At 46.6% G+C, this 54902-nt stretch carries 60 protein-coding genes, 9 tRNA genes and 1 other RNA gene (1 of these 70 running past the window's edge); 44 read left to right on the top strand and 26 right to left on the bottom strand.

Annotated features, from left to right (window positions below; all coding sequences use genetic code 11):
* Positions 1–229 carry the 3' portion of an SsrA-binding protein SmpB gene (smpB, locus tag IT398_00350; protein MCC6290516.1) on the top strand. 221 nt of this gene lie to the left of the window's left edge, so only the last 229 of its 450 coding nucleotides appear in the window; the start codon falls outside the window, past its left edge; its stop codon occupies positions 227–229.
* Between the two features lie 3 nt (positions 230–232).
* Positions 233–615: a transfer-messenger RNA gene (gene ssrA / locus IT398_00345) on the top strand.
* A 30-nt stretch (positions 616–645) separates the two neighbouring features.
* Here the strand turns inward: ssrA and IT398_00340 are convergent.
* Together IT398_00340 and IT398_00335 are read right to left on the bottom strand one after the other, a co-directional pair.
* The gene (locus IT398_00340) at positions 646–1674 is read right to left on the bottom strand and encodes a hypothetical protein (GenBank protein ID MCC6290515.1); all 1029 of its coding nucleotides are present in this window, start codon (positions 1672–1674) and stop codon (positions 646–648) included.
* Between the two features lie 315 nt (positions 1675–1989).
* Positions 1990–3390, bottom strand: a complete 1401-nt coding sequence (locus IT398_00335) for a peptidoglycan-binding protein (GenBank protein MCC6290514.1) — start codon at positions 3388–3390, stop codon at positions 1990–1992.
* Between the two features lie 140 nt (positions 3391–3530).
* On the opposite strand from IT398_00335, the gene IT398_00330 reads away from it, so the two are divergent.
* The 10 genes from IT398_00330 to tgt all read left to right on the top strand — a co-directional run bounded on the left by IT398_00330 (position 3531) and on the right by tgt (position 12333).
* On the top strand, positions 3531–3785 hold the full coding sequence (locus IT398_00330) for an SWIB/MDM2 domain-containing protein (protein ID MCC6290513.1): 255 nt from the start codon (positions 3531–3533) through the stop codon (positions 3783–3785).
* A gap of 14 nt (positions 3786–3799) precedes the next feature.
* Entirely contained in the window at positions 3800–4087 is a 288-nt protein-coding gene (locus tag IT398_00325; GenBank protein ID MCC6290512.1) for an RNHCP domain-containing protein, read from the top strand.
* Between the two features lie 9 nt (positions 4088–4096).
* A complete protein-coding gene (locus IT398_00320) occupies positions 4097–4345 on the top strand; it encodes a glutathione S-transferase N-terminal domain-containing protein (protein ID MCC6290511.1) in 249 nt (82 codons plus the stop codon).
* Between the two features lie 19 nt (positions 4346–4364).
* A tRNA-Arg gene (locus tag IT398_00315) sits at positions 4365–4436 on the top strand.
* A 114-nt stretch (positions 4437–4550) separates the two neighbouring features.
* Positions 4551–5804, top strand: coding sequence for a PKD domain-containing protein (locus tag IT398_00310; protein ID MCC6290510.1), 1254 nt, complete (start codon positions 4551–4553; stop codon positions 5802–5804).
* Positions 5805–5819: 15 nt separating this feature from the next.
* Positions 5820–6746 carry a hypothetical protein gene (locus tag IT398_00305; protein MCC6290509.1) on the top strand — a complete coding sequence of 309 codons (927 nt, stop codon included), beginning with the start codon at positions 5820–5822 and terminating at the stop codon, positions 6744–6746.
* Between the two features lie 41 nt (positions 6747–6787).
* Positions 6788–7948 (top strand): glycosyltransferase family 4 protein, encoded by a 1161-nt coding sequence (locus tag IT398_00300; GenBank protein MCC6290508.1) that lies wholly within the window; start codon positions 6788–6790, stop codon positions 7946–7948.
* Positions 7949–7959: 11 nt separating this feature from the next.
* Positions 7960–9165, top strand: coding sequence for an alpha-amylase (locus IT398_00295; protein MCC6290507.1), 1206 nt, complete (start codon positions 7960–7962; stop codon positions 9163–9165).
* Entirely contained in the window at positions 9158–11143 is a 1986-nt protein-coding gene (locus tag IT398_00290) for a glycoside hydrolase family 15 protein (GenBank protein MCC6290506.1), read from the top strand. The genes IT398_00295 and IT398_00290 overlap by 8 nt, the downstream gene beginning before the upstream one ends.
* Positions 11143–12333 carry a tRNA guanosine(34) transglycosylase Tgt gene (tgt, locus tag IT398_00285; GenBank protein ID MCC6290505.1) on the top strand — a complete coding sequence of 397 codons (1191 nt, stop codon included), beginning with the start codon at positions 11143–11145 and terminating at the stop codon, positions 12331–12333. Before IT398_00290 ends, tgt begins: the two co-directional genes overlap by 1 nt.
* Before the next feature lie 12 nt (positions 12334–12345).
* Here tgt and ftsA read toward each other — a convergent pair whose 3' ends face one another.
* From ftsA to lepB, 5 genes are read right to left on the bottom strand one after another with little or no spacing between them, the layout of a single operon-like run.
* Positions 12346–13515: a cell division protein FtsA gene (gene ftsA, locus IT398_00280; GenBank protein ID MCC6290504.1), complete on the bottom strand. Its 1170-nt coding sequence runs from the start codon at positions 13513–13515 to the stop codon at positions 12346–12348.
* The gene (locus IT398_00275) at positions 13487–13798 is read right to left on the bottom strand and encodes a hypothetical protein (protein ID MCC6290503.1); all 312 of its coding nucleotides are present in this window, start codon (positions 13796–13798) and stop codon (positions 13487–13489) included. Before IT398_00275 ends, ftsA begins: the two co-directional genes overlap by 29 nt.
* The gene (locus tag IT398_00270) at positions 13767–13988 is read right to left on the bottom strand and encodes a hypothetical protein (GenBank protein MCC6290502.1); all 222 of its coding nucleotides are present in this window, start codon (positions 13986–13988) and stop codon (positions 13767–13769) included. Before IT398_00270 ends, IT398_00275 begins: the two co-directional genes overlap by 32 nt.
* Before the next feature lie 12 nt (positions 13989–14000).
* On the bottom strand, positions 14001–15338 hold the full coding sequence (locus tag IT398_00265) for a histidine--tRNA ligase (GenBank protein MCC6290501.1): 1338 nt from the start codon (positions 15336–15338) through the stop codon (positions 14001–14003).
* An 8-nt stretch (positions 15339–15346) separates the two neighbouring features.
* Positions 15347–15880 (bottom strand): signal peptidase I, encoded by a 534-nt coding sequence (gene lepB / locus IT398_00260; GenBank protein ID MCC6290500.1) that lies wholly within the window; start codon positions 15878–15880, stop codon positions 15347–15349.
* A 52-nt stretch (positions 15881–15932) separates the two neighbouring features.
* Between lepB and IT398_00255 the strand changes: the two genes are divergently transcribed.
* Positions 15933–16478 (top strand): aminoacyl-tRNA hydrolase, encoded by a 546-nt coding sequence (locus tag IT398_00255; GenBank protein ID MCC6290499.1) that lies wholly within the window; start codon positions 15933–15935, stop codon positions 16476–16478.
* Between the two features lie 413 nt (positions 16479–16891).
* On the opposite strand, the gene IT398_00250 is transcribed toward IT398_00255, so the two are convergent.
* Positions 16892–17986, bottom strand: coding sequence for a S1 RNA-binding domain-containing protein (locus IT398_00250; GenBank protein MCC6290498.1), 1095 nt, complete (start codon positions 17984–17986; stop codon positions 16892–16894).
* Positions 17987–18104: 118 nt separating this feature from the next.
* On the opposite strand from IT398_00250, the gene IT398_00245 reads away from it, so the two are divergent.
* From IT398_00245 to IT398_00195, 11 genes are all read left to right on the top strand, one after another.
* Positions 18105–18533: a hypothetical protein gene (locus tag IT398_00245; protein ID MCC6290497.1), complete on the top strand. Its 429-nt coding sequence runs from the start codon at positions 18105–18107 to the stop codon at positions 18531–18533.
* Positions 18534–18598: 65 nt separating this feature from the next.
* Positions 18599–19207 carry an MBL fold metallo-hydrolase gene (locus IT398_00240; GenBank protein MCC6290496.1) on the top strand — a complete coding sequence of 203 codons (609 nt, stop codon included), beginning with the start codon at positions 18599–18601 and terminating at the stop codon, positions 19205–19207.
* Between the two features lie 2 nt (positions 19208–19209).
* The gene (locus tag IT398_00235) at positions 19210–19455 is read left to right on the top strand and encodes a hypothetical protein (GenBank protein ID MCC6290495.1); all 246 of its coding nucleotides are present in this window, start codon (positions 19210–19212) and stop codon (positions 19453–19455) included.
* A complete protein-coding gene (gyrA, locus tag IT398_00230; GenBank protein MCC6290494.1) occupies positions 19428–21869 on the top strand; it encodes a DNA gyrase subunit A in 2442 nt (813 codons plus the stop codon). Before IT398_00235 ends, gyrA begins: the two co-directional genes overlap by 28 nt.
* Positions 21870–21903: 34 nt before the next feature.
* The gene (locus IT398_00225) at positions 21904–22443 is read left to right on the top strand and encodes a methyltransferase domain-containing protein (GenBank protein MCC6290493.1); all 540 of its coding nucleotides are present in this window, start codon (positions 21904–21906) and stop codon (positions 22441–22443) included.
* Complete coding sequence (locus tag IT398_00220; protein MCC6290492.1) at positions 22440–23774, top strand: extracellular solute-binding protein; 1335 nt, start codon at positions 22440–22442, stop codon at positions 23772–23774. The genes IT398_00225 and IT398_00220 overlap by 4 nt, the downstream gene beginning before the upstream one ends.
* The gene (locus tag IT398_00215; GenBank protein MCC6290491.1) at positions 23755–24159 is read left to right on the top strand and encodes a hypothetical protein; all 405 of its coding nucleotides are present in this window, start codon (positions 23755–23757) and stop codon (positions 24157–24159) included. Before IT398_00220 ends, IT398_00215 begins: the two co-directional genes overlap by 20 nt.
* Positions 24160–24177: 18 nt before the next feature.
* On the top strand, positions 24178–24513 hold the full coding sequence (locus tag IT398_00210; protein MCC6290490.1) for a hypothetical protein: 336 nt from the start codon (positions 24178–24180) through the stop codon (positions 24511–24513).
* A gap of 8 nt (positions 24514–24521) precedes the next feature.
* Entirely contained in the window at positions 24522–24806 is a 285-nt protein-coding gene (locus IT398_00205; protein ID MCC6290489.1) for a hypothetical protein, read from the top strand.
* Positions 24807–24829: 23 nt separating this feature from the next.
* Entirely contained in the window at positions 24830–25204 is a 375-nt protein-coding gene (locus tag IT398_00200) for a hypothetical protein (GenBank protein ID MCC6290488.1), read from the top strand.
* The gene (locus IT398_00195) at positions 25205–25477 is read left to right on the top strand and encodes a hypothetical protein (GenBank protein ID MCC6290487.1); all 273 of its coding nucleotides are present in this window, start codon (positions 25205–25207) and stop codon (positions 25475–25477) included.
* Positions 25478–25546: 69 nt separating this feature from the next.
* Here the strand turns inward: IT398_00195 and IT398_00190 are convergent, their stop codons facing one another.
* The 9 genes from IT398_00190 to IT398_00150 form a co-directional block, all read right to left on the bottom strand.
* On the bottom strand, positions 25547–26269 hold the full coding sequence (locus IT398_00190; GenBank protein MCC6290486.1) for a hypothetical protein: 723 nt from the start codon (positions 26267–26269) through the stop codon (positions 25547–25549).
* 271 nt (positions 26270–26540) lie between these two features.
* On the bottom strand, positions 26541–27650 hold the full coding sequence (locus IT398_00185) for a hypothetical protein (protein ID MCC6290485.1): 1110 nt from the start codon (positions 27648–27650) through the stop codon (positions 26541–26543).
* 129 nt (positions 27651–27779) lie between these two features.
* Positions 27780–27863 (bottom strand) — tRNA-Leu (locus IT398_00180).
* Positions 27864–27875: 12 nt separating this feature from the next.
* Positions 27876–27948 (bottom strand) — tRNA-Lys (locus IT398_00175).
* Between the two features lie 21 nt (positions 27949–27969).
* Positions 27970–28053: transfer RNA gene (locus IT398_00170), tRNA-Leu, on the bottom strand.
* Positions 28054–28128, bottom strand: a tRNA-Cys gene (locus tag IT398_00165). It abuts the tRNA gene before it with no gap.
* Positions 28129–28137: 9 nt separating this feature from the next.
* Entirely contained in the window at positions 28138–28455 is a 318-nt protein-coding gene (locus IT398_00160; protein MCC6290484.1) for a ribosome-binding factor A, read from the bottom strand.
* Between the two features lies 1 nt (position 28456).
* Positions 28457–29932, bottom strand: a complete 1476-nt coding sequence (gene infB / locus IT398_00155) for a translation initiation factor IF-2 (GenBank protein ID MCC6290483.1) — start codon at positions 29930–29932, stop codon at positions 28457–28459.
* 9 nt (positions 29933–29941) lie between these two features.
* Positions 29942–30388: a DUF4446 family protein gene (locus tag IT398_00150; GenBank protein ID MCC6290482.1), complete on the bottom strand. Its 447-nt coding sequence runs from the start codon at positions 30386–30388 to the stop codon at positions 29942–29944.
* Between the two features lie 30 nt (positions 30389–30418).
* Here IT398_00150 and IT398_00145 point away from each other — a divergent pair, with 30 nt between their 5' ends.
* The 6 genes from IT398_00145 (at position 30419) to IT398_00120 (ending at position 36077) form a co-directional block, all read left to right on the top strand.
* The gene (locus tag IT398_00145) at positions 30419–31465 is read left to right on the top strand and encodes a cysteine desulfurase (GenBank protein MCC6290481.1); all 1047 of its coding nucleotides are present in this window, start codon (positions 30419–30421) and stop codon (positions 31463–31465) included.
* A gap of 3 nt (positions 31466–31468) precedes the next feature.
* Positions 31469–32041 (top strand): superoxide dismutase, encoded by a 573-nt coding sequence (locus IT398_00140; GenBank protein ID MCC6290480.1) that lies wholly within the window; start codon positions 31469–31471, stop codon positions 32039–32041.
* Positions 32025–32834, top strand: coding sequence for a trypsin-like peptidase domain-containing protein (locus tag IT398_00135; GenBank protein ID MCC6290479.1), 810 nt, complete (start codon positions 32025–32027; stop codon positions 32832–32834). The genes IT398_00140 and IT398_00135 overlap by 17 nt, the downstream gene beginning before the upstream one ends.
* 8 nt (positions 32835–32842) lie before the next feature.
* A complete protein-coding gene (locus IT398_00130; GenBank protein MCC6290478.1) occupies positions 32843–35521 on the top strand; it encodes an AAA family ATPase in 2679 nt (892 codons plus the stop codon).
* Positions 35522–35541: 20 nt separating this feature from the next.
* Positions 35542–35625, top strand: a tRNA-Tyr gene (locus IT398_00125).
* Positions 35626–35837: 212 nt separating this feature from the next.
* The gene (locus tag IT398_00120; GenBank protein MCC6290477.1) at positions 35838–36077 is read left to right on the top strand and encodes an HNH endonuclease; all 240 of its coding nucleotides are present in this window, start codon (positions 35838–35840) and stop codon (positions 36075–36077) included.
* Between the two features lie 36 nt (positions 36078–36113).
* Here the strand turns inward: IT398_00120 and IT398_00115 are convergent, their stop codons facing one another.
* Positions 36114–36845 (bottom strand): hypothetical protein, encoded by a 732-nt coding sequence (locus IT398_00115; protein MCC6290476.1) that lies wholly within the window; start codon positions 36843–36845, stop codon positions 36114–36116.
* A 140-nt stretch (positions 36846–36985) separates the two neighbouring features.
* Between IT398_00115 and rpmG the strand changes: the two genes are divergently transcribed.
* A complete protein-coding gene (gene rpmG / locus IT398_00110; protein ID MCC6290475.1) occupies positions 36986–37144 on the top strand; it encodes a 50S ribosomal protein L33 in 159 nt (52 codons plus the stop codon).
* A gap of 2 nt (positions 37145–37146) precedes the next feature.
* Here the strand turns inward: rpmG and IT398_00105 are convergent.
* Positions 37147–37218 (bottom strand) — tRNA-Trp (locus tag IT398_00105).
* 23 nt (positions 37219–37241) lie between these two features.
* On the opposite strand from IT398_00105, the gene IT398_00100 reads away from it, so the two are divergent.
* Positions 37242–37997 carry a thioredoxin domain-containing protein gene (locus IT398_00100; protein ID MCC6290474.1) on the top strand — a complete coding sequence of 252 codons (756 nt, stop codon included), beginning with the start codon at positions 37242–37244 and terminating at the stop codon, positions 37995–37997.
* Positions 37954–38394, top strand: coding sequence for a vitamin K epoxide reductase family protein (locus tag IT398_00095; GenBank protein MCC6290473.1), 441 nt, complete (start codon positions 37954–37956; stop codon positions 38392–38394). Before IT398_00100 ends, IT398_00095 begins: the two co-directional genes overlap by 44 nt.
* Positions 38395–38642: 248 nt before the next feature.
* Here the strand turns inward: IT398_00095 and miaA are convergent, their stop codons facing one another.
* The 4 genes from miaA to IT398_00075 all read right to left on the bottom strand — a co-directional run bounded on the left by miaA (position 38643) and on the right by IT398_00075 (position 40388).
* A complete protein-coding gene (gene miaA / locus IT398_00090) occupies positions 38643–39158 on the bottom strand; it encodes a tRNA (adenosine(37)-N6)-dimethylallyltransferase MiaA (protein MCC6290472.1) in 516 nt (171 codons plus the stop codon).
* A gap of 154 nt (positions 39159–39312) precedes the next feature.
* The gene (locus IT398_00085) at positions 39313–39969 is read right to left on the bottom strand and encodes a hypothetical protein (GenBank protein ID MCC6290471.1); all 657 of its coding nucleotides are present in this window, start codon (positions 39967–39969) and stop codon (positions 39313–39315) included.
* 257 nt (positions 39970–40226) lie between these two features.
* Positions 40227–40298, bottom strand: a tRNA-Arg gene (locus IT398_00080).
* A 7-nt stretch (positions 40299–40305) separates the two neighbouring features.
* Positions 40306–40388: transfer RNA gene (locus IT398_00075), tRNA-Leu, on the bottom strand.
* Positions 40389–40438: 50 nt separating this feature from the next.
* Between IT398_00075 and IT398_00070 the strand changes: the two genes are divergently transcribed.
* Positions 40439–41389 (top strand): ParB/RepB/Spo0J family partition protein, encoded by a 951-nt coding sequence (locus tag IT398_00070; GenBank protein MCC6290470.1) that lies wholly within the window; start codon positions 40439–40441, stop codon positions 41387–41389.
* Between the two features lie 6 nt (positions 41390–41395).
* Here IT398_00070 and topA read toward each other — a convergent pair whose 3' ends face one another.
* Positions 41396–43576 (bottom strand): type I DNA topoisomerase, encoded by a 2181-nt coding sequence (topA, locus tag IT398_00065; GenBank protein MCC6290469.1) that lies wholly within the window; start codon positions 43574–43576, stop codon positions 41396–41398.
* Positions 43577–43786: 210 nt separating this feature from the next.
* Positions 43787–44653 carry a DNA-protecting protein DprA gene (dprA, locus tag IT398_00060; GenBank protein MCC6290468.1) on the bottom strand — a complete coding sequence of 289 codons (867 nt, stop codon included), beginning with the start codon at positions 44651–44653 and terminating at the stop codon, positions 43787–43789.
* Positions 44654–44712: 59 nt separating this feature from the next.
* Between dprA and IT398_00055 the strand changes: the two genes are divergently transcribed.
* The 7 genes from IT398_00055 (at position 44713) to dnaX (ending at position 52423) form a co-directional block, all read left to right on the top strand.
* Positions 44713–45105, top strand: coding sequence for a hypothetical protein (locus IT398_00055; protein ID MCC6290467.1), 393 nt, complete (start codon positions 44713–44715; stop codon positions 45103–45105).
* Positions 45106–45162: 57 nt separating this feature from the next.
* Positions 45163–46422 (top strand): serine--tRNA ligase, encoded by a 1260-nt coding sequence (gene serS, locus IT398_00050; protein ID MCC6290466.1) that lies wholly within the window; start codon positions 45163–45165, stop codon positions 46420–46422.
* A complete protein-coding gene (locus IT398_00045; GenBank protein MCC6290465.1) occupies positions 46397–46783 on the top strand; it encodes a hypothetical protein in 387 nt (128 codons plus the stop codon). Before serS ends, IT398_00045 begins: the two co-directional genes overlap by 26 nt.
* Before the next feature lie 6 nt (positions 46784–46789).
* A complete protein-coding gene (locus IT398_00040) occupies positions 46790–49186 on the top strand; it encodes an ATP-dependent Clp protease ATP-binding subunit (GenBank protein MCC6290464.1) in 2397 nt (798 codons plus the stop codon).
* Positions 49187–49193: 7 nt separating this feature from the next.
* Positions 49194–50051 carry a hypothetical protein gene (locus IT398_00035; GenBank protein MCC6290463.1) on the top strand — a complete coding sequence of 286 codons (858 nt, stop codon included), beginning with the start codon at positions 49194–49196 and terminating at the stop codon, positions 50049–50051.
* A gap of 1 nt (position 50052) precedes the next feature.
* The gene (locus IT398_00030; GenBank protein ID MCC6290462.1) at positions 50053–51006 is read left to right on the top strand and encodes a tRNA-dihydrouridine synthase; all 954 of its coding nucleotides are present in this window, start codon (positions 50053–50055) and stop codon (positions 51004–51006) included.
* Positions 51007–51388: 382 nt separating this feature from the next.
* Entirely contained in the window at positions 51389–52423 is a 1035-nt protein-coding gene (gene dnaX / locus IT398_00025) for a DNA polymerase III subunit gamma/tau (protein MCC6290461.1), read from the top strand.
* Here the strand turns inward: dnaX and IT398_00020 are convergent.
* A complete protein-coding gene (locus IT398_00020) occupies positions 52420–52602 on the bottom strand; it encodes a hypothetical protein (GenBank protein ID MCC6290460.1) in 183 nt (60 codons plus the stop codon). The genes dnaX and IT398_00020 overlap by 4 nt on opposite strands.
* 95 nt (positions 52603–52697) lie before the next feature.
* Here IT398_00020 and IT398_00015 point away from each other — a divergent pair, with 95 nt between their 5' ends.
* From IT398_00015 to IT398_00005, 3 genes are all read left to right on the top strand, one after another.
* A complete protein-coding gene (locus IT398_00015) occupies positions 52698–52916 on the top strand; it encodes a hypothetical protein (GenBank protein ID MCC6290459.1) in 219 nt (72 codons plus the stop codon).
* A gap of 327 nt (positions 52917–53243) precedes the next feature.
* Complete coding sequence (locus tag IT398_00010; protein MCC6290458.1) at positions 53244–53831, top strand: hypothetical protein; 588 nt, start codon at positions 53244–53246, stop codon at positions 53829–53831.
* A gap of 170 nt (positions 53832–54001) precedes the next feature.
* A partial coding sequence (locus tag IT398_00005; GenBank protein ID MCC6290457.1) for a DNA modification methylase occupies positions 54002–54902 on the top strand: 901 nt, incomplete at its 3' end.

Genomic DNA, 54902 nt, shown 5'->3' with positions numbered 1-54902 from the left:
AGGGCGAGCCCTGAAACTTCTGCTGACGAAAAAAGAAATTAGCGATTTGGCGGCCAGAATTGGTGAGCGGGGATTGACAATCATTCCATTATCAGTATATAATAAAGGCGGTCGTTTGAAGCTTGGTCTTGCGCTTGCACGGGGGAAGAAAAAGTATGATAAGCGTGAGAAGATTAAAAAACGGGAGAATAAACGAGACCTTGATCGGACTTTGAAAAGTCGCTTTTAAAACGGGGATGATCGGCCTAGACAATTGGACGGTCCTCATTTTGGGCATACCGAGAGCGCCTTACTCTCGTTAATCAAAAGGTAAAATCTACTTGCCAAAACTACGGCTAAGCAGGGCGGTACGGTTTCACCGTACTTCGCTGTTCCGAGTTTCGCTTTAGCTTAACTCGGCGTCTCTACCGGTCTCGCTTGCTGACTGGCTAGGGGTGTTATACTCGCGAGCTAGAATTCATGATCGCATCGGCACGAATTCAAAACTAAGATGCTAACTGGCGCGATGTTTGGCTCATTTCGAGTCGCGTTGGCGAAAATTTAAAGTGAGATAAGTATGTAGAACAATTTAGGTCAACCTTTTGCACGCGGGTTCGATTCCCGCCATCTCCACCAGTTAGTATCTTCGCGTTTTTTTGGTAAGGATCAGTATTGAACGGTTAATCTTAATTGCCTAAGTTTGGCTTCTAAGTCGAAAAGTATAAACTCAATTTGTTGTTCGACGTACCTAGCTAGAGAAGTGCCTTTTGTGAGAATCTTAGCATCTCCACCATCGGTGGCTGAAAATGACGCACGAAATATTATATCGATGATTTCCTGCGGGATTGGGTTTTGTGGTGTGTAAACATCTGGACAAGTATTAGTGTCGTTGCGGACACAACTGTAATGGCCAGCGTTAATTTCTAAAAGGAATCTTTTATATTTATCAATCTCAGACTGCACCATTCTCATTTGCACTAGAAGGGGGTTTTCTCCCTTGTCTAGTTTTTCTGTTTTTCGTGGAGACCAGTCAGACTCGTTGAAGCCTAGGCTATTGAAAGAAGTTTCTAAACTGCTGTATTGGCTCGTGTGATAATCAATGCTTTTTTGAGATGGGTTGGTTGATTTCAAATCATATAAACTAGATCCTAGCTTCTGCACGATTTGAGTTAAGTTTGTAGCCTCGACATAGTCGCGGCCGCTTAATTTATCGGGTTGAGTATACCCTCGATCAGATATAATGTTTTCTACTTGAGACTTTAAATTATTTAGCTTTGACATCAGATTATCTTTGGCTTGATAAATATCAACTACTTGTGCTGGCTGGATTGATTTCACCAGGGGCGGTGTCACTATGGTGGGTTGGGTAACTATTGGCTTAGGCTTGGTAAGTGTTGGTGACTCTATCGGCGTAACATCGTTTGTCCTCACCGTTTGTTTAAGCGCTTCTTTTTTAGTTCCTAGGGTTGTGGTGCTAGGATTATTTGAAATATCTACACTTTTTTCCAATTTCTTCTCAAGCTCCTTTATTCGATTTTCTAGGACTTGGGTTTTGGTTTCCTCAGGAGTTGCTGGTTTAAAAAGGTTCCAGTTATTTAACCAACTAATTGGGTTCCACCAAGCGGCTAGTGCGATTTGAGGAATGACTAGTGTGACAAGTAATCCAGTTAATACTAGTTTCGTTATCTTTTTCATGTTATTTAAAGTTTATACTCTTCCAACCCATAATTCAATTTCCATAAGCAAGGATGTAATCAATTCCATGGTCTCGCCAACAAAAAACAAACCGCTCCAATGGGCGGTTTGTTTTGGGAGAACAAGATTGCCGGGTCTTCTTACATTCCCATCCCACCTTCTGGAGCAGATGGAGCTGCTGGGCACTTCTTGTTGCAGGCGGTGCAAGTAGCATCGCCCATTTTGCAGGTACTGTGTTCACCACAGCCACATTCTTCTGGATTCATAGAGAAAAATTATTAATGCTTATAATCTGCTCTCATTATACACCAGTGGTCAATACTGGTTCAAGATGGCCCGTGTGGCTGGGCCGACATACCCAACGGATTTTATCCCGTTGGCCCTCTGTAACGCCGTTACCCCCGCTTCAGTTAGGGGTCCAAAGTTGCCGTTGGTGGGACCGTGGTAGAAACCTAGTTCGGTCAGGCGTTTTTGTAATTCAGTCACCGTTTTGCCGTTATCACCAACGCCTAAGAAGGTTGAGAAGGTGTAGCGGGGCCCGGGAGTTGGTGTGGTGATCGGGCTGTTCGAGATATTTGATGGGGCTGACCAATCTCCCAAAGTGAGGGTTGCTCGACCGCTTCGACCTGAGGAATCGCTGAAAGTGATAATGAGAGGCAGTGGATTATTGCTTGTGACGGAGTATGTGCCGAGGTAAGGACCAGAGCCGCTTCCTGTTAGGTTAACTCGAGTAAGACCAACGAGCATCAGCGGGTTACTTATTGGTTTATTGGTATTGAAGGTAATGGTCAGGCGATTGCCAGCCTTAATGAATTCTCCGCCAACATTGTCGGAGCTAATATTGAGAGAGGTAATTGTGGGCTCGGCGTTGTTGGTATAAGTACCGGTCAAGGCTGGATTATTAACCACAATGACATAGACCACCCCACACTGATTATTATTCTGACAGATCGTGACATTAGAGCCTCCGAAAGCAAGGCCCGTGAGAGTGAGGACATTCCCACTTAGAGAGGTAGAGACGGTGGCGGGGTTGGAGTTGGTTGGAATAGTGTAATTGTTGCCCGAACCATAAATGGTGACAACACTGCTCTGTCCCACATTGACCTCAACATTAGTTTGGCTAAAGGAGAGGTTGCTACCGGCGTTGGCGCCAGGAGCATTGGTGGTGATGTTTATAACTCCGCACATTTCATTGGTGGTGCAGACGGTAAGATTGCTTGTGCCGTAGCTGGCGGCGGTGATGGTAATCTGGTTGCCACTCACGCTAGCGCCGGCCACACTCGGGTTGGAGTTACTGGAGACATACAGACCACCGCTAATCGTGGCGGTAATGATGGTGCTTTGTCCGGGATTGAGAGAAACATTAGTTTGACTAAGGGCGAGGCTTTGGCAGGAGCTATTATTGAGTGACCAAGGGATAGTGGCAGATTGATAAGTGCCAACTCTCACATAGGCCGTTTTTCCACAACCGAATTGGTAGCTTGAGACACTTAGTGGGGTAGAAAAATTACCGTTTGAGTCTGTGGTGCCGATAGTGTTTATGTTTTCGGCAGAATTGCCGTAGTGAAGTTCTACGGCGGTGTTTGGGTCGCCGTGGACGGTGGCTAGCGCATTGTAACCGTTACTGGAAACGGAAAATGTGGGAACGACGGAGGCATTTGCAAGGGGGATAAAAAATCCAAAAACGAGAACAGTTAGAAGTAGAAGTGATTTCATGTTGCATATTATATAACGACAATGATTAGACCGAAAGGGTTTAATCATTGTTTGTCTCTACCGTGGTAGTCGCTAGCGGGGTACTTTCATGCTATGATAGTCTGGTTATTAAATGTTATTAAGTAAATAGCTAAACAATTATGGCAAAATCGAATTCCGCATTCATGAAACCGATGACGATCAGTCCAGAACTGGCTCTCGTTGTGGGAAAGGGTCCAATGCCTCGCTCTGAGGTGGTCAAAGCACTCTGGGTTTATATCAAGAAGAACGATTTGCAGGATCCCCAGAATAAGCGCAATATCAACGCCGACGACAATCTCCTGGCCGTTTTTGGCGGCAAGAAGACTGTCTCGATGTTTGAGATGACAAAGCTGGTCTCCAACCACCTTTCATAGTGGTTTGAGAATTAATTCTGACAACCACTTTTCAGAAAAAAATTGAGGATTTTGTCTGTGGTCATTGCGGACTAGCTGTCCGTGGCAATGGTTATACCAACCATTGCCCAGATTGTTTGTGGAGTCGCCATGTGGATAACCATCCTGGCGATCGGTTGGCTCGGTGTGGCGGGATGATGGCCCCCGTGGATTACCGGGCAGTCTCCGGTGGTTACGATGTGTTACATCATTGTGAGAAATGTGGGCATGAGAAGTGGAATAAATTGGATAGGGGTGATAAACTGGATGTCTTAATCGCTTAATAATTTTTCATGAAAAAAGTAGAAATTTATACAACTGCGACTTGCTCCTATTGCCGGATGGCGAAGGCATTTTTTCAGGAGAAGGGGGTGGCTTATGAGGAGTATAATGTGGGCACGGATGCCGCTAGGCGTCAGGAGATGATTGATAAGAGTGGTCAGATGGGTGTGCCAGTGATTGTAATCACAGACGAAAATGGCGAAGAGCAGAGGATTGTAGGTTTCGACAAGCGTTCGCTTGGAGCGGCACTTGGCGTCTAGTTTATCCCATTTTCTCCCTGCCGCTGTAGTTCAACGGATAGAACAATCCCGTCCTAAGGGATAAATGTGGGTTCAATTCCTGCCAGCGGCACCGGAATGATGATATGCTGTTGAATAGTAGCGCAAAAGATCTTGGGCTTGACAATTTGATACGGCTTGATATATAATCGGGGTTCAAACAGGATTATTAGTTAGCAATAAAAATATGTTTAAAAATAAGGCTTTTTTGGTTACCGCTCTCATTTTATCAGTCTTTCTTGCCGGTCAAGCTTCAGCGGGAGTGGCCGACGCAACCCCTCCTGAAGTTTCGCTTACACTAGACGGCGGTGCCCAATACAACAATACCGGAACCGTCAGTGCGGTTGTTGAAGCAACTGATCCAGAATCGGGGATAATCGTTTGTGAGATCGACTGGGCCGACGGAAGCGCTGAAGAGGTCACACCAGGCTTAGTCAACCACGGATATTCAAACGATGGCACCTACACCGTATCCCTCGTTTGCTTTAACGGAGAATCGCTTGCCAATTCAATCGAAACCGAAATCACTGTTGATACTGTTGCGCCAGCGGGTACAGATATTGATTTTGTAGGTGGCCCAATTTCAAATTCAACCGATGTTTCTGTGGTACTTACTCGGGGGACTGACGATGGTTCAGGACTTAATACCTGTGTGATGGACTGGGCAGATGGAACTCCTGAAGAGGAAATTCTTGCAGATGGCCCAGTTGTTCACTCATTTCCTGGAGACGGTTTGTACCCAACATTTCTTATTTGTTACGACAATGCCGGGAATTACTCTAGCGCGGAAGAATCTATAGAAGTATCAGTTCCAGTTGAACCGACTGATACAATGCCACCAACTGGACTAAGTCTAGAGTTGGATGGTGGCGCAGCTCAAAACAATACAGGATTAGTGATGGCAAACTTCTCGTCCGGAACGGATGACACGGAGATTCAGTACTGCGAAATTCGTTTATCTACCCAAGATTGGGGAGACAATGGAACGTTGGATCCAATGGACACAGAGTACATTTTCGGTCCGCTTGAGGAGGGAACTTACACTGCAGAATATCGTTGCAGGGATGTTTACAACAATATTTCCGAACCGGTCAGCGATAGCATTGAGGTAGTTTTATCTGAACCGGTAGATGACACTCCAGAACCGGAGATTCCTCCCGTGGTAACTCCTCCAACTTCTACTTCCGGTGGCGGTGGTGGGGGTGGTACTCGTGGCGGTGGTGGCTTCGTTGGGCAACCTGTTCCTCCGGTAACGGGGCAAGTCTTGGGTGCCTTTACTGGCGATGTTGATCTTGGTGAATTGTTTGCCAAACTCTTGATTGCCCTGCGCAATCGTTCGTCTCGCCCCGCTATTGCTCAAGTTCGTGGTGCTTTTACACCCAACCTGCAACTTCTCAACACTCTTCAGCAACTTACCACAATCCTTAATCGTTCTCGTTAATTCTTAGTTAAGTAAATGAATCGCTGGCTAGAACGATTCAAGAAGTATTTCATCCCACATGATGACAATACTCACCAACCGCATTTTTTGCGCGAGGGGAGTGTGGTTGCCCTGCTGGTGTTGGTGGTGCTGATTGAGGCGGCCGTAGTGATTCCTTCTTTCTTTGTTTTGCCACGTAATGGCTTCCTTGCTGCGGTTCTACCGGAAGCTCTGGTGGCTCTCACCAACGAGACAAGACAGGCGACTTCTTTACCTGACTTAGAAACCAACTCCTTGCTAACGCGGGCGGCGCAATTGAAAGCTGAGGACATGGCGACCCGTGGCTACTTCTCACACCAAAGTCCCGAGGGAGAGGAGCCGTGGACTTGGCTGGATAAAGTGGGATACAAGTTTAGTTATGCTGGTGAGAACCTGGCCGTCAACTTCTTTGATTCTCGTGATGTTGCAGAAGCGTGGCGGCGTTCACCGACCCACGAGGCTAACCTGATTCGGCCAGTTTTTAGCGAAATTGGTATCGGCGTGGCGGCTGGGAATTATCAAGGTCGCAATACTCTCTTTGTCGTCCAGTTTTTTGGTAAACCCGCTATTGCCACCACGCAGACCCTCGCCAGTATTAACATTAGTGAATCGCCTGATGATTCGCCACGCCTTAATCAGGTGCTTGGTGCGGCGGTAGCGGCAACGAAGCTAAGTTATTGGCAGATTCTAGCCACGCGTCTACATACCGTCTCCAGTAAGGTCTATTATTCCCTTCTTGCTCTGGCCATTGTTGCCTTCCTTCTTAACTTTTTTATCAGAATTAAAATTCAGCACCCGCATATCATCGTGAACGGGTTGCTTCTAATCCTCGTACTTTTTGGTGTTCTTCTTGTAAACAAAGAATTCTTTGTCAGTAAACTTCAAACGAGTTATCTACAAATCGAAGCACCGCTCTCGCAATAGTTTGTTGTATAATATGGTAGCTTATGTCACCCCGGGTCTTGATGTTCGGGTGGGAGCTTCCGCCCCACAATAGTGGTGGTCTTGGTACTGCTTGTGAAGGTCTTGTCGACGCTCTTACTGAAAAATCAGTCGAGATAATTTTTGTGTTACCCCAAAAACTGCCGATTGATTCTAGTAAATTTCGTTTAATTTTTGCTGGACCAACTCCAGCGCGGGGACTAGAGCGGGTGATGTTTTCCGCTTATGCAAAAGGCGATGAGGAAAGCCATGATGCGAGTGGTCTGAGCTTGATGGACGAGGTGAAACTCTATGCTCGTCGGGCAGAGCGACTTGCCAGGAGAGAAAATTTCGACATCATTCATGCTCACGATTGGCTTTCTTTCCCGGCTGGGTTGGCGGCGAGAAAGGTCAGCGGTAAACCGCTCGTTGTCCACGTGCACGCTACCGAGTTTGACCGCGGTGGTGGTAATAGTATCAACCAGGATGTTTACCAGATTGAAAAAATGGGCATGGAGCAGGCGGTAAAAGTTATCGCCGTATCTGATTGGACGAAGCAGTTGATCGTGCGACATTATGGTATCGCTCCTGAGAAGATTGAGGTGGTTCACAACGGTGTTCGTGTTGAAAGTAATATCAATTTACCAGAGGCGCTTACTGCACTCCGTGCTCGCGGGAACAAAATTGTACTTTTCGTCGGTCGGATTACTTTGCAAAAAGGCCCTGATTACTTCATCCTTGTTGCCCGTAGAGTACTAAAGTTTGCACCCAATACTTATTTTGTAATGGCTGGAGCTGGTGATATGGCGCCGAAGATGATGGATTTAACCGCCCAACTTGGTCTCTCGGACCGCATCTTTTTCCCCGGTTTCCTTCGGGGTGAAGAGTTGACGCGTCTCTATCAGGCGGCTGATTTATATATTTTACCTTCAGTTTCTGAACCATTTGGAATTACACCCCTCGAATCTCTTGCCGCAGGGACGCCGGTGCTTGTCTCTAGGCAATCTGGTGTCTCTGAGGTACTTAGGCATGCACTCAAGGTTGATTTTTGGGATATTGATGAGATGACCAATCAGATTCTGTCTGTCCTTGAGCATGGTAGTTTACAGCAAACATTAGCTAGGAGTGGGCAAGAGGAAGTCAGGCGGGTGACTTGGGATGCGGCCGCCGAAAAATGTATCAGGATTTACCGAGAGTTATGTTAAAATGAGGGTCTATGCCCGCAGTTTGTTTCTATTTTCAGGTTCACCAACCACGCCGAATCAAGAAGTATCGGGTGTTTGACATTGGGCACGATGAACATTATTTCAATGACTCTAGTGAGGCCGATACGAATAATCGGAAGATTATGCGTAAGGTCGCCGAGAAATGCTATTTACCGACCAATCAAGTAATTGGAGAATTGTTAGAACGACATCCAGAGTTTAAAGTTTCCTTTTCTATTTCTGGGGTGGCCTTAGAGCAAATGGAAGAGTACGCGCCCGATGCTCTTGTGTCGTTTCAGAACCTGGTGAAGACAGGGAGGGTGGAACTTTTGAATGAAACCTATCATCATTCGCTTGCCTATCTTTATTCGCCGACAGAATTCCGCAAGCAAGTACGCCTACATCGGCGGAAGATTATTGATTTGTTTAATTACGAGCCAGAGGTTTTTCGTCACACGGAACTAGTTTATAACAACGATTTAGCGCGAGAAATTTCTGAACTCGGTTTTCGTGGTATTTTGGCCGAAGGCGCTGACCACATTCTTGGTTGGCGTAGCCCCAATTTCGTCTATTCCCCGTCGGGGACTAGCGGTTTGAAGTTGCTATTAAAAAATTACAAACTATCCGACGATATCGCTTTCCGTTTTTCTTCTCGTGATTGGAGTGAGTGGCCACTGTCCGCTCCTAAGTTTGCTTCGTGGGTTTCAGCCTTAAATGGTTCCGGCGAAGTAGTAAATTTGTTTATGGATTATGAAACTTTTGGTGAACACCAATGGGCGGATACGGGTATTTTTGATTTCTTGCGCTCACTTCCGACGGAAATTTTGCAACATAGAGATAATAGTTTTGTTACTGTTTCTGAGGCGCTTCGTCGATTTGAGTCGAAGGGGGAAATTGATGCGCCCCATTTCTATTCTTGGGCCGACACTGAGCGCGATCTTTCTGCGTGGCTTGGGAATCCGATGCAGCAAGATGCGGCACGGAAGGTTTACGCTTTAGAGAAGCCGATTTTGCGCACTAAAAATGAAGCCCTAATCGAAAGTTGGCGTAGATTGCTAACATCCGATCATTTATACTACATGTGTACTAAGTGGTGGAACGATGGAGATGTTCATAAATATTTCTCACCGTATGAATCACCATATGACGCGTTTATTTCCTTTATGAATGTTGTAACCGATTTAGAATTAAGAACCAGAGAAAAAGTAAATGTCTAGAGCGTTAGTTTTGGGGAATGGCCAGATTCTTGTCAACCTAGATACCGCTGGGCAGGTTCGGGATTTTTACTTTCCTCACGTTGGTCTGGAGAATCAACTCGGTGGTCACTATGTTCACCGTGTTGGGGTCTTTGTTGACGGTAGATTATCCTGGACCAGTGATGATACCTGGAAGATAAAGATTGATTATGAGGATGGCACTTTTGCGAGCAATATTTCAGCCGTTAATGAAAGGTTTGAGGTTTCGATTATGTTTAATGATCTGGTTTACAATGAGAAGAATATTTTTGTCAGGAAACTTATCGTTAAGAACATGGCGCAACATGAACGAGATATAAAGATATTTTTTGCACAACAGTTTGAATTATATGAGTCACATGCGGCTCACACGGCCTATTTTGACCCCAATCACCATGCCGTTATTCATTATCGCAATCAGCGCGCTTTCTTGGTCAATGCCAGGTTAGAAGGTAAAGATTTTGATGATTATTCCACCGGCATTTTTGAGACAGAAGGTAAAGAGGGGACGCACACTGATGCCTTTGACGGGATCTTGTCTCAGAATCCGATTGAACATGGACGAGCTGATTCGGTCATTGGTTTGTCGGCGAAGTATCAATCGGGGGAGGAAAAAACCCTTTATTATTGGCTCACTGTGGGGCGCTCAATCACCGAAGTTCTGCGTCTCAACTACTATGTAGTTCAGAACAGCCCTAGTCACTTGGTTGAGACAACGCGTGACTTCTGGCGGGCCTGGGTTAGCAGACAAAACTGGAGTTTCCACGGTTTATCGAAGGATGTGATTTCTCTATTTCAAAAGTCACTTTTCATAATTCGTGCTCACGCCGATTCGGCTGGCGGCATTGTCGCTTCGACGGATTTTCAAATTTTCCAACAGGGGGGGAGAGACACCTACAACTATGTTTGGCCGCGTGACGCTGCTTTCGCTGCGCTGGCACTGGCGCGCGCTGGCGATCTTAATGTTGCCCGGCGGTTTTTCATGTTTTGTAACGACATTCTGGATGGAGGCGAATACTTGATGCATAAGTATAGTCCAGACAAATCTCTCGGTAGTTCTTGGCATCCGTGGATGCGTGATGGGCGGCCAGAGTTGCCAATTCAGGAGGATGAAACGGCCCTTGTGCTTTCTTCTCTTTGGCAGTATTACCAGATTTCTAAGGATATCGAGTTTATCGAAGAAATTTATAATTCATTGATTAAGGCCACCGCGGATTTTATGGTGATTTATCGCGATCTCAAGACGGGATTACCGCGACCATCTTATAATCTTTGGGAGGAGAAGTTTGGTGTGAGTGTCTTTACCGCCAGCGCCGTCTTTGGCGCACTGGAGGCCGCGTCACGCTTTGCAAAATTGCTCGGGAAGGAAGAGGGTTCAGTTCTCTACCAACAAGCCGCCTCTGAGGTTAGGGACGCAATTCTACGGGATTTATATGACGAAAAGACCGGATTCTTTTTTGGTCAGCTGATTGACGCGGCTGGTGGTGCCGCTCGTGACGAAATCATTGATCTCTCAAGTGTTCATGGAATATCATTTTTCGGTATTTTACCGCCGAGTGATCCGCGACTGGTACGGGCTAGTGTGGTTGCCCGCGATACGCTCGCGGTGCATACCTCGGTTGGGGGCTTTGCTCGTTACCAGAATGACGGTTATGGACACACCGGTGCGGCGGTGCCTGGTAATCCCTGGTTTATCACGACACTCTGGTTGGCCCAGTATGAGATTAGACAGGCAAAGAACGAAGAAGATTTGGCTAGCGTGAAAGACACGTTAGACTGGGTTGCCAAACACGCAAGTGAAGCGGGGATTCTGTCTGAACAATTAAACCCGGAAACTGGCGGACCACTCTCGGCAACCCCGCTGGTTTGGAGTCATGCGGAATTTGTGAATACTCTCGTCCTTTACTTAGATAAGCTAGAAGAACTTGGTGTCTGTAAGTCTTGTAATCCAGTTTACTGATGAAATTTAAAATCGAGAAAAAATTAGCGCGAGGTTTAGGTCGCGCAGGGACAATTTCTACTCCGCATGGGGAGATTAACACCCCAGCTTTTATTGTGGTTGGCACTAAGGCCACGGTAAAGTCTTTGACCCCAGAGCAGGTTACTTCCATTGGCGCGGAAGCGGTTTTGGCCAATACTTACCATCTCTTTCTTGAGCCTGGTCCAGACTTAGTTGCTAAATCTGGCGGACTAGGGAGATTTATGAATTGGAGCGGGCCGACCTTTACAGATTCTGGTGGTTTCCAGGTATTCTCACTTGGGGCTGGATTTGATAGCTCGCTCACCAAATTTGTAAATCGTGATGAGGTAGAAAATTACAAGAAAATAGAGAATTCTTCTGCTCGACCGGCAAGAGTAGATGATGATGGAGTAAACTTCCGCTCACCTCTAGATGGTGCGGAACACCGATTTACCCCAGAAAGTTCGATGGAAATCCAATATCAGTTGGGCGCAGACATCATTTTTACTTTCGATGAGTGCACCTCGCCTCTACACGACCATGAATATCATGACAAATCACTAGCACGGACTCACTCTTGGGCAGAACGTAGTTTGCTAAAACATCAGAAATTAGACAAAAGTGGCGAGCAAAGTCTGTGGGGAATTGTACAGGGCGGCCGTTTCCAGGATTTGCGAGAGGAGAGTGCCAGAAAAATCAGCGAACTAGGGTTCGAGGGGTTCGGTATTGGTGGTTCTTATACAAAAGAGGAGGTCAACGAGGTTTTGGTTTGGGTCAATAATATTTTACCCGAAGAGAAACCGAGGCATCTCTTGGGCATTGGTGAGCCCCTAGATTTTTTTGTCGGTGTCGAAAATGGCGCTGATACTTTCGACTGCGTTGCACCCACACGAATGGCGCGCAACGGGACATTACAAACGAGAGTTGGCCGTCTAAATATTCTCAATGCTAGATATCGTGATGATCTTACTCCCGTTGAGGATGGCTGTCTATGTTATACCTGTAAAAAATATTCCAGGGCCTATCTTGCGCATCTCTTCCGTGCTAGAGAAATGCTTGGGGCAACACTCGCCTCTATTCACAACCTTTATTTCTCGGTCAACTTAGTTAAAAAAATTCGTCAGTCAATTCTGGACAACAACTTTGAGGAGTATAAATTAGATTTTTTACGACACTACAAAAACACCTAATTCTCAAAACTTTTACGGCCAAAATTCTTTGATCCAACGAACGAAAGATGATTTAGTTGTCTGAACCAACGTTGTTCCAAGTGGTTCCTCGGAAACAAGTCCAAAGCCGAAGAGACAAAGGCCATAGGCCACGACCCATGAGGCATCTCTAATTTGGGTTTTGAGCTGTGGTGCCTGAAGCGGGTCGAATAAGCGGGCCGGTAAGCGTAGTGAGGTTTTGGCAAGTCGTTCAATGTTTTCTAAATTACCACCATCACCCACAATAATAATGCCGGCCGGGAGAAGACTGTTGCGACCGATCTTTTTCAAATGTGCTTCCACAGACTCGAAAATGTCAGTAAGACGGGCCTCTATTATCTCGTCTAGTTTTTTCTTCAGACCCACCGCCTGATTCTGGTTACCACCAAGCTTTAACTGTTCGGCTTCCTCAAGTGAAACTTTCAGGCCGAGCGCAATGTCATTGGTGACATCATTGGAACCAAAGGGAAAAACCTGGAGAGATAGGGGGATCCCTTCTTCAAAAGTAATAATTGAGGTAGTTTGCGAGCCGATATTCACCAAGGCGACACCTGCCATTTTCTGGGTGGTTGAAAGGGTAGAGAAACTGCCCGCCAGTGGCGCCGCGACGACATCGTCTACGCTAAGCCCCGCTAGACCAACGACACGAATGAGATCATTTAGGTGTTGAGATAGCGAGTGGATAAAAAGTACTTTTACTTCCAGCTTATTGCCGCGAAGACCCACTGGCTGACCGAGCACCTTCTCCCCGTCTAGCTTAAAGCTAAGTGGAATTTGATGGATAACCTGGCGGTTGGGGAAATCTCCAAGAGAAGCACGGGCGGTCTCCAAGGCACGTTTCTGGTCAGCGTCGCTTACTTCTTGATCCGCCCGGGAGATTGTTACCTGGCCACTTGCAACTTTAGCGTCTAGGGTTATGCCACCGATGGAAAGTAAAACGCTCTTTAATTTAATTTTGGTCTGACGTTCTGCTTCTTTCACCGCGTCTTTGAGATTTTCTAGTGTTTCGTCGGGGTTGATGATGTAACCGCGCCTCAAACCGCGTGAATCTTTTTTGACCTGACAGAGTACGCGCGGAGAACTTGATTCGGGCACCACTTCACTGACAACGAGACGAATACTCGCGGTTCCGATATCAAGTCCGGCGACGATGTGACGGGCCATTAGAAGTGAAGAGTTTAATTAATTTCTTTTCCTCACTTTCCATTCTACTACCATGACGCATGCCTTTCAAATGAAGAAGTCCGTGGATAAAAAGCTCTAGCGGAGTGTAACCATCTTTTTTTGCCCTTTTTTTATTAATCAAAATTTCACCCGACTCAGAACTAAGCGGATAGCTTAAAACATTATGAGTTGACTTACGGTCGGTTACGAAAGCGACGCTTAGGTCGTAAGCGTCGCCCAGGACTTCGCATTTAATTTTTTCCCAGTTTCTTAAGCCGTTCATACTCTGTACGGCGCTTTAGACGCTTGAGGGCTGATTTCTTGCGTTTGTAGTGAGATTGTGGTCGCTCGGCGGCCTTCAAGCTTTTCACTCGACGAATAACACCGGAGGTTTGGACGCGCTTCGAAAAACGTCGCATAACGCTTGAGTTAGACTCGTTTCCCTCGCGTGTTACCTCAATTACCGTAACCATGGGTACTTAAACCTAACACGACTTAATGTGTTCTGCAAGGTCGGCAATTTTAACTGTTTCTTGGGAGCGATTTTGCATATTTCTAACAATGACGGTACCTTCCATTGCCTCCTTTTGCCCCAGGATGATGGTGAGGGGAACGGCGAGGCGTTCAGCTATGGCCAATTGGGCGCCCAAGGAATCTTTAGAGAGTGATTGCGCGACCGGAATCTTTGCCTTTCTTAAGGTCTCAATTACCGCAAAACTTTTTAACTTGGCGTCAAAAGAAAGTTGAATAAAAAAGATTTTTGGCTTCTTGATTATCCGTGGGTTAAGCGGCTTGTAGTTGGGGGAGACCGATAAACGATCTACGCCGATTGCTACGCCCACGGCCGGCACATCTTTCTTGTTCCCAATCGCGCGCGCGAGATAATCATAGCGACCACCAGCGGCTAGCGTGAGAATAGGGGAGTTGTCGGGATTGTCGGGCGGCGCTGCTTCTGTTATTTCAAAAACAGTCCGCGAGTAATAGTCTAATCCGCGTACTAGGTTATTGTTTATCTCGTAAGCAAGGCCCATCATTTCTAGGTATTCCAAAACTTCTTGAAAATGTTTTTGGCAGTCGTGGCAAAGAAAACTGATGGAAGATGGTGCGCCAGACTTGATTGGTTGACATTCTGGGTTTTTACAATCGAGTAGACGAAGTGGGTTAGTTTTGAATCGTTCTCGGCAGTCGGTACAAACATCGCGTAGGTGTTTTTTGTAGTAATTAATTAGTTCTCGGCGGTAATTTTGACGGCAATCTTTGTCGCCGAGGCTGTTGAGTTCTAGGCGTAAATTTTCGAAGCCCGCCTCGTTTAATATGAGCATCGTCACCTTAATAATCATCGCATCGGCCACCGCCTTGCTTGTCCCGATTGCTTCCATGTCGAATTGACGGAATTCACGATAACGTCCGCGTTGAGGTTTGTCGTGACGGAAAACGGGGCCATAAGAATAGAGAAGGATTGGTTGTGGTTCAGATTGTAGACCGAGCTCAAAATAGGCTCGCATGATTGGTGCGGTTAATTCTGGTCGAAGGGCAAGTTGGTCACCACCTTTCGTGCGCAGGGTGTATATTTCTTTTTCAACAATGTCGGTGGCTTCTCCCACCGCCCGAGTGAAGAGGTTGGTCTGCTCCATAATTGGGGTTTCAATTGGGCGGAAGCCATAGTAGGTAGCAATTTCTGCCGCTTTCTCAGCAAAACCCTGCAGGTGATAAGATTCTGAGTCGAAGAAGTCGCGCATCCCTTTTGGTATTTGAATCGAAGCTTCACCCAAGTTCTTTTTCTTAGGAGCTTTTACTGATTTGGTGGTTTTGGTCTTTTTCATTTTCCTTTTTAGAAATTCTGTTGACCGGGGAGGAGGGAAATTTTCGTCAACGGGAATAGACGTAGAAAAGCTCTTCCGGTCATAAAGTGTTTTTCTACTGTTCCCCAGGCGCGTGAATCGAGACTTACCGATCGGTTGTCGCCCATTACAAAATATTCATTATCAAAAAGTTTTGTCGGTGGTAATTCCGAATCAAATGGCTTTTTAATATAATCTTCATTCAGCTTGACGCCGTTAATCGTTACTTCGTTTCCATGAATGGCGATTGTTTCTCCCGGTAGACCGATTATCCTTTTAATGAAATGAGTCTGTGGCGCTTTCGGATATTGGAAGACAACAACTTCACCACGCACTGGCTCGCGAAGATGGTAAGATAGTTCGTCCACAATCAGATATTCATTGTTGTGGAAGGTTGGATCCATGGAGGCTCCACTGACAATGAATGGTTGGGCCACATAGGCACGAATCGGTATGACAATAACAAGGGTGATGAAGATAAACTTCACTGTTTCCCAGATTCCAGACCGAATTTTCTGCCACATATCGCGCTATTTTACTCTCTTTTTAATGTCCTTGCAACTGTGTTAATATTCAATGATGCCCCACTTAATTGTTGGTCTGGGTAATCCAGGAGAGGAGTATAAAAACACGCGACATAATGCCGGTCGAATCGTGCTAGAAAGAGTTCGACAGATATTAGAATTGGCTGATTGGAAGACGGATAAAAAATGGAAGGCTCTTAAATCTGGCGATAAAAGTTTACTCTTTCTGTTGCCAGAAACAATGATGAATAATTCTGGAAAAAGTTTGGTGGGTTTGATAAAAAACAAAAAATCGGCGGCAAAACTGATTGTTGTTCATGACGATCTAGATTTGCCGACGGGCATTCTTAGAATTAGTTGGAATCGTGGTTCTGGGGGTCATCGTGGTTTAGATTCTATTATTAAACAAATCAAGACAAGGGAGTTTGTCAGAATTCGATTGGGAATTGGTAAAAAACAACCAATTCTTAAGCACATTCTTGGTAACTTCAAACCAGCGGAGCTCAAAACAGTCCAAGGTTTAGGCAAAAAGGTTGCGGCGGCAATTGAATTGATTGTTGAAGAGGGGAAGGAAAAAGCAATGACACTTTTCAACTAAAACTAACCGTTTTTTCGTTGATGTTGACATCTGTGCGTTGACTTTGTCATAATTGTGGTAGCTTCTGAAATGATACTGGATCTAGTTCTTTTGAGGAGAGAAAATGAAGATGCCTACCTGTAAGCAGATGTGTGCTATCAGCCTAGTTTGTTGGTTCCTGAGTGTTTTTGCGATACTAAGGAATGTTAATGGGGGTTCCTGGACCCTCTGGTACGCGATCTTATTTGTTCTGGATCTCTTGGTAGTGGCCATTTCCCTGTTGGCCTGTCCTGTTTCTAAACACATGGATGGCGAATCTTCGGGACCACTTTTCCTTCCCCCGTGTTGAATTAGTCGCAGTGGTCGGCCATTAAACCCCCCAAGTTTTACTTGGGGGGTTTCTCTCTGACCAACTTTTTTCTCCCCAGTTTCTCTTACTTTTCCTTGTGTCCGAACGAGAGTGTCATCTTGTGGTTTTTGGGTTCGAAAACGTTGATGGTGAAAGGATAGGTCTTGCCAAGCTCCAGCTTCTTTTTTAGGTCATCTTCATTCGCAAATTCGGAGATATGAACCAGGCCAGCTACACCTTCCTCGATGGAAACAAGCGCGCCGTGTTTATTGTGTTTGATTACGACCCCGGTTACCCGCTCCTCTTTGTTGTATTTTTTCTCTGCCGCTTGCCAGGGATTTGGTTTCAGCGCTTTGATGGAAAGTGAAATTTTATCATCTTTTATCTCAATGATTTTTGCCTTCAGCTTATCGCCAACCTTGAAGTGGTCACGAGGATTTTCTACTAGCGACCAATCTAATTCTGAAATGTGTACCAAACCTTCGAAGCCTTCCTCAATCTTCACGAAGATACCGAAGTCTACTACGCCGGTTACTTCACCGGAAACCACATCGCCGAGGCTATATTTCGAGACAATGTCGCGACGGCTCTTACTAGAAACAGCTTTTTCTGAAAAAATGAGCTTGCCCTCTTTCGGGTCTGCTCCGATCAGATAGACTGGGAGCTTCTCTCCGACGAGCTTTTTCAGTTCTTCCATTATTTTGTTTTTATCTCCGTCAACCACTTTCGGGTAATGTTCTGGTTTTAGTTGGGAGGCGGGGATGAAACCATCCAATCCTTGCCAAGCTAGGGTTAAACCACCTTTGTTGGCATTCTTAACGAGCACCTCAAAGAGCGTATTTTCTTCAATCGCCCGTTTGGCCTCGGCCCAGATCAATGCTTGCTTGGCTTCTTTCAGCGACAGCTCCATGTAGCCGTCCTCACCTTCTGACGTCACAACCTTGGCGCTGATCGTGTCCCCGATACTGATTTCTTTCAGCAGATCCCTAGCATTTAAGTATTCCCGTCCGAAGATTAGCCCTGTTCCAAAGGGTGGAATATCCACATAGACGGCCATTTTTGCCTTACCGATAACCGTTCCGGTCACAATAGACTGCTCGCGAGGCTTCTCGATGGTGTCGCGCAAGATCTCATCCATCACTGTTAGGATGACTGCTTCCTTTTTCTCTTCCTTTAACATATCCACAGCATTATATAGATTTACTTTTATTTATCAAGTCCTAGCTGTATAATGGTTAGCAGAAAAAGATTATTAACCAATTAGCTAATTTTCTATGTTTAAATATTTTGCAGTAGTCATGGCCGCTATAACACTTGTTCTCTCGAGTATTATGGTCGCAGATGCTCTGGTGCCTAAGAGTTTGTCCGGTATCGCGAAGGATGTTATTGATGAAATTAACACTCCTAACGGTGCCACTGTCGGCACTCCCGCGACAACGCCTTCGCTTAGTTTGACCACTGGTGGTTCGGGCGCAAATGCTCAGGTTGTTCGAGGAGATGTTCGTGTTGATGGCACGCTCCATGCCGTGAGCCGTCTCTGTGTGGGTGAAGATGCTGGTAACTGTAAGACTAATCTTCGCGGTGAGTGGTGTGGTTTCTCCGGTGCTTTATCTGGCGTGATGGATTGTCAGGGTGTAAGTTTGCCAAATTGTCCAGCTGGTTATACTTACATGACCATCGGTTTGGCCCATTCCTTCGGCTTCTTTGGCACTTGCATCCACATTTAAGTTTAGCTGATTTACTCGACTAAAAAACTGGCTTTCAAGCCAGTTTTTTGCTATAATTAAATGCCATGGTTATTAGTCATTTCGGCTTAGGGATGGTGAAGGTTCAGCTCGGTGATCGGGTGATTGTTTTCAATCCCATTGGTAAAGGAGCTGACATTGAACCTACAAAATTTGGTGCGGATTTAGCACTTGTCTCATTGCGTGACTCGGCTTATAACGGTGTAGAGCAAGTTTCGCGTGGTGACCGGGTGCCGTTTGTCATCGATAGTCCGGGTGAATATGAGATTGCCGGTGACTTTGTTCAAGGTTTTTCCACTTCTGGTCCAAGTGAGAAGATTAATGTAGCCTATCTCCTTGTTCTCGATGGTGTCCGTCTCGCACATCTTGGGGCGCTTGCGAAGCCCGAACTTCCAGATTCGGTTGTGGAAACACTCGGCAAGATTGATGTTATTTTTCTTCCCATTAGTGATGACCTGCTGGGTCCAAAAGGAGCCAACAAGCTTGCCACCCTGCTTGAACCACGGGTGGTTGTTCCGGTTAACTTTGACGCAAAAGGTTTAGCGGCCTTCCTTAAGGATATGGGTGAAACGGTCGAGCCGATTGATAGTTGGACGATGAAGAGGAAAGATTTGGTGGATAAGGAAGGCGAAGTCGTTGTCATTAAGTCTTTCTGAAAATGACAAATTGGTGGCAGAAACTAGAAGGGTTGAGGCGTGAGCCAGAGGCAAAACGGAAGAGGATTCTATGGTGGAGTACCAGTCTGCTCACAATCCTCATCATCCTACTCTGGTTGCTTGCCTGGCGCCTGTCTGCTCGGCCGGTATTCTCACCGGTGTTGGAACCGGCGAGCGAGACAAATTGGCTGGCAGATGCTAAATTGAAAATAATAACGGGATGGAAAACTCTGATACTAACAAAATAGTCGGCGTGGACATTGTCCGCGAGATGAAAGATTCGTACATTGATTACGCGATGAGTGTAATTGTCGCGCGCGCGCTTCCCGATGTGCGTGATGGACTGAAACCAGTTCACCGACGGATTCTCCATTCGATGAACGAGCTGGGTCTAGGTGCAGCGGCGAAATTTCGCAAGTCGGCTTTGGTTGTCGGCGATGTGCTCGGCAAATACCATCCTCACGGCGATACCGCTTGTTACGATGCGCTGGTTCGTTTAGCTCAAGATTTTTCAATGCTCCATCCTCTGGCCGTTGGTCAGGGTAACTTCGGCTCCATTGATGGCGACCCACCGGCGGCGATGCGTTATACCGAGATCAAAATGGCACCGCTTACAGCAGAAATACTGCGTGACATCGATAAGGACACCGTTACCTTTGCGCCTAATTACGATGGCACAAGAACTGAGCCGACAGTAATGCCCTCAGTCATTCCTAATTTATTAATCAACGGTACCGTCGGGATTGCTGTTGGTATGGCAACCAAAATTTTGCCACACAATTTGGTTGAGGTTATGTCGGCGCTCACCCATTTGGTAGATGACCCCGAGGCGACCACTGACGACTTGTTAAAATTTGTGAAGGGTCCGGATTTTCCAACGGGCGGACTTATTTTCAACGAAAAAGATATTGCTCATGCGAGCGCCACTGGTCGTGGCGGTGTTCTGGTGCGCGGTGAGACAGAGATCGTCGAGCACAAATCAGGCTCTTTTCAGATTGTAATCACCTCTATTCCTTATCAGGTCAACAAGGCGGATCTTATTGTAAAGATTGCTGATCTGGTGCGGGAGAAGAAGCTTGAGGGGATTAGAGATATGCGCGATGAATCCACTACTCTTGATAATATGCGCATCGTAATCGATTTGAAGAACGGTGCTTTCCCACAGAAAATTGTAAATGCTTTATATAAAAACACGGAGTTAGAAACAGTTTTTCACTACAATCAGTTGGCGTTAGTAGATGGTGTCCCGCGCTTGCTCTCGCTTCGTGATGTGGCAGAAGAGTTTATCAAACATCGGCGGGAGATTATAACTCGTCGGACGAAGTTTGATCTCATTCGTGCTGAAGAGCGCGAACACATCCTGCTCGGCCTGAAGAAAGCCATTGATATCATTGACGAGATTATTGCAACAATCAAGAAGTCGACTGACGCTGATGTGGCAAAGACGAACTTGATAAGTAAGTTTAAGTTCTCTGACAGGCAGGCTGTGGCTATCTTGGAGATGAAGTTGCAGCGATTGGCTGGTTTAGAAATTAAGAAAATTTTGGAAGAATTGAAGGAGAAGCAAGCGTTGATCAAAGAACTGAAGGCCCTTCTTGCTAGTGACGAGAAGATTCGTGGGGTGATTAAACAAGAGTTTACTGAGATTATCCAGAAATATGGTAAACCTCGCAAAACTAAAGTAATTAAACATGCGGCGGGGGAGATTAACACCGAGGATCTTGTGCCAGAGAAAGAAAATGTTTTGGTGGTTACGGCCGGCGGCTATATTAAAAGAACCGATCCTTCCGAATACCGGGCCCAGCGACGTGGTGGAGTGGGAGTTGTAGATCTGAATGTGAAGGAGGAGGATTTTGTGACAATTTTACTTTCTGCCAATACCCATAGCGACATGCTTTTCTTTACCAATCGTGGCAAGGCCTATCAATTGAAAATGTATGATTTACCAGAAGGTAAAAGGGCGACTCGTGGTAAGTCGGTGATGAATTTCTTGCCACTCGCTGATGACGAGAAGATTACTTCCGTTCTGTCTATTCCCAAGGGACAGAAGGGGAAGAAGGCGGGTTTAATAATGCTGACCAAGAATGGCGTGGCAAAAAAGGTTTCCGGTGAGAGTTTCTCGGATGTGCGACGCAGTGGTATTATGGCCATCAAGCTAAGTCCAGGAGACGCATTGCTCTCCGTCCTGTTGGTGGAAACTGGTGATGAGGTGATCGTGGCTTCCTCCGCTGGGCAGTCGATTCGTTTTACTGAGAAAGATATTCGCGAGATGGGCCGGGCGGCTGGCGGTGTGAGGGGGATTAAACTGAAAAAGAATGATGAGGTTGTTGGCGCAAGTGTGATTAAGTCTTCACATCGCGATAGCACCTTTCTCGTGATGACCGAAAATGGTTATGGCAAAAAAACAAAACTATCTGAATATAAAACTCAAAGGCGTGGAGGTTCTGGTATCAAAACAGCCCAGTTAACAGCGAAAACAGGTAAACTTGTGGCGGGAAAAGTAATCTATCCAGAAGAAAGCGAAATTGTGGCAATGAGTAAACAAGGGCAAGTAATTCGTACAGCGCTCGGGGAGATCTCGACACTTGGCCGTCAAACACAAGGAGTGCGCATTATGAAACTTCGAGAGAAGGATCATTTAGCTTCGCTGGCGTTTTTGTAGGGTTTTCGTGATTAGTCTGTGTTATAATTTCTCCATGTTCTCCGATCCAATTGAGAATGTGAAGAGACTTGGTTTAGTAGAGGGTAATCGGGCCGTGGACTTTGGGTCTGGGTCTGGGGCTTATAGTTTGGCAATGGCTCGTCAGGTTGGTGTTACGGGGTTGGTTTATGCTGTGGAAGTTCAGCAGGTTTTGCTTGAACGGTTAGCTAGGGAGGTCAAGACTCAGCGAATCAACAACCTCAAGATTGTTCATGGCGATGTCGATAAGATTGGCGGTACGGGTCTTCGCGACGGCGTTGCCGATCTTGTTCTACTGGCCAACATCCTCTTTCAGTCTGATGCAAAATATACGATGATATTAGAGGCGAAACGGGTCTTGAGAGCTGGGGGTCGTCTAGCTGTGGTAGAGTGGTCAGGCTCCTTTGGGAATCTCGGTCCCGCGGAGGATAGAGTAGTTCACCCAGAAGAGGTTAAGGAGATTGGCGCACAAGCAGAAATGACTTTTCTAAACGATTTTCCGGCCGGGGAGCATCATTATGGTCTAATGTTCCAGAAAAATTCTAGACAACCATGAACGGCTTTCAGATGACAATTGTCGGAGCTTTTATCGTCGCGCTCATTGTTGGCGTGCTTGTCTTTGCTGGTGTTTTGCCGGGTTTTCGTGCGCCGGAAGGAGGAACAGGGGGGTTAGTTGTGTGGTGGGGGACAATTCCTGAAGATAGTTTGGGGGAGATGTTGAATCAGATTAGTCGTGAACATGACGGTGATTTCACCCTACAATATGTTGAGAAAAATCCCGAAACTATTGAGAACGATTTGGTGGAGGCTCTAGCCCTCGGTCGCGGACCAGACTTGGTTACCCTTGCCTCGGATCAACTTTTACGACAGGAAGCAAAACTTCAGCCGATTCCCTATGCCTCAATTTCTCGACAATCTTTTAAAGACACTTTTGTATTGGGGACTAGTTTGAAAGATTGGGAACTCATGTTTGGATCAAACGGCGTGATCGGTCTACCGATTTATGTTGACCCACTGGTTCTCTATTATAATCAAGATTTGCTGACTAACGCTAAGCTGCCACTGGTCCCTCGTTTATGGAAGGATTTAGCACCGGCGATTAAATTACTCACACAAGCTGATGGTCGGGGAAATATTAATCAGGCAGCGATGGCGATAGGTTCTTTTAGTAATATTACACATGCCAAGGAATTGCTCTCGCTACTTTTCATCCAAGCCGGCAATCCAATCGTCGCCCGTAGCAATGGTTTCCCGACCGTAACGCTAAAAGATTCGCTTGGTTTCAATAAGGCGCCGGCCGGCGAAGCGGTTGCCTTTTTTCTTCGTTTTACTGATCCGACTAATACCCTTTATGCTTGGAATAGCTCCCAGCCGGAAGCACTCGAGGCATTTCTTCGCGGTCGCCTTGCTCTCTACTTTGGTTTCGGAAGCGAGCTTTCACGCCTGGCGGTACAGAATCCGCAACTCAATTTTTATCTAACACTGCCGCCGCAGCGTGACGTGGGCGCAAAGCAAGTTACGCTCGGGCGGTTTTATTTTCTCGGTATTCCCCTTGGCGCTAAGAATCCGACGACGGCCTATCTTGTTTCCACCATACTCGCCGGCAGTAAGTTTGGCGCGATGATTGCGGGTGCGGTTGGCTTACCACCAGCGCGCAATGATTTGCTTACCAAAGCACCGTCGGATCCCAATCTGGCCGTGCTCTATCAGGCCGCAATTCTTGCTCGTGACTGGCTAGATCCAGATCCAAGCAAGACGCAGGCAATTTTTCGTCGTCTAGCAGAGTCAATTGCACTTGGCCAGGTCGATGCCGATCGGGCAATTAGTAATGCCGATATAGAATTAGAAAATTTGTTACCACGCCGAGATGAGAACATCAGCAATTAAAGTCCTTGTCGTTTCCCTTTGTCTAGTTGGCTTCTTGGGAGTGGCGACTCTTGCATACGCTCAAGCGCCGCTGGTTCCCACTTGTGCTGGTGACGATTGTGGTGCGGCAGATTTCTTCATTCTTCTCGACAAGATTATTAAGTATTTCGTTTTTACATTGGCTGTGCCGGTGGCCACCATCGCAATTGTTTACGCTGGTATTATTATGGCCAGTAATCCAGGTAAAGAAGGGAAACGGACTGAAGGTAAGGAGATTATTGAAGCGGCGGTCATTGGGCTCGTTTTAGTCATTGGGGCCTGGTTGATTGTTACCACAATCGTGAAATCTTTAATTAAGCCTGAATTTCGTAGTAGTATCGAACGAGTGGTGCCACTTGGTAATTAAAATGTTAGGATTAAACTAATGTCTACTTGGAAATTACTCGTTGCTCACGCACAGCAGCAAACAGGGAATACTGGATCCGGCGGTCTAATAAGCAACCCGATTAACGTTAACAGTTTGAGTGATTTGGTGAATAAGATCCTGGAGATTATTATCCAGGTGGGGATGCCAATTTTGGTCCTAGCCGTGGTTTACGTCGGCTTCCTGTTTGTCTCTGCTCGTGGCAGTGAGGATGGTCTGAAGAAGGCCAAGAACGCTCTTCTAACGGTTGTGATTGGCGCAGCAATTGTGCTTGGGGCGTTCGTGATTTCCAGTGTTATTGAGAATACGATTACTAGTTTAGAGGTCGGACGATAAAATAATTTATGAAAGATTTCGCTTATTTGGTGAATACATTGATTACGAAGGTCCTTAATCCGCTTTCCTACTTGTTCTTGGCGGTTGCGGTTGCGTACTTTTTGATGGGCGTGCTAAAATATGTTAGGCAATCGGGTAGTGATGACGACCGAGAAGAGGGGAGGAAGATGATGATCTATGGAATTGTCGCTCTCTTCGTGATGGTCTCGGTCTGGGGTTTGGTCAATGTGCTTGGTGGGACGTTTAATCTCGACAATAATTCTCTCCCCGTGCCGTCGCTTTCCGACAGATAGTATTAATAGTTTAATAAAAATAAATGAACAAGTTTTTCAAGCAAGTTTCTGTTTCTGGTCTAACCCTTGCTCTTCCGGTGTTTGCTCTGGCTCAGAGTGTGACTAGTCTTGAAGGTGGTTTTGCTACGATTATTCGCTTAATCAATAACTACATCATCCCGCTGATAATTGGTCTGGGGGTCGTGTATTTCCTTTGGGGTGTTCTTCAGTATGTTACCGCTGGTGGTGACGATGAGAAAAAGGCGGCTGGCCGTTCCACAATGATCTACGGTGTTATCGCTCTCTTCGTGATGGTCTCGGTCTGGGGTTTGGTCAATGTGCTTGGTGGGACGTTTAACTTCGGCGGGGCCAATCGTCCAACCCAGATTCCTACAGTTCCTCCACCTCAGGGCTTCTAAATGAATTGGTTGGTTAAGACTGCTTCTGCGGCTACCAATTTGCCGATTCTGGATCGGATTAATAAAGCAATTGTCGATCCGCTAATCTTGTTGCTGGCCGCCGCCTCTCTCGGGATGTTCCTCTATGGGGTTTACGAGATGGTGATGGGGGCGGCGAATGAAGAAGAACGGAAGAAGGGTCAACAGCATGTTCTCTACGGGGTGATCGGTCTCTTCATCATTTTCTCGGTTAAAGGTATTCTCAGTCTAATTTATATTACGGTTACGAGATAAATATTCTGGAAAAAATAAAACCCCCCGTCATCGTTGCATCGCGCAACAATGACTGGGGGGTTTTGGTCTCTAGCGCCTCGGTTGCCAGACGACCTTAACCTTGATTGACCCTTCCTTGGCTTTGAACTGGAAACTTCCCCTTGGGATATCTGGCCAATTAACCAGAACCATTGGTCCAATCTCATGGATTTCCCCGTTGGGAAACTTGATCCAGCCGTCTCCGTCCTCGTGGATCTGGAAGTCACAATCACCGGGGATCGGTTTCGTTGGTCTGGACCACGCATCGCTTGTTGCGATCAGTTCGTCCCAGCCAAGGGTGCCAACACGGCCTCGGTTCGTTTGTTGTGGCCGTGCCCACCGACCGGTGATTGATTGATCGCTGGTGTATAGCCAGTAACCACCAAGAACAAGCAGAATGAGTAAGACAAAACTTCCCGCTGTTTTCCCGACCCACTTCCAGTTGATCGGTGTCGATTTTCTGTCCTCCCCATTTTTGTCTTTATCCTGTTTGTCATGGTTACCTCTGGTTATTTTCCACATTCTGTAGATCGCCAGAAGTCCGATTGCCACTAGAAGCCCAATTAGAGATATGGTGACAAGTTTCTCTGCCAGGTTTAAGGGGTTGTTAGTTTCTATGGCCGGTGGTGACGGGACAACAGCTTTTCTTGTGCCATTTGAGAAAAGAAAAAAACTACCCATCATTATCGCCACGACAGACGAAAGTAAAAGAATCTTTCTCGTCATTTGTTTTCCTCCTTGGCTTTTTGCCAGAGTTCTTTGCGAGCCTTCCATAATTTGTGTAGAAAACGCAGTGTGGTTTTGATTTCTCGCCGGAAACACCAGAGGATTCCCAATACTCCATAGAGTATTGAGACAACACTCACAATGGACACAATCCCAACACTTTCAAACATGGCGACCTTACTCCTTCTGTATCTAGACAACACGTTTTGTCAGGGAACAATCAACTGTTTCTATTATATCACAAGCAACTTTTTTGTCAAGCGAAATAAAAAGGCCGTTTGGGTTGCTAACCCCAAACGGCCTTGTTCTGTAACGAAATTCAGTCTTCCCTTGTGTCATCTGCTGTTGGTCCATCAACCGGAATGGTGTTGATTGGTGGTGTCCCACCAGCAAGAGACAGGACTCTGACATTGGTTTCTTGCAGAGCTGTTGCTTGTGCCAGGCTCGCGGCCAGGGTGTGGTTACCACCTGCGGCGTTAAGTTTGGCGGCGATGACCCTTGCTTCGGCGTCACCAACTTTTCCGATTCGGGCCGCTTCACCGTCTGCTTTGGCTCTTACGCCATCGGCCACTCGATTCTCAATCTCCTCACTCTGGTAAGCTTTTTCAGCGTCCGGGTCGACGAATTTCCAACCCTGGAAATCAACAGAGATGATGTCTACACCGCAAAGTCTTCTGGTGCCGTCTGCTGATTCTGGCAACCCCTCTGTGGGTGGATGCCCGTTCATTTCCATAATTCGTGTTCGCAGGTCATCTGCGGCACCTTCTTCTCTCGCGGCCAAGGAACGAAGTTTTTCAACATCAAACTCCTCCCCTTCGTTTCCCTTTTCACCAGCCCAACCACGAGTAGCCTCTTCGACTTTGGCTATAACGAGTCCGAGCCAATTACCAGTTGGTTGGATCCGAAATAGGGTTGTTTCTGGTCTAACTATTTCGAGTGTGACTACAAGTGTGATTTCAACCTCAATGTTTCCTTTTAGTCTGATGCCCCTGACCTGTACGCCATACGGATACCGGAAGAAAAGGGAACTGACAATCTCTCGATTCCGCGGAATCAGCGCAAAGTGGGCTGAGTCTTCCGGCTTATCCCACTTTACCCATGAGAAAGGATAACGTAGGACACTTTTGAATGGCGGTAGGCCAATCCAGTAAATTCCAAAGGGTCTCCATGGTTTTTTCTTACTGCTGGGTGTAATTTCTCTGAGCTCGCGATCGTAATCATAACCACCGATATTTACCAGTAGTTTGTGTAACGAATCACCAGCTAAGACCGCCTTGATTTGACCCTCTGGGACGAACCCAATGATGAAATCGTTCCTTGCCATCAGATTAACCAGAAGTATCAGGAAAACCGTGATGAGAGGAATTCCGAACCACCAAAGGAATGGAGTGGTTGTTGACCAGATATTTGCCCAGTTTACCTCAAACATGTCATTCTCCTTCTGTATATGGGGTTTGAAAGCCCGTTTTCAAGGATCAAACTTGATGAAAGGGGTCACACGACCTCTATAATCATCCGACCCTTATTATACACCCATAGAACTATTCTTGTCAAGTAGTGCCGAGGAGAGGACTTGAACCTCCATGGGGTTGCCCCCGCCAGCTCCTAAGGCTGGTGCGTCTGCCAATTTCGCCACCTCGGCTTGTAAAAACTGTGCCCTGTGAGGGATTCGAACCCCCGACCGTTCGCTTAAGAGGCGACTGCTCTACCAACTGAGCTAACAGGGCCTGAATTTCAATGAAACAAGGTGCCCGGGGTGGGACTCGAACCCACACGCCCTTTCGAGCAACAGATTTTAAGTCTGTTACGGCTACCAATTACGTCACCCGGGCTGGAGGCCTAGGGCGGAATCGAACCGCCGCGTAAGAGTTTTGCAGACTCTTGCCTTACCACTTGGCGACTAGGCCAGCTCTGGATTACTGTAACAGTTTATCAATCTTTTGGCGATGTTTCTCGCCCGCGTCCAACGCGAAGCTGATTTGAGGTAAGTACCCAGCGCGTAAATGTTTGTGGACGAAAAGGATGAACTCGCTCAACTGCCGGCGGACAAAGGCGAGGGCCGCCCGTTCTTCGGTTTCGGGGAGAACCGAGATTAGAATTTGTAAGCGCTGGCTATTGTTGGAGAGAATGCAGTCGGTAACCGTTATCAGTGATCGTGGTCCAGCGTGAAGACCGAGAAACTCTGCGGCTAGCCGCTGGAGTTCTGCTACCAGTCGATCTTCTCGTCGTGACATCTTAATGCTCGGTAATTTCTAAAATTTCTAGCGTGTCCCCCGAAGCCAGTGGTAACTTCGTTTCGATTAGGGAACCAAACTGATGATCTTGGGCTACTTCTTTGGTCGGTAATTTCTGCTGTTGTAATTCTAAAATTTTACCACGAGCGACTTCATTATCGCGGCGGATTACTTTGACAGTTTTTCCTAACACCATTCTACCGCTCGTGACCACACCACCGATGACTTGGCGGTCTTTGTCGCTACCGAAAACCTTGAGCAGTTTGGCTCGACCAATAACGGTAATCTCTTCGCGTTTAGGTTGTTTTGATTTGATTTTTTCCTCAAGCCATTCCGACAACTTATAAATGATATCAAATGTGGCTACTTCTACTTTCAGTTTTTCTACCAAATCAGTCGTATTTTTTTCCAAGCTAGTTTTGAAACCGAGAACAATTGCACCTCTCGTAGCCCCCGCCAGCTTAATATCGTTATCGCCAATTCTACCGACCCCAGTACTAACTATTTTGATTCTTGTCTGCTCATTACTCAGTTTGTTGATTTCCTTCTCCAGCGCCTCTAGGCTACCGGCCACGTCAGCTTTCAATATGAGGGAAATTTCGATTGCGTTTTCTGGCGTTGCGCTCGTTGGTTTGGTGGCCTCTGGTTTAATCTTTTCTCGGTTGGCCCGTTCTTCGGTTGCGAATTGTTCCGCCGCCCTTTTGTCTGAGAATGCTTGAAAGGTGGCACCAACTGGTGGTAATTCGGTAAGACTAACTACTTGGGCGGGGGATGATGGAGGTAAGGTTTTTACCATGACACCGGCAAAATTGTTAAGTCTCTTTACCTTACTTACGACGCCAGCGATAACTAGTAAATCCCCAGTGTTAAGAGTCCCGTTTTTGATAATTAGAGTAGCAGAAACACCAACTCGTTGGTCGAGGTTGGCTTCCAGCACAAAACCAGTGGCCGGGGCGGTGGGATCAGCCGAGAGATCCTGAATTTCGGCGAGGAGCGATAGTAGTTCTAGAAGTTCTGGAACATTGGCACCCGTTTTTGCCGAAAGTTCCATCACAGGAATGGTGCCGCCATAACCTTCAAGTAAGACATTTTTTTCTGCCAACTGTTGCTTAATTAATTCTGGGTTGGAGTTTGGGCGGTCAATTTTGTTGATGGCGACGATGAAGGGAAGTTTGGCGTCAAGGATATCGTCTAGTGCTTCCAGTGTTTGTGTCTTCACGCCCTCTTCTGCGGAAACGACAAGGATCGCCAAGTCAGCAATGTTTACACCACGCTCGCGCATTCCGGTGAAGGCCGCGTGTCCCGGAGTGTCTAAGAAAGTGATTTTTTCAGTTTGGTAGGCGCTGATTGCTTGGGTGATTCCACCCGTTTCTCCGTCGACGACATTTGTCTTGCGGATGTAGTCAAGAAGAGTTGATTTACCGTGGTCAATGTGGCCCATCACCACAACGATTGGTGGTCTTGTTTGGTTAGACATAATTTTGAGTTAAAGCGCGATGGCGCGGCGCTCCTCGTCGGAGAGCTCGAATTCTGAAGCGCGGTTCTTGATTGGCTTAGCGAAGACACTTGTCTTCTCTCGCGAATAGAGAGTAGAGATTACAACGCCATCACCGTGTTCGTCCAAGAAGCTCGTGGCGAAACTGTAATTTCCACCCTGAACAGCAAAGGGATTGAAACGAACCGTCTTTACTTGTTGGACGCTTTTCTGTAGGCGCTCTTCCATCTTGATTAGGTGTTCTTTTATTTCCTGATTGACCTTATCCGTTTGTTTGACACTGTCTGCAAGGGAGTGGAATGAATCTTCTAGACTGTTACCATTTTTGCCGAGCGTAAAGCGGCGTAGACGCCACTCTAGGTAAACAGACCAAGCAAGCAGGAGGACGCAGGCTCCAACCAGTAGATAGAAAGGGTCAAAAAAGCTAAGGTCTGGCATCGTGGGAGAAATTATACTAGAATCGCGATAATGAAGCAAATTTTTCTAGACGCAGCGGCTGGACCACGGAATCCATCTAGCTTACATGCCAGCGGGGTGGTGGCCAAAATAAAACTGGAAAAAGCCAGAGACAAGGTGGCGCGTGTCCTGTTTTCTCAACCAGACGAGATTATTTTCACTTCGGGCGGGACAGAGGGCAATAATTTAGCAATTTTTGGCCTTCGTCCCAGGCATCTTATTGTCACCGAGTTAGAACATGCTTCGGTTCTGGAACCTGCTGCGACCCTTAACGCCACTTTTTTGAAGGATATTTCTAGTTTAAAAGAGTCTTTGCGCCGTGAAACAGATCTAGTCTCAATTATCTATGCCCACAATGAAACTGGCGTGATCCTGCCAATTAGAGAGGTGGCGAAGTCTGTTAGAAAGTTTCGCCAGAAAAATAAAACACACCAGCCATATTTGCATATCGACGCCTGCCAAGCACCACGATATCTAGATCTGAATGTTCAGAAATTAGGCGTAGATTTAATGACCCTAAACGGCAGTAAGCTGGGTGTGCCGGGAGTTGGCTGCCTCTTTGTGCGGCGTGGCGTTAGTCTAAGCCCAGTTTTTCTTGGTGGTGGACAAGAGAAAGGTTTAAGATCGGGGACAGAAAATGTGGAAGGGATTACCAGGTTTGCAAGAGCGTTAGAACTGGCAAGCAAAAATAGGAATCGGGAAAGCAAAAGAGTGGCCAAGTTGCGGGATTATTTCATCTCTGAACTACTAAAATTGCCCGGTGTAAAATTGAACGGTCCGGAAGGAGAGTGGAGACTGGCAAACAATGTGAATGTCAGTTTTGACGGCCTGCTTGGTGAACAAATTGCGCTGGAGTTGGATGCGAAGGGGGTGGCTGTTTCTACTGGTTCTGCTTGTTCTATTTCTGCACGAAATAATTCCCATGTTATAATAAATTCAGTACGATTCTCATTGGCAACAGAGACAAGAAAGAAGGATTTAGATTATGTTTTGAAAGTCCTGCCAAGAATTTTAGAAAAATTAGAAAGAGTGAGGGTTTTAAATAAAATAATTTTGTAAACGATGTACACACTTCCTAAATTAGATTACGAATACAATGCGTTGGAACCGTGGATCGATGAACAGACAATGCGTATCCACCACACCAAGCACCATCAAGTCTATATTGATAAACTAAACGCCGAATTGGAAAAGAATCCAGACTTGAAAAATAAAAGTTTGGACGATCTGTGCGCAAGCGAAATACCGGCGGTGAAAAATAATGCCGGAGGACACTGGAATCACACTTTTTTCTGGGGGATTCTGGGATCAAAGGAGAGCAAATCAATCAAGGAAAAAATTGATGAGAGTTTCGAAAATTTTGGAAATTTTCAGAAGTTATTTAAGGAGGCCGCTTTGGGGCGGTTTGGTTCTGGTTGGGTCTGGCTCACATTAGGAAGCGCTGGTAAAATGGAGATAACGAGTACGGCGAATCAGGATGTGCCGGAGGGGACAGTGTTACTTGGATTAGATGTGTGGGAGCACGCCTACTATCTAAGGTATCAAAACCGCAGGGCCGAATACGTTGATGCTTTTTGGAATATTGTGAATTGGGAAAAAGTATGGTATATTGCACAAAATGGAGGAATTAAATAAAAATCAGGTTGTTTTGTTGGTTCTACTCGTTAGCTTCGTCACCTCTATCGCTACAGGTATCGTAACGGTGACACTACTTCAGCAGGCGCCACCGGGCGTGACGCAAACAATTAATCGAGTGGTAGAGCGGACGATTGAGAAAACTGTCCCTGGAGAAACCAAGACGACAACTGTAATAAAAGAGGTGCCGGTAATTGTGACCGAAGAACAGCTGATTGTGGATGTGATTAACTCTGCCTCGCCCGCAACGGTGCGTATTACAGATAGATCGGGTGTGGCTCTTGGTACGGGTTTTATTATTTCGGACGATGGTCGGATTGCGACAGTCGATAAGGTTTTTCTTACTGGCCCGACAATCAATGATTCCTATCAAATTTTCTTGGGTGATGGTCGTCATGGTGACGCAAGATTAATTAGAACCGACGCAAAGAAAAGTGTGGTTCTGCTTCAACTCGTTCTGGCTAGTTTGAGAGATGGTGATGGGAAAGATGCCTCTAAGGCACCATTAGTAAAACTGGATTTAGTTGAGACGGAAGTTTTGCCCGGTCAAACTGTCGTAGCGCTCGGTGTACCAGATAATGGCCCAATCAATGTTTCTGGCGGTATTGTTTCCGGACTATTTAAGGATACGGTTTCCGGCACCTCTTTCATCAATACAAGTGCCTCAAATTTAAATAACATTGGTGGACCGCTTCTGAATACCAAGGGTAAGGTGATTGGTCTCTCACGTGATGCGGGGGTAGCGGTGACAGCGGCAATGATTGGAGCGACAAACAATAGTATTCTAAAATAAAATTTTATATGCCACCATTTTCTAACTTCACAGCGAAAGCGAAAGAGGTAATTCGGAAGACGCATGAACTCGCTATTGAGCGGGGTCAGAATCAGGTCGGCCCGGTTCATCTCTTGGCCGCTCTTCTTCTGCAGGAGGAAAGTATGTTTGTTTCCATTTTGGATAAAATTGAGGTGGACACGGCAATGCTGACAGACTATGTCGTGGAAAGTCTTGAGGGTAGTGAGCAGACAGGGGTACTCTCGGCGGCTTACCAGATTTATCTAACACCAGAATTGGTGAAAGTTTTTGATACATCCGGAAAAATTGCCGCTAATTTGCAAGACGAGTTTGTTTCCACGGAGCATCTTCTGCTTGGTCTTCTCGAGACACCAAATCAAGCCCACGAGATTCTGGCCCGTTTCCGTGTGACAAAGGAAAGGGTGTTGAAGGTTTTGCAGGAGTTGCGGATGAGCCAGACACATGAAGTAGACCAGTCAAAGAAGTTTCGTAATATCGAAAAATTTACAAAAAATCTAACGGAATTAGCGAAGGCGGATAAGCTTGATCCGGTCATTGGGAGAGAGGAGGAAATTCAACGCTTGATGGAGATTCTTTCTCGAAGGACAAAAAATAACCCGATTCTGATTGGCGAAGCGGGAACGGGAAAGACGGCAATTGCGGAGGGTTTAGCAATCAAGATTGCAAAAAATGATGTACCTGAATCTTTACGAGATAAAGAGCTAGTCTCACTTGACCTCGGTTTGATTGTCGCTGGTACAAAATATCGTGGTGAATTCGAGGAACGATTGAAGGGGGTTTTGAAAGAACTAGAACGTTCTGGTAACAAGTTTATTCTCTTTATCGACGAGATTCATACGATTGTGGGAGCTGGTGCGGCTGAGGGGGCAATTGATGCTTCCAACATGCTCAAGCCGGCATTGGCGCGAGGTGAGTTGCGGGCGATTGGGGCGACAACGATTAAGGAATACCAGAAATATATTGAGAAGGATCAAGCACTTACTCGTCGTTTCCAGCCTGTTCATGTGGAAGAACCTTCAGTTGATGACGCAATTACGATCTTGCGCGGATTGAAGGAGCGTTACGAGTCACATCATGGTGTTCATATTACCGATAGCGCAATTGTTGCCGCGGCCCAGCTCTCTGCCCGCTACATCAGTGATCGCTTTCTGCCCGATAAGGCAATTGATCTGGTTGATGAAGCGGCTTCAGCCCTTCGCTTACAACTAGAAAACAAACCAGAACTCTTGGGGGAAACGGATACTAAGATTATGCGTTTGGAGGTTGAGAAGGAGGCATTGAAAAAAGAGCTATCTCTCAAGGATGATAAACAAACTAGGGCCAGGATTAAGAAGATTGAGAAAGAGGTTAGTGATCTCCGCGAAGAGGTCCGTGAATTGGAGTTAAAGTGGAAAAATGAGAAAGAGGTAATTTCCGAAATCAAAGTGGTGAAGCGTGATTTAGAGACGGCGCGCCTGGAGGCTGAACAGTCGGAATGGCGGGCCGACCTCTCTCATGCGGCCGAGATTCGTTATGGCAAAATCCCTCAGCTGGAGAAGGATTTGAAGGTCAAGGAATTAAAGCTTAAGAAACTGCAGAGTTCCAGGCGGATTCTGAAGGAAGAAGTAACGGATGAAGAAATTGCCAAAGTGGTGGCGCGCTGGACTCATATTCCGGTGACGAAAATGTTGGAGGGAGAATCACAGAGACTGACGCGGATTGAAGATGAGTTGCGCAAACGGGTTCGTGGACAAGATGAGGCAATTAAGAAAATCGCCGAGGCGGTCAAGCGTTCACGCGCGGGTGTGGGTGATCCAGATCGACCAATTGGCTCCTTTATTTTGCTTGGCCCAACCGGTGTTGGTAAGACCGAATTAGCTCGTACTCTTGCTCACTTTATGTTTGACGATGAGAAGGCGTTGGTGCGGATTGATATGAGTGAATATATGGAGAAATATTCTATCTCCAAACTTATCGGTTCACCACCAGGTTATGTGGGTTACGAAGAGGGCGGGTCATTGACCGAAACGGTGCGTCATCGGCCCTATGCCGTTTTACTTTTCGATGAAATTGAGAAAGCGAATCCGGAAGTTTTCAACATCTTACTTCAGGTCCTGGATAATGGCCGTCTTACGGACGGCAAGGGTCGCGTCGTCAATTTCAAGAACACAATTATTATTCTCACGTCCAATATTGGCAGTGAGTATATCCAACGACTTCAAAAGATTGGTTTCTCTAGTGGTGACGGCACGGCGAAGACTGATTACAATGAAACTAAACAGCGCATCATGGAAAGTCTTAAGAATCACTTCCGCCCGGAATTCTTGAACCGCCTGGATGACATCATTATCTTCAACCCGCTACCGGCCGAGACGATTAAGGAGATTGTGGATATCCAGCTTCAGCTGGTGAGGGGGCGTTTAGCACACAAGCAGATCAAATTGGAAGTCTCAACGGAGACAATGGCCTATCTCGCTCGCGAGGGTTATAGTTCTGAATATGGCGTGCGTCCGCTCAAGCGTTTAATTCAAAATAAAATTCTTAATCAAGTCGCGGAGTTTATTATTGGGAGGAAAATCGAGAGTGGGGGAGTTCTCGTGGTAGAAATGAAGAATGGTGAGCCGGTAATTGAATTGAAGAAACGGACACTACGAACGAATGGTAAACGGCTTGTGTCTACGGCCTAAAATATATATAGTAAGGTCGCGCGTCGGTGGTAGAGTGGTCAATTACAACAGACTGTAAATCTGTCGCCCTTTGGGCTACGCAGGTTCGAATCCTGCCCGGCGCACAGCGCCAATAGAACCGGGCTTTTGCTCGGTTTTATTGTGCGCTATACTGCCCCTGCTGAAGGATTCGAAGAGCGGAGCGATGCCGAGCGAGTACGCGAGGCCGCGAGCTGGGACTGCGACCGAGGCGAGCGACGGCAAGCCGAGAGTTGTAGTCGAATCCTGCCCGGCGCACAAACTTGACAATGCTATTTTAGTATGGTAGTCTGTTGTGGTGCAAAATTTCTACATAGACAAAAAGGGCTACCCTAGATGGAAAGACAGCAAAACCTTGGTTCACAGAACTGTGGCCGCCAATAAGGTTGGGGGTGTTATTTTCCATGGATACGTTGTGCATCACGTAGACGGTAATAAGCGAAATTTCCGCAAGAACAACCTGTGGCTTATGACACGCAGTGCGCACACGAGACTGCATGCACTGTGTCGTGGCAAAGAACTTATAAAGCCTTTCTAGGGCGATTAGTGATGAGACTCTCTCACCCGGGTTATTTCAAAAAGAGATTGGAGTATTAGGTAAAATTGTAGGATAAGTCTCGTCTAGTGTTTTCTTACCAAAATATATTTGGCCATTTTTTGTATAACGGAGCTTGTCTGGGTCGTTTAACCAGTTATTGTATTCGGACGATATGTTCACAGTAATAGCGTCAAAGACTGGTGATATTTGAGCCACAGTCCACAAATTTCTTGTCGCAATTTCATCTGTATTAAAAATCATCCCCCCATTAAAAACCAAGACCACATTTTTAATATTCTCCAATTTAGTTTGAAGGTAATTGCCGATAGAGACTAAATTGTAATGACCATGAATCTCCATAAAACCACATAGAATATATTTTTCTGATAATTTATTTTCTCGGTCTTTTTTCAAAATATTTTTGATCAGGTTCTCGTTTGGGTGCATACATCTTGTGACCTCGATTTCTCGCGCATGAAAATAACCCGTTTCCGTAACGGTCATAACTGCCATGTCAGGTGGATCGTTTTTTGGTTTTCCAAGCCAAAAAATCTTTTTCTCTCTGTGCTGCATTGCCAGAGCAAGCATGGTGGTGACCCAGACCTCGATAGTTTCAGTGTCCATCTCACTTAGATGCTTCTTACCGGACGCCCGCATTCTGTTAAATACCTCTTGGATACCACTGCCGGCCCGATGCCAGTAGGACACTTCTTTTAGGTGAAGAAGTTCCCATTTGCTTGATTTTGTCAGATCACCAGCAAAATACATAGGCTACAATATACCACCCCAAAGCAAGGCTCAAAATAGTTTCGTCTCGTTTCGTGGTGCGTACCAAGTTGTCTTACCTTTATTTCTGCTAAAAAATTAAATTTGCCTTTTCCTCCTAAATATATTAGCCTTATTAACCTATGTCACAGGATCAACTAATCAAGCTGGCTTGCCAAACCTGCAAACGGGTTAATTACTGGAGTCGGAAGAATCGCAAGCTGGTGGAACGCAAGATTGAGATTAAGAAGCACTGCCGCTGGTGTCGCAAGCACACGGGTCATAAGGAAGCGAAGAAATAGGGCGGGCCCGCCGCGACTCGAACGCGGAACCTCGGTTTTGGAGACCGATGTTTTACCATTGAAACTACAGGCCCGTATCTGTTAGGATATAGAAAATATGGCAGAAAATCAATTAAGTCCTAAGGAGCAATACGAACAGGAGCAGAAATTGAAGCGTGCCGAGCGCGGTGGTGCGGGTGTACGGCCAGTTGCTTCTGGGTCAGGACGGGGCATTTGGCCCTGGATTCTGGCTATTTTGATTCTTGGGGGTACCGTTTTTGGTCTATATAAACTAGCGACAGTCACTCCGCCCGGCGGTGTACCTAGCGATGGGGCGCTTTCGATTCCGGTAACGGAGGCTGATTGGCTCGACGGTAACCTTGATGCCAAGGTTCAGTTAGTTGAATATAGTGATTTCCAGTGTCCAGCTTGCGCTTTTTATGCTCCGTGGATCAAGCAATTGCGTGACGAATTTGCCGACGAACAATTAGTAGTGGTCTATCGCCATTTCCCACTTCGGACCATTCATGCTAATGCCCAGATTTCTTCTCAGGTCGTTGAGGCGGCCGGTTTGCAGGGTAAGTTCTGGCTGGCGGCGGATATCATTTTTGACAACCAGAAACTCTGGTCCGAGCAAATTTTAGCCCGTCAAACGCTGGTAAAGTTGCTTCAACCGCTTGGTCTCAATCTTTCTAAACTGGAGCAGGATATTGATAGCGCAATGGTGAAGAAGGCGGTAGAACAAGATCTCCAGAGTGGCGTAAGTTCTGGTGTTGATTCAACACCAAGCTTTTTTCTGAATGGGAAAAGAATTAATAACCCACAGAGTTATGAAGAATTCAAGAAACTTATTACTGACAATCTTGGGGCTTAGTTTTCTCGGTTTTGCCGACGCCACTTTTCTGGCGATTAAACATTACACCGGGGCTCCCATCCCTTGTTCTTTCCTTGATGGTTGCGATACTGTCACTAGTAGTATTTATTCCACCGTTGCCGGTATTCCAGTGGCGCTACTTGGGTCGCTGTTTTATCTCGCTGTCTTTGTCTTGGTTCTGTTTTATTTACAGGAGCAGAGAAAGTGGGTGGTGAATACGCTTTGGTTTCTGTCGCTCCTGGCTTTCATCGCCTCGCTTGTCTTCGTCTATTTGCAGGGGTTTGTAATAGGTTCTTGGTGTCAGTACTGTTTGGTTTCAGCTTTAACTTCAACGCTGATTTTTGTTCTAGCCACTGTATTCGCTCGTCGCGTTTCCACCAAGTCATTTGTCGCTTAGCATAATGCCAGATGGCGATATTCAATTTCTCCACCAGCTCTTTTCTGTCTGGTTTTTTCTGCAAGTAAAGAGAGACGAACCTATATTCCAGACCAAGACTTTCCAATCTTCGCCAGCTCAAGCCGCCCCTTCTCAAGTCTCTGACCTCATCAATTAGTCCATTTTTTAGGCGTTTTTCTAGCCGGACTCTGATTAGCCGTTTCAACTTTTCGGGCCCGGGATTGAGGCCGATTATAATAAACTGGTAGTCACTTTTTTGGCCCATGTTTGGCAATCTCTATCGCGCGGATTAGTCGCCGGGGATTATTTCTGTCAATTTTTCTCGCCCGGTTGCTGTCTAGTTTCTGAAGCATTTTAAATAATTCGGGCACAGTTTTCTGGGCGAGACTTTTCCGGAGACGAGAATCCGGTTTCACTTTCGGTAAAGCCAGGTCGTCGACAATCGCTTGGATATAGAAGCCTGTGCCGCCACAGATGATTGGTAACTTTCCTCGACCAATGATCTCGGCGATCTTTTGTTTTGCTAATTTTTGATATCGCGCCACAGTAAAGATGCGTTTGGGTGAAGCGATGTCTAGGAGGTGGTGGGGAATACCACGCTTCTCTTTCTCGGTAATCTTTCCGCTCCCGATATCTAAGCCACGATAAACCTGTCTTGAATCTGCCGAAATAATTTCACCATCAAACTTCTTGGCCAGCTGAACCGCCAAGGCACTTTTACCACTGGCTGTGGGGCCGACAATTACTAAGACTTGCTTGCTCATGTGACGATTTCAGTTTTCTCTTTGGCAGAATTCGGATTTACTGAGATTCTAACGGACTTCAGTCTTAGCGGCAAATCCTTTGTTCTTTGAATTATGAAAAAGAAAACGCGCCAGAGGTCCGAAGACATGGCGCGTTGGGTTGGTGGGAGGCGGGTTAGGCGGTGAGGTATGAGAGGAGCGCAGACCAGTTCTTGGCGCGGACCGTGTCGGACCGCTTGCTGTACTCCTCGTACCCCAGCGCCCTCGAGAGGTCCTGCGGATCGTACTTGTTAACCCAGTTCCTCGTGTTGGAGAGGAGGACCTTGCTGCCCTCGATCATGAACGGCGTGGGGGCAGTCTCGCCATCGTTGAAGGTGTCGAAGCAGGCGGAGGCAGGATGCGAGTGATGGTCGCTATCCGTGAAGACGGCGACATACTTCGCACGAGCTTTGACCGCGGCCAGTAGCCCGATGAAGATGCCGACGGGCATCTCCTTGCCGACGAGTTCCATCGAACCCTGCGCCTGCCGCGAAGCGGGCACGAGGAGGTCGGACAGAACAACATCGAAGTTGGGGTAGGTCGTCGCCTGCTCGTTCGCCACCTTCTCGGCCGCAAAGTATTCGGCCTTCTTCGCCTCATCGTCGGAACGATAGGGGTTGAAGTCGCCGAACTGACCCTTGAGAGTGGCCGAGGCCTTCTCGTAGTCGAACTGTGGCGTGAGCAGCTTCTGTGCCTCGTCGTAGGTACCGACGACCGTGAGGTCGTGGTCTTTGAGTTGGGCATGAGCGGCGGCGCGATGGGTCTCGTTGTCGTCGAAAACTAGGACTTTCATGATAATTCTCCTTTTGGTTTGAGTTTGTTTGATTTCGCCTACCCACAATGAGTAGTGCACTAGATACCTAATTTAGGTGTCCAATGCGCTACTCACTGCTTAGATGGAGAATTCTCGATTTTTCCTCCCGTCTTATCAAAGAGCTACCGTAATTTGAAGGGTAATTCACCACCCCAAATTATGAACAGAGGCTAGCATATCTGGTCTATTATGTCAAGTCAAAAACGGAATCGAGAATCTCTTTTGTTTCAGCGCGGTGTCCCCGACAGGAATCGAACCTGTATCTCGAGCTTCGGAGGCCCGTGTTCTATCCATTAGACTACGGGGACAACGATGTGCCGGAGGTGGGACTTGAACCCACAAGGCCTTGCGGCCGTACGATTTTGAGTCGTATGCGTATGCCATTCCGCCACTCCGGCTATCGGAATTGAGCTTAGCACAAAAGTTGCTTTGTGTTAAAATGAAGCAAATGAGTGAAACCTACAACAGTGCAATTTTCTGGATTGGCGTGGACAAGATTAAACCTAATCCGTTTCAGCCACGACATGAGTTTGACGAGGATAAACTACGCGCTCTGGCGGATTCCATTCGTCAGTACGGAGTGCTTCAGCCGTTAGTCGTCACTCGGAAGGAGGTGGAACGTGAAGATGGTGGATTGGCAGTGGAGTACGAGCTAATTGCTGGCGAACGCCGGTGGAGAGCGTCAAAGATCGCGGGTATTAGTGCCGTGCCCGCTCTAATTAAGGATGGTATTGAGACAGATAAGATGAAATTGGAGATGGCCATTATTGAGAATCTCCAGCGTGAGGATTTGAATCCGGTTGACCGGGCTCGAGCCTTCCATCAGTTGGTGAATGATTTCACGCTCACCCACGCTGATGTGGCCAAGAGGGTGGGGAAGAGTCGAGAGTATGTCTCCAATTCAATTCGTTTGTTGGGGATGCCAGAGGAGATGATTGAGGCACTGACAGCCGGGAAGATTACCGAGGGCCACTCACGACCAATTCTAATGTTAATTGATCGACCAGAAGAACAGAGGACACTTTTCCAGGAAATTATACAGAAGCGACTTACTGTACGGGAGACAGAATCAATTGCTCGACGCATCGCTTTTGAGAAAGTGCGCAACAAAACATATCTCGTTGATCCGGAGATTGTTGAGTTGGAGCAAAAGCTAACAGAAAAGCTTGGCACACGAGTACGGGTGGATCGTAAGGAGGTGGGCGGGAAGGTTACGATTGACTTCTTTGATAACAATGACTTGGCGCAGATTTTGGAACTATTGAACGGCGATAAGGAGAAAGTGGTAGAGGAGAATCTTGTTGCCCCGGAGGGTGAGATGGCCGAAGCACCCGCTGACGATACCATTCCCGATGATCCGGAGAGCGAGCTTTATAATCTCAAGAATTTTTCACTGTAGAAAATTCTACTTCTTCGTGCTAGCCTTCTCAACTTTGTGTGGATTGTGATTAACGCAGGTTTTGTCTGAACAACGATCAGGGATGGTTTTGGTCCCGGTCATCATCAGGGCGCCACAAATATCACAGAGTTTACCAGTTGGTTTGGTTTTGATGATATTTTTACAGGCCGGATAATTGGAACAGCCATAGAAGATGCCGAAGCGCCCACGCCGTTCTCCCATTGTTCCCTTTTTACATTTCGGACACTGGATTCCGGTGTCGTTTTTCGCCTCCTGTTCGGGGTCTTTTTTTATAAACTTACATTTCGGATAGTTGGCACAGGCGATGAATTTGCCAAATTTTCCGTCTCGTTCTACCAGCTTCCCGTCCTTACATTCCGGGCATGATTCACCAGTCTCCTTTGGTCCCGACATTTCTTCACCAGTAAGTTTGCGGGCGCCAGTACAGTCGGGAAATTTGGCACAGGAATAAAACTTGCCCGAGCGACCCAGTTTGATAATCATTGGTCCGACACAAAGGGGACACCGCGTCTCTTCTGGGGCAGCACCAAGGTTTGTAATCTTGGGAATGTCTTTTTTCTCAGCCACCGCTTTCTTGAAGGGGCCATAGAAGTCCTTTAACGTCTTTACATACTCACGCTCGCCGCTGGCAATTTGGTCGAGATTGTCCTCCATCTCGCGAGTGAAGTCATCACTAATATAGGACGCAAAATATTGTTCCAGGAAAGTGCTTACAACTTCTCCGGTTTCTGTCGGCTTTAAGCTTCGGGCTTCCTTCTCAACATAGCCACGATCGATGATTGTTTTAATCGTTGGGGCATAGGTTGACGGTCGACCAATGCCACGCTTTTCCAATTCTTTTACCAAACCAGCTTCGGAATATCGTCTTGGTGGCTGGGTCTCTTTGCCAAGCGACTCGATATTTTTCAATCTTAGTTTTTCTCCACTCTCGATTTCTGGTAATTCCAGATCTTCACCACGGGCATCTGGGTCAGCTTCCAACCAACCGGCAAAAGTGATTACCGAACCCGTGGTCTTGAAGTCAGGAATTTCTGGATTTTGTGGCCGGGCAATAATTTCTGTTTTTAGAATTTCAGCGGCGCTCATCTGGCTGGCAATTGTTCGGGCCCAGATTAGACGGTATAGGTTTTCTTCTTGTGCGGAGTTTCCAACCTTTGTGGTATTGGGATGAGTTGGTCTGATGGCCTCGTGGGCCTCCTGGGCGTTCTTGCTTTTTGTCGCATAGGTCTGGCGAGTGTAATATTTATCACCAAACCGATCCTTCACCACCGTGGCAATCTCACCAAGCGTCTGTTGCGACAGATTGGTGCTGTCCGTTCTCATGTAAGTAATATGCCCCGCCTCGTAAAGTTTCTGGGCGAGCCGCATGGTGATTGATGGTGAATAGCCTAGTCGCGAACTAGCAGCTTGTTGAAGTGTGGAGGTGGTAAATGGTGCTCGGGCTGTTCGCTTGGCCTCACTTTGTTTAACGGTATCTATTTGCCAATCACTTTTCTGACTCAGATCTACGATTTTCGCCGCCTCTTCGCCCGTTTTCGGCTCAACCGTACAGGTGAACTTGATTTCGGTTTCATCCTTTGTGGTAAGGAGCGCTTCTATCACCCAAAATTTTTCTGGAACAAAGGCCTTAATCTCTCGTTCACGTTCCACAAGGATTCGTAGGGCCGGAGATTGAACTCTTCCGGCCGATAGGCCGTAGCGTAATTTCTGCCAAATCAATCCAGAAAGATCGTAGCCAAACAATCTGTCCAGCACTCGCCGTGCTTCTTGGGCGGAGCGAAGATTTTCATCAATCTGGCGGGGATGTTTCATGGCTTCTTGTACCGCCTCCTTTGTGATTTCGTGGAAAACGACGCGTTCTGGTTTCTTCAGCCCGATTGCTTCCTTAATGTGCCAAGCAATTGCCTCACCCTCGCGGTCGGGGTCTGTTGCGAGCAAGGTTTTCTCTGACCGCTTTGCTAAACTCTTTAACTCTTTCACCACCTTCTCCTTTCCTGGTGAGATTTCATAATGCGGTACGAAACCATCTGCAATATTAATCGCATTCTTGTTTGATTTTGGTAAATCACGAATATGCCCAACACTTGCCCGCACGGTATATTCACCGTCCAGGTATTTTGAAATCGTTTTCGCTTTTGCTGGCGATTCAACAATGAGCAATTTCATAAGTTTCGCTAATTAGTACTATGGATGCTCATATTTTGCAAATTTGTCTTACTTGTGTTAGACTGGTATTGGTGTCGTTCGTTGAATTTGTGTGGCGCCGTGTCACAGGTAGATTCCGGGGATTAGATACCCCCGCGATGGCCAAGACACGATTGCTGACGCACTTGTTCGCGGCACCACGGCTCAGGACCTCCTTTCCTGAGCCGTTTTTTAATTTAATCTAATCTCACCCATCGTTTCCTTGATAATTCCCTTAATTTCCATAATACCGAGAAGAGAGTTGGCTTCACTGGTTGGTAATTCTAGAATACGGATGAGCTCGTCGCGGTGCATTGATTCCACGCTTAAGATTTCGTAAATCTTCTTCTCCGGTTCGGAGAGTTCATCGAGGTTTAGTTTTTGTTGCGCAGACTCATTTGGTAATTCAAATCCAAGTGCTGTAAGCAGGTCACCACCGCTCATGATTGGTGTCGCGCCCTGTCGGATTAGGTTATTTGTACCAACGGAACCGGCAGAGAAAATAGAGCCAGGAACAGCGTAGACATCACGATTATAATCAGTTGCCAGTCGCGCGGTGATAAGTGTGCCTGACTTTTCACCAGCCTCTATTATTAAAACGGCATTGGCGAGTCCAGCCATGATTCGATTGCGTCGGGGAAAAGTATGAAGTCCGGCTGGGTATTCCGGTGGAAATTCTGATAAGAGTGCTCCACCGGATTCTAGGATCTGGTCAGCCAACTGGCGGTTGGAGGCCGGGTGGAGCACGCGGCGTTCGAGGCCAGAACCTGGAACAGCGAGTGTATAGAGTTTTGCCGCCAGCGCTGCCTTGTGCGCAATTGTATCAATGCCAATCGCCAGACCAGAGACAATGGCGATTGGATATCCAGATAGTTCGCTAATGATTTTTTCGCAGGCTTCTCGACCATAATTGGAATACTTGCGTGAACCGACAATCGTCACAAGAACGCTTTCTGGGCTTGGCCAAGCGCCCTCAAGGTATAATTCTTTTGGTGGTTCGGGTATTTCTCGGAGTTGGGGCGGGAAAGTGTCTGGGGATAGACGATTAATTGCAGACATGGTAACAACATTGTATCATTAGCCTGGATAGTTTCTTGTCTTTTACAAAGGAGATAGGTATGGATTCATTCGTTCGAGGTTCATCGGACACGGCAGAGCGGGTTCAGGCGAGAATCGTTATGTTCGTTGGGGTCGGAAGTGATGGGGTTAGATACTATCGTTTTAATCTGAACGGGGAATCGGGCGATGGAGCGGAGTCTATGGGGTTATCCTTGGGTCTGTTGGCCGTGAACCTCCGTTGTCTCGCCCGGAATTGTCCGGATGGTTGGGTTGATACGTTTGCGATTTTGCGTTGGCCTGACGATCGGATTCTTGGTGCCAGGCGGACCAAGGATGTTTTTGTCGACGCTCTCTCGGAAGAAGAATTTGCAAGACTTGAGCAGTTTCTCCGGGATTTCCGCCGTGATCAAGTCCGACCCAAGAAAAAGAAAAGAAAGAAGAGAAAAGGTTGATTTGAGACTCAAGCCCCGCGTTGTCGCGCGGGGCTTTTTTTGTTATAATTCCGCCATATGTTGGACATCAAGTTTATTCGAGAGAATGCGGAATTAGTCAAAAGCGCGGTGATGAAAAAGCACCTGGACTTTAATGTGGAAGAATTGTTGGTCTTAGACGAGAAACGCTTGAAGTTGTTGGCGGAGGTAGAGTCTAAGCGGGCTGAACAGAATAAACTGGGAGAAGAGGTGGCGAAGACAGATATTTCTGGTCAAGCAGAGATTCTAACCAAGTTACGTGATTTAAAGACTAAGCTCAAAACAGACGAAGCGGATCTGAAGGAGATTGTGATCGATTGGCAGAGACTGATGCTTCAGGTGCCGAATGTTCCAGATGTTTCGGTTCCAGACGGGAAAGATGAAAGCGAGAATGTGGAGGTGGCCACTTGGGGGGAGAAGCCTAAATTTGATTTCACCCCTAAGGATCACATTGAGTTAATGCAGAATTTGGGCTGGGTTGATTTCGAGAGGGGGACAAAAGTTCACGGATTTCGGGGCTACTTTCTTTGTGGAGATGGGGCCGAACTTTCTTGGGCGCTATGGAACTCCGCGCGAGCTTTTTTTGGCCAGAAAGATTATCAGCCATTTATTGCTCCGGCAATTGTAAAAAAAGAATATTTCTATGGTACGGGCCATCTTCCAAGAGAGTCTGAAGATTTGTTTAAGACCCAGGACGATGATTATCTCTCTGGGACAGCCGAAGTACCCATGATGGCTTATCATGGGGATGAAATTTTAGATGAGTTAGATTTACCGAAGCGTTATCTTGCTTTCTCACCGTGTTATCGTCGTGAGGCCGGGAGTCACGGTAAGGACGTGAAGGGTCTAATTCGGGTCCATGAGTTTTTTAAACTAGAGCAACTCATCTTATGCAAAGCTGATCACACTGAGTCAGCCCGGATACACGAAGAGCTAAATCGTAATTATGAGGAATTTCTAGAGTCACTCGGGTTGCCTTATCGAAGGCTTCTTATTTGTGGCGGTGATCTTGGACTGAGTAAGGTAAAACAGTATGACACGGAGATCTGGTTTCCAAGTCAGAAAACTTATCGCGAGGGGTCTAGTGCGTCCTATTATCACGATTTCCAGACAAGACGTTTCAATATTCGCTATCGTGGAACCGATGGCAAGATTCACTTTGCTCACTCGCTCAACTGTACGGCGATGGCAACACCACGAATTATCGCCGCTTTGGTGGAAAATTATCAGCAAGCTGATGGCAAGGTTAAATTGCCAACAGTTCTAGAGCAATATGCCAATTTTGGTTCTGCCATTTAATTATCTCGTTTGGCATTACACGGTTGCCTGGGGAGACCTCTCCCGGATTTACCGCGACTTTCTCTGGTTTATTTACCACTTCTTTTCTCTGCCCGTACTACTGAAAACTTTATTTTCTCCATGGAGACGGCTGGGGGAGGCTTATCCTGGTCGCTTTAATCTGTCAGAAATTTTCGCAAGCTTCTTCATCAATACATTTATGCGTCTCATTGGTTTCCTGATCCGTTTTCTGTTGGTCGTTTTCGGGACATTTGTTTTGTTTATCTCAATGTTGATAGGATTTGCTGTTTTTATTGTTTGGTTTGCTTTGCCGTTTATCGTTGTCGCGAGCCTTCTTTTGGGAATAAAGCTTTTATTATAATGCACCATGTTTGAAAGAATAAAATCTAGTCGACTTTACCCAGTTCTTGTTTTGGAGAACCTGATTTCCCGTCGCGACCGACGATTTCTTCGTTGGGTAGTGGAGGTGATGACACTCGCATTGCTCTTGTCTCTCGATCAGACTTCTCGATGGTTGGGATTGGTGCTTATTCTCGCGACGGCAATTCTGATGCTTCACCTCCTTGAGGTTTTTTTCCGTTCTTATTATTTTTCTAGCATCATTACTAATCGTTATCGGCGTGAGGATCTCTTCACCTTTACGGTTGGGCGTATTTTGTATCGATTGAGAAATAAAGATGAGGATGTTCTGACGGCTTTTATGTTATCCAAGACGGGAAATTTGGTTTTAAGACGTCTTGGGGTGATGGATACGGAGATCCGATCTTTTCTTCAGACACGACCACAGAAAAAGAATCTGCCCACCCTCTCTCTCGCGGGCGCTGAACCGCTAACCTTGGCCAAGTTGGCGGACTGGATTTATTCCAACAATGAAGATTTTGCCAAATTCCTTTTCCGCCACGAGATCAATCAGCCGGAATTGGTTGGCGCGGTTGCTTGGGTGGTGAGTGAGATTGAGCGCAAGGCTCTTGCCGAGCGCTGGTGGAGTCGTGAGAGTTTGGGAAGAATTCCTGGTTTGGCTAAGGATTGGTCTTTCGGACAGACCTTTGTCCTCGATCGTTACAGTGAAGATTTATTGCTGGCACCACAATCAAGTGGCTTTCGGCAGACCGCCACGGTGCGTCGCGACGAGGTTCGACAGTTGGAGAATGTCCTCCTGCGTAGCCAAGAATCAAATGCGCTTATTGTTGGGCCCGCAGGGGAGTCAAAGATGGATATAATTTGGCAATTGGCGAATGAAATTAAGAGTGGTTTCGTAGTGCCGGCCCTAGAACACCGCCGCCCGGTTCTTCTCCACGCCGCCCTGCTGATTGCTGACCATCGAGAGCGCGGCACTTTTGAGCAGACAGTTTTGCAGATCATGAATGAGGCCGCCAAGTCGGGTAATACGATTTTGGTAATTGATGATCTCGCTGTTTTGCTTGCTGGCGCGCGGAGACTTGGCAGCGAATTAACCTCGCTTCTCGATCCGTATCTTGGGGCGGCAATTTTACCGATTATTGCTCTTGTCGACACGGATTCCTATCAACAGTCAATTGCTGGTGTGCCCGAATTAGCCCGTCGTTTCGAGGTTATTCGTGCGACAGAAATCGACCAGTCGCGTTTAATCATTTTTCTCGAGGAAGTGGCGGTAAATTTTGAAAAGAAGCTGGGAATCTTTTTTACCTACCAATCCCTTGTTTCTTTGGTTGAAAGTGCTGGACGATATTTCCAGACAGATTCAATCAGTGACCGAGCCCTTGATTTATTGGTGGAGTTAGTGCCTTGGGCGGTGAGTAGTGGGGAGAAGATTATCGGGCGAGAAGAGGTCTTGGCCTTTGTCAGTCAGAAAACGAAGATCCCCGCTGGTTCGGTTTCTGTTTTAGAACGGGAATCTTTATTGAGTTTGGAACAAAATTTACAACATCAAGTGATCGGCCAGGAGGTGGCTTTACGAGCAATTAGTCAGGCGCTTCGTCGGAGTCGTGCGGGTACGGCGAACCGCGGGCGCCCGATCGGCAGTTTTCTTTTTTTGGGGCCAACTGGCGTCGGTAAGACGGAAACAGCAAAGGCGTTAGCGCGGACACTTTTCGGGCGCGAGGAGGCGCTTTTGCGGCTAGATATGTCGGAATATCAATCAGATGATGCCTTGAATCGTCTGATTGGCTCTTTTGCCGAAAATAAACAGGGGATACTCGCTAATCTTCTACGGCAGAACCCTTACGGGGTTCTACTTTTGGATGAGTTTGAGAAGACCAGTCAGCAGGTGCTTAACTTGTTTCTTCAGATTCTGGACGAAGGGTTTTTCTCTGATGCATTTGGTCGTCGAGTCAATACGCGTAATATCATCTTTATCGCGACCTCTAATGCCGCCGCCGAGATGATCTGGGAGATGGTAGAGGCGGGGCGTGACCCAAGCACCGCGCGGGATGAGTTGGTGAACCACCTTATCAAACGGTCACTTTTCCGGCCGGAGTTGCTCAACCGTTTCGATGAGATTGTGATCTTCCATCCACTGGTCGGGGCGGAACTATTTCAGGTTGCTCGTCTACTTCTTAATCGCTTAGTTGCCCGATTGAGGACTCAGGGCATCGAGCTGCAACTCAATGATGATCTGATTAATCGTGTGGCCGACGCCGGAACCAATCGAGTTTTTGGTGCTCGGCCATTGGCCCGCTTTATTCAGGATAAGGTTGAGCAGGCTGTTGCGGATAGAATAATTAGTGGTGAGGTTGGAGCGGGGACGCGGATCGAGTTCTTGGGTGGCAAGTTGATTATTTTATAGAATGGCAATGTCACGACAGATTATCACTGGTCGGTCGGGGATTTTGAAGCAGGCGCAAGCTCAACGTAAACGACGCTATCGACTTAAACTTATTTTTCGTCTGACACTCCTCCTTGTCTTTGTCGGAGAGATACTCTGGCTGGCTCATTGGGACAAATTTCTGTTGCAAGAGGTTCGGATTAGTGGTGCAAGCCCAACTAAGGCAGAGAAAATTGAAAATCTGTCCGCTGAAATTCTGGCTGGTAGTTATTTTGGTCTTCTCCCCCGAAAAAACATTTTCTTTTACCCGCGGGAGACCATTATCAGCACCCTGTCGCAGTCCCTGCCGGATCTTAAGGAGATAAAAGTGTCGCAGAAGGATAATCTCCTATCAATCAGTGTCAGTGAGCGGGAGGCTAAATATTTTTGGTGTGATGGTGGTGGTGACAACTGTTTTTTCTTAGATGAGCATGGTCTTGCCTTTGCGTCCGCACCGGAATTCTTGGGTCGACCACTATTTGTGATTGAGGGAGCTTTGCCGATAACCCCGATTGGTGGTCGCCCACTTGCTGAGACGGATTTCAAAAAGTTGATTGATCTTAAAACAGGCTTGGCGGAAGCTTTAGCTGAGTCTGTTTTGGGGTTGGGAATAGAACGGGTTGCTCTGGGTTTAGATGGGGAATTAAAATTCTTTCTGTCTAACAATGCCGTTGTTTTCTTGAACTTAAATTCTGATCCAGAAAAGTTGTTTGCCGATTTTAAAGTGGCCCTCGGTACGGAGGTCTTTGTCAAAGAGTATCGAAAGAATCTCGAGTCTGGTCGTCGGCTAGACTACCTAGATGCGCGATTTGCTGACAAGGTTTTTTATAAATTTCTAGAATCTTAGAATGTCCAAGAACTTTTGGTTTAGCTTACCTCGACCCTTTTTCGTCCTCGCCCCGCTTGCCGATGTGACGGATGCGGCTTTTCGCCGAGTGATCGCGAAGTGTGGGAAGCCGGATGTTTTGTGGACAGAGTTTGTCTCGGCCGATGGTTTGTGTAGTCCCGGTCGGGAGGTGTTGCTGAATGATTTGAAATTTACCGAGCCAGAAAGACCAATCGTGGCCCAAATTTTTACCAGTAAACCGGAGAAAATGGAGCAGGCCGCTAGACTGGTGGCTGAACTTGGTTTCGACGGTCTCGATATCAACATGGGTTGTCCAGATCGTAGTGTAGAGAAGCAGGGTGCTGGGGCTGCCCTAATCAAGAATCCAAAATTGGCCAGAGAACTAATTAGGGCCGCCAAGCGTGGTGCGGGCGATTTACCCGTTTCAGTGAAAACGCGCTTGGGTTATGAGGATAGTCAACTGGAAGAATGGTTGCCAGAGCTCTTGGCGGAGAAACCCACGGTTGTGACAATTCATGCTCGAACGAGGGAGGAGATGTCGAAGGTGGACGCGCGCTGGGAAGAAGTGGGTCGGGCAGTAGAAATTAGGAATGAGCTAAAAAGCGAGACCCTGATCATTGGTAATGGAGATCTACGTGATTTAGCTGATGCGCGAGAAAGGGTGAATGCCAGTGGGGCTGATGGGGGAATGTTGGGTCGGGCAATTTTTGGCAATCCGTTTCTTTTTGCAAAGAATAGAGATTTACCGAGCTCTTCAGAAAAACTGAAGATTCTAGCGTGGCATATTGAACTCTTCGGGGAACTACTTGGCCAGATTAAGAGCTTTGCGGTGATGAAAAAGCATTTCAAGGCCTATGTTTCAGATAAAGATCTTAGACTAAGGCTGATGGATACAAATACTGCCGGGGAAGCGATCTCAATTATTGAGGCGTGGCTGAAGGAGGGGGGTGCTTGACAATTTCTGGAGGCTTGCTATACTGGTCGCAGTTTGGCTTGTTTGTCGAGGGTTCGACAGAGCCACTGGGGGCAGTTCTTTTCACTTGGTTCTTTGGGAACCAGGAAGGAGTCGTTTATGAAGACTCATTATGGTGGTTGTTTTGAGCCTGAGATTCATTCTTTTTTTGAGACCAATCATCGCTGACCTCGGCGCGCACGGCGAGCTGATCGCTGGTTGATCAGCCACGGCGACCACTGGCCACGAACGGTTCGTAGCCACAAACTAAAGAAAGGGGTGTGGTTTGACCTAGTTCGACTTACGCCGTTTCTGCAAGAAAGCCCGTTCCACGTAATGTGGGGCGGGCTTCTTTTATACTCGTTTTTCTATATAATGGGGGCAAATGTCCGAACTTGCCCTTTATCGTAAATATCGACCAAGCAAATTTTCCGAAGTTATTGGCCAGGAGTCGGTGATCAGGGTGCTGGAGGGAGCATTACGGATTAATAATGTTTCCCACGCTTACTTATTCGCCGGCTCTCGGGGTACGGGGAAAACTTCTGTTGCTCGAATATTGGCCAGTGAGCTCGAGGTGATGCCAGAGGATCTATACGAAATCGATGGGGCCTCCAATCGTGGCATTGACGAGGTTCGCATGTTGCGAGAGGGCGTAAGCACGATGCCCTTTCGTTCTCCGCGGAAAGTTTACCTGATTGACGAGGTTCATATGCTCACGCGCGATGCTTGGAACGCGCTTCTGAAAACATTGGAAGAGCCGCCGGCGCATGTTGTCTTCATTTTTGCGACCACGGAGTTGAATAAAGTACCGGAAACGATTATTTCTCGTTGTCAGACTTTCACCTTCAGCAAGCCCAGTCAGAATGAAATCCAGACCTTGTTGCTTCAGATTGCAAAGTCAGAAAAGTTCAAATTAGAAACCGAAGCGGCGGAATTAATTGCGCTTCTCGGCGATGGTTCCTTCCGTGACGCTGTTGGTCTCCTGCAGAAGGCAATGAGTGCCTCCGCAGATAACAAGATTACTCTCGCCGAAGCCGAGCTGGTAACTGGCGCTCCGCCAGCGCATCTGGTGCGGGATCTGGCCGGCGCGATTCTGGATCAGAATTTAGAACGAGCACTCGAGAAAGTCCGAGCGAGTAGCCTGAAAAATCAAGATGTTAAAACTCTGATCAGGTTACTCTTGCGCCAGATTAGGCTCGCCTTGCTGGTGCGCTTGGATAAAAATAATCAGGAAGAGTGGCTGAAGAACTTGAGCACAGATGAAGTGAAAACAATTAGAAGTCTAGCCACACACGAGAGGGCAGAGCGCTTGCCCGAAATTCTGCGTGAATTACTCGTTGCCCACAGGGAGGTTGCCATGTCCGCTGTGCCGGCCTTACCGCTTGAACTTGCCTTGATTAAACTAACTAAGACCTCTTAGTTTTTCCCTTCGTCCGTCTTGTGGCCTTTATGAAATTTCACGCCCAGGTAGTAGGGCCAGATAATCAAACCAAGAACACCTCTCCAGAAGGTTAGTTTGAGGTAACCGATGGAGAAAAGCCAGCCAATCATCCACAGGGTTCCAAACATATCTGGGGAGTTAATTATTATTTTTTCCATATAGATGATTATAGCAAAAAGAGAACCTGTCTAATAGCAAATTTCGTTGGCCCGAGATTCGGTGGTAGGATTATTTGGTATTTAACTTATTGAATATGTCAAAACATAAAATAACCTTACCGTATTTAGCAAAGAATATTTCGACCGTTATTGGGCTCGTTTTAATTTGGCGTGGTATCTGGTATGTCTTGGATGGTATTGATAAATGGCTTTTTGACGGCGGTCATACTTGGACGGCCGTGGTTGGGATTACTGTTGGCTTGGTGATTCTCTACCTGCCGGACAAAGATTTAAAGGAGATTGAGAAGTTATAGTTGTGTCAACGCTGTCGATTTTAACGGGTTGGGATTGTTAAGTTCCTCATCCTTTTTTATAAACGAGAAAGTGGGGTAGATTTTCCATTCCAATATAGGTAAACATCTCGTAGTTAGCTCTACGGGCAGTTGGCGAAAATGCCTTTTCCGAAAATGTGCTGGCACTCACGGTCTAGAACTAATATAAGGCAAGCCGTTGAGGGCTTCTTTGGGCATTTTTAGTATACCAAAATTAGGGGTCTCGGTCGGGGGTATAAATGAGACGAATGAGACACTCCCAAGATCTAGGGACTTGAGTTTTTCTCCTAAAAATCTAATATTTAAGGCATGGCTAAGAAAGAAGGGATCGAACCAAAGTTCCTCGAGTCTTTAGAAAAAAAATCGTTACCTATCCATAAAAAAATCAGGGAGCAAATCGAAGAGAGTATGCAAGTTTTTAACAAATTGGGGGTAGAAGAAAGCGTCAATAAAATTTATGAATCTCTAAATCCAATATTAAAAAAATTGTCTTCTAAAGAAGAGCTGGCGCCATCAATCACCCCGTTAAGTATGGAGGAGAGCATGAGGCACATAATCAGAGAAGAACTGGAGTATCTTATTAAGAAAGATGAAGAGCAGATTGTTCTAGAAATAGACAGTAAAAATTATGTTGGTTTCGATGACAATAAATTTGAATTAAATTCTGGAGGAATTGATATCTTGAGAATCCTCTCTGAATACAATCAGTATCTTGCCGTTAAACATATCTTGGAAAAAAGCGGTTCACACCACACGGACGGATCCTTGAGAAAAGGAATTGCCAGCGTCAACAGAAAAATGAAAATTAATTTAAAGTTGGAAAACAAAGTTATTTTGGGAAAAAGGGGTTCGGGATACATAATTAATCCTCTGTATAAAATAAGGTTTAAAAAGTAAAAACTCTACCAAAACCCCAAGCGGAGTGGATAACTTTTTCATACGCTTAAAAATAAAGGCGCCCCGACGCCCAGACTCCACCTCCGCTCCATTTGGCGTGGGAGAATAGGTGAAAAAATCAAGCGGTAACCGATCGAGGTTACGGCTTATTAATTTTAACCGTGTTAAATATGGAAAAGAAGAACATAGAGATAGAGTATGTTGATATCAATCTACTCAAAGTAGCTGAGTACAATCCGAGAAAATGGAATGAGACCCAGAAAAAAGACCTGAAAGAGAGTATTAAAAGGTTTGGAACAGTTGATCCGATCATTGCAAACAAAAACCAGGAAAGAAAAAACATTGTTATCGGAGGCCACTTTAGGTTGGCGGTCTGCAAAGAACTTGGTTATGCCACAATGCCGGTTGTTTATATCAACTTAAATCTAGAAAAAGAAAAAGAACTCAACCTCCGTTTAAATAAAAACCAGGGTGAGTTTGACCTCGACCTCCTAGCCGAATTTGACGAGTCTTTTCTTGAAGACATTGGATTCTCCAGTGAAGACTTAGACGACATCTTTCCCGCCGAGGAGAACCCGGAAGTCTTTGATCTCAATAAAGAGCTGGAGAAACTTAAGATCACCACCGTCTCGGTTCAGGTTGGAGATATCTATGAACTAAACGGCTCGCGGCTAATGTGTGGCGACTCTACCGAGGAAGCCGACACCCTAAAGCTTCTGGGTGGAGAAAAGGCCGATATGTGCTTCACGGACCCACCCTACATCCTTGATTATTTAAAGGGCAAGAAAAAACAAAAGTCCACCGAAGGCTTTGGGTATAAAAGGGATCGGCGGTATCTGGGCACTGACGAATTGCCGCCGGACTTTACCGAAAAATGGATGGCCAATGTATCAAAGATTCAAAAGGAATCCTTCTCCATCATCATCTACGAGAACTGGAAAAACATTCGCACCGTCTGGAACGAGATGGAGAAATACTGGAAGGTCAGAAATATGATTGTCTGGCATCTGCCTAATCGAGTGCAGGGGTTTTCGGCTAAAGGCAAATTCTTCAACAAGCATGACATTGCGA

The organism is Candidatus Nomurabacteria bacterium (genome assembly GCA_020847275.1).
In the GTDB taxonomy this organism is placed as follows: domain Bacteria; phylum Patescibacteriota; class Minisyncoccia; order Phycocordibacterales; family JACOZG01; genus JADLCI01.
The sequence above is the reverse complement of the archived record's forward strand: the minus strand, read 5'-3'. Positions and strand labels throughout refer to the sequence as shown.

What these genes read in the sequence shown, in the direction of transcription:
- IT398_00340 (MCC6290515.1), bottom strand. Translation starts at nt 1,674, where the DNA reads ATGAAAAAGATAACGAAACTAGTATTAACTGGATTACTTGTCACACTA.
- IT398_00335 (MCC6290514.1), bottom strand. Translation starts at nt 3,390, where the DNA reads ATGAAATCACTTCTACTTCTAACTGTTCTCGTTTTTGGATTTTTTATC.
- IT398_00330 (MCC6290513.1), top strand. Translation starts at nt 3,531, where the DNA reads ATGGCAAAATCGAATTCCGCATTCATGAAACCGATGACGATCAGTCCA.
- IT398_00320 (MCC6290511.1), top strand. Translation starts at nt 4,097, where the DNA reads ATGAAAAAAGTAGAAATTTATACAACTGCGACTTGCTCCTATTGCCGG.
- IT398_00310 (MCC6290510.1), top strand. Translation starts at nt 4,551, where the DNA reads ATGTTTAAAAATAAGGCTTTTTTGGTTACCGCTCTCATTTTATCAGTC.
- IT398_00305 (MCC6290509.1), top strand. Translation starts at nt 5,820, where the DNA reads ATGAATCGCTGGCTAGAACGATTCAAGAAGTATTTCATCCCACATGAT.
- IT398_00300 (MCC6290508.1), top strand. Translation starts at nt 6,788, where the DNA reads ATGTTCGGGTGGGAGCTTCCGCCCCACAATAGTGGTGGTCTTGGTACT.
- IT398_00295 (MCC6290507.1), top strand. Translation starts at nt 7,960, where the DNA reads ATGCCCGCAGTTTGTTTCTATTTTCAGGTTCACCAACCACGCCGAATC.
- IT398_00290 (MCC6290506.1), top strand. Translation starts at nt 9,158, where the DNA reads ATGTCTAGAGCGTTAGTTTTGGGGAATGGCCAGATTCTTGTCAACCTA.
- tgt (MCC6290505.1), top strand. Translation starts at nt 11,143, where the DNA reads ATGAAATTTAAAATCGAGAAAAAATTAGCGCGAGGTTTAGGTCGCGCA.
- ftsA (MCC6290504.1), bottom strand. Translation starts at nt 13,515, where the DNA reads ATGGCCCGTCACATCGTCGCCGGACTTGATATCGGAACCGCGAGTATT.
- IT398_00275 (MCC6290503.1), bottom strand. Translation starts at nt 13,798, where the DNA reads ATGAACGGCTTAAGAAACTGGGAAAAAATTAAATGCGAAGTCCTGGGC.
- IT398_00270 (MCC6290502.1), bottom strand. Translation starts at nt 13,988, where the DNA reads ATGGTTACGGTAATTGAGGTAACACGCGAGGGAAACGAGTCTAACTCA.
- IT398_00265 (MCC6290501.1), bottom strand. Translation starts at nt 15,338, where the DNA reads ATGAAAAAGACCAAAACCACCAAATCAGTAAAAGCTCCTAAGAAAAAG.
- lepB (MCC6290500.1), bottom strand. Translation starts at nt 15,880, where the DNA reads ATGTGGCAGAAAATTCGGTCTGGAATCTGGGAAACAGTGAAGTTTATC.
- IT398_00255 (MCC6290499.1), top strand. Translation starts at nt 15,933, where the DNA reads ATGATGCCCCACTTAATTGTTGGTCTGGGTAATCCAGGAGAGGAGTAT.
- IT398_00250 (MCC6290498.1), bottom strand. Translation starts at nt 17,986, where the DNA reads ATGTTAAAGGAAGAGAAAAAGGAAGCAGTCATCCTAACAGTGATGGAT.
- IT398_00245 (MCC6290497.1), top strand. Translation starts at nt 18,105, where the DNA reads ATGGCCGCTATAACACTTGTTCTCTCGAGTATTATGGTCGCAGATGCT.
- IT398_00240 (MCC6290496.1), top strand. Translation starts at nt 18,599, where the DNA reads ATGGTTATTAGTCATTTCGGCTTAGGGATGGTGAAGGTTCAGCTCGGT.
- IT398_00235 (MCC6290495.1), top strand. Translation starts at nt 19,210, where the DNA reads ATGACAAATTGGTGGCAGAAACTAGAAGGGTTGAGGCGTGAGCCAGAG.
- gyrA (MCC6290494.1), top strand. Translation starts at nt 19,428, where the DNA reads ATGGAAAACTCTGATACTAACAAAATAGTCGGCGTGGACATTGTCCGC.
- IT398_00225 (MCC6290493.1), top strand. Translation starts at nt 21,904, where the DNA reads ATGTTCTCCGATCCAATTGAGAATGTGAAGAGACTTGGTTTAGTAGAG.
- IT398_00220 (MCC6290492.1), top strand. Translation starts at nt 22,440, where the DNA reads ATGAACGGCTTTCAGATGACAATTGTCGGAGCTTTTATCGTCGCGCTC.
- IT398_00215 (MCC6290491.1), top strand. Translation starts at nt 23,755, where the DNA reads ATGAGAACATCAGCAATTAAAGTCCTTGTCGTTTCCCTTTGTCTAGTT.
- IT398_00210 (MCC6290490.1), top strand. Translation starts at nt 24,178, where the DNA reads ATGTCTACTTGGAAATTACTCGTTGCTCACGCACAGCAGCAAACAGGG.
- IT398_00205 (MCC6290489.1), top strand. Translation starts at nt 24,522, where the DNA reads ATGAAAGATTTCGCTTATTTGGTGAATACATTGATTACGAAGGTCCTT.
- IT398_00200 (MCC6290488.1), top strand. Translation starts at nt 24,830, where the DNA reads ATGAACAAGTTTTTCAAGCAAGTTTCTGTTTCTGGTCTAACCCTTGCT.
- IT398_00195 (MCC6290487.1), top strand. Translation starts at nt 25,205, where the DNA reads ATGAATTGGTTGGTTAAGACTGCTTCTGCGGCTACCAATTTGCCGATT.
- IT398_00190 (MCC6290486.1), bottom strand. Translation starts at nt 26,269, where the DNA reads ATGGAAGGCTCGCAAAGAACTCTGGCAAAAAGCCAAGGAGGAAAACAA.
- IT398_00185 (MCC6290485.1), bottom strand. Translation starts at nt 27,650, where the DNA reads ATGTTTGAGGTAAACTGGGCAAATATCTGGTCAACAACCACTCCATTC.
- IT398_00160 (MCC6290484.1), bottom strand. Translation starts at nt 28,455, where the DNA reads ATGTCACGACGAGAAGATCGACTGGTAGCAGAACTCCAGCGGCTAGCC.
- infB (MCC6290483.1), bottom strand. Translation starts at nt 29,932, where the DNA reads ATGTCTAACCAAACAAGACCACCAATCGTTGTGGTGATGGGCCACATT.
- IT398_00150 (MCC6290482.1), bottom strand. Translation starts at nt 30,388, where the DNA reads ATGCCAGACCTTAGCTTTTTTGACCCTTTCTATCTACTGGTTGGAGCC.
- IT398_00145 (MCC6290481.1), top strand. Translation starts at nt 30,419, where the DNA reads ATGAAGCAAATTTTTCTAGACGCAGCGGCTGGACCACGGAATCCATCT.
- IT398_00140 (MCC6290480.1), top strand. Translation starts at nt 31,469, where the DNA reads ATGTACACACTTCCTAAATTAGATTACGAATACAATGCGTTGGAACCG.
- IT398_00135 (MCC6290479.1), top strand. Translation starts at nt 32,025, where the DNA reads ATGGAGGAATTAAATAAAAATCAGGTTGTTTTGTTGGTTCTACTCGTT.
- IT398_00130 (MCC6290478.1), top strand. Translation starts at nt 32,843, where the DNA reads ATGCCACCATTTTCTAACTTCACAGCGAAAGCGAAAGAGGTAATTCGG.
- IT398_00115 (MCC6290476.1), bottom strand. Translation starts at nt 36,845, where the DNA reads ATGTATTTTGCTGGTGATCTGACAAAATCAAGCAAATGGGAACTTCTT.
- rpmG (MCC6290475.1), top strand. Translation starts at nt 36,986, where the DNA reads ATGTCACAGGATCAACTAATCAAGCTGGCTTGCCAAACCTGCAAACGG.
- IT398_00100 (MCC6290474.1), top strand. Translation starts at nt 37,242, where the DNA reads ATGGCAGAAAATCAATTAAGTCCTAAGGAGCAATACGAACAGGAGCAG.
- IT398_00095 (MCC6290473.1), top strand. Translation starts at nt 37,954, where the DNA reads ATGAAGAATTCAAGAAACTTATTACTGACAATCTTGGGGCTTAGTTTT.
- miaA (MCC6290472.1), bottom strand. Translation starts at nt 39,158, where the DNA reads ATGAGCAAGCAAGTCTTAGTAATTGTCGGCCCCACAGCCAGTGGTAAA.
- IT398_00085 (MCC6290471.1), bottom strand. Translation starts at nt 39,969, where the DNA reads ATGAAAGTCCTAGTTTTCGACGACAACGAGACCCATCGCGCCGCCGCT.
- IT398_00070 (MCC6290470.1), top strand. Translation starts at nt 40,439, where the DNA reads ATGAGTGAAACCTACAACAGTGCAATTTTCTGGATTGGCGTGGACAAG.
- topA (MCC6290469.1), bottom strand. Translation starts at nt 43,576, where the DNA reads ATGAAATTGCTCATTGTTGAATCGCCAGCAAAAGCGAAAACGATTTCA.
- dprA (MCC6290468.1), bottom strand. Translation starts at nt 44,653, where the DNA reads ATGTCTGCAATTAATCGTCTATCCCCAGACACTTTCCCGCCCCAACTC.
- IT398_00055 (MCC6290467.1), top strand. Translation starts at nt 44,713, where the DNA reads ATGGATTCATTCGTTCGAGGTTCATCGGACACGGCAGAGCGGGTTCAG.
- serS (MCC6290466.1), top strand. Translation starts at nt 45,163, where the DNA reads ATGTTGGACATCAAGTTTATTCGAGAGAATGCGGAATTAGTCAAAAGC.
- IT398_00045 (MCC6290465.1), top strand. Translation starts at nt 46,397, where the DNA reads ATGCCAATTTTGGTTCTGCCATTTAATTATCTCGTTTGGCATTACACG.
- IT398_00040 (MCC6290464.1), top strand. Translation starts at nt 46,790, where the DNA reads ATGTTTGAAAGAATAAAATCTAGTCGACTTTACCCAGTTCTTGTTTTG.
- IT398_00035 (MCC6290463.1), top strand. Translation starts at nt 49,194, where the DNA reads ATGTCACGACAGATTATCACTGGTCGGTCGGGGATTTTGAAGCAGGCG.
- IT398_00030 (MCC6290462.1), top strand. Translation starts at nt 50,053, where the DNA reads ATGTCCAAGAACTTTTGGTTTAGCTTACCTCGACCCTTTTTCGTCCTC.
- dnaX (MCC6290461.1), top strand. Translation starts at nt 51,389, where the DNA reads ATGTCCGAACTTGCCCTTTATCGTAAATATCGACCAAGCAAATTTTCC.
- IT398_00020 (MCC6290460.1), bottom strand. Translation starts at nt 52,602, where the DNA reads ATGGAAAAAATAATAATTAACTCCCCAGATATGTTTGGAACCCTGTGG.
- IT398_00015 (MCC6290459.1), top strand. Translation starts at nt 52,698, where the DNA reads ATGTCAAAACATAAAATAACCTTACCGTATTTAGCAAAGAATATTTCG.
- IT398_00010 (MCC6290458.1), top strand. Translation starts at nt 53,244, where the DNA reads ATGGCTAAGAAAGAAGGGATCGAACCAAAGTTCCTCGAGTCTTTAGAA.